General features: G+C 69.1%; 49 protein-coding genes (2 of these 49 cut by a window edge). 14 read left to right on the top strand and 35 right to left on the bottom strand.

Annotated elements, in window-relative coordinates; genetic code table 11:
* Together SYV04_RS25335 and SYV04_RS25330 are read right to left on the bottom strand one after the other, a co-directional pair.
* On the bottom strand, positions 1-405 hold the 5' end (the start) of the coding sequence (locus SYV04_RS25335; RefSeq protein ID WP_321548463.1) for a M61 metallopeptidase family protein. The gene continues 1,014 nt to the left of window position 1, outside the view; only the first 405 of its 1,419 coding nucleotides appear in the window; it begins with the start codon at positions 403-405; its stop codon lies beyond the left edge, outside the window.
* A 10-nt stretch (positions 406-415) separates the two neighbouring features.
* The gene (locus SYV04_RS25330) at positions 416-1,633 is read right to left on the bottom strand and encodes a DUF1015 domain-containing protein (protein ID WP_321548462.1); all 1,218 of its coding nucleotides are present in this window, start codon (positions 1,631-1,633) and stop codon (positions 416-418) included.
* Positions 1,634-1,990: 357 nt separating this feature from the next.
* Between SYV04_RS25330 and SYV04_RS25325 the strand changes: the two genes are divergently transcribed.
* Together SYV04_RS25325 and SYV04_RS25320 are read left to right on the top strand one after the other, a co-directional pair.
* A complete protein-coding gene (locus SYV04_RS25325; RefSeq protein WP_321548461.1) occupies positions 1,991-3,577 on the top strand; it encodes a helix-turn-helix domain-containing protein in 1,587 nt (528 codons plus the stop codon).
* A 35-nt stretch (positions 3,578-3,612) separates the two neighbouring features.
* Entirely contained in the window at positions 3,613-4,488 is an 876-nt protein-coding gene (locus SYV04_RS25320) for a tetratricopeptide repeat protein (protein WP_321548460.1), read from the top strand.
* A 1-nt stretch (position 4,489) separates the two neighbouring features.
* Here SYV04_RS25320 and SYV04_RS25315 read toward each other — a convergent pair whose 3' ends face one another.
* The 3 genes from SYV04_RS25315 to SYV04_RS25305 all read right to left on the bottom strand — a co-directional run bounded on the left by SYV04_RS25315 (position 4,490) and on the right by SYV04_RS25305 (position 6,729).
* On the bottom strand, positions 4,490-4,846 hold the full coding sequence (locus SYV04_RS25315; RefSeq protein ID WP_321548713.1) for a hypothetical protein: 357 nt from the start codon (positions 4,844-4,846) through the stop codon (positions 4,490-4,492).
* Positions 4,847-4,905: 59 nt separating this feature from the next.
* Complete coding sequence (locus SYV04_RS25310; RefSeq protein WP_321548459.1) at positions 4,906-5,685, bottom strand: sulfite exporter TauE/SafE family protein; 780 nt, start codon at positions 5,683-5,685, stop codon at positions 4,906-4,908.
* Between the two features lie 150 nt (positions 5,686-5,835).
* Positions 5,836-6,729, bottom strand: a complete 894-nt coding sequence (locus SYV04_RS25305) for a hypothetical protein (RefSeq protein WP_321548458.1) — start codon at positions 6,727-6,729, stop codon at positions 5,836-5,838.
* Between the two features lie 124 nt (positions 6,730-6,853).
* On the opposite strand from SYV04_RS25305, the gene SYV04_RS25300 reads away from it, so the two are divergent.
* Complete coding sequence (locus SYV04_RS25300) at positions 6,854-8,458, top strand: leucyl aminopeptidase (RefSeq protein WP_321548457.1); 1,605 nt, start codon at positions 6,854-6,856, stop codon at positions 8,456-8,458.
* Positions 8,459-8,536: 78 nt separating this feature from the next.
* Here the strand turns inward: SYV04_RS25300 and SYV04_RS25295 are convergent, their stop codons facing one another.
* The 7 genes from SYV04_RS25295 to ruvB all read right to left on the bottom strand — a co-directional run bounded on the left by SYV04_RS25295 (position 8,537) and on the right by ruvB (position 16,244).
* Positions 8,537-9,127, bottom strand: a complete 591-nt coding sequence (locus tag SYV04_RS25295; protein WP_321548456.1) for a hypothetical protein — start codon at positions 9,125-9,127, stop codon at positions 8,537-8,539.
* Positions 9,128-9,219: 92 nt separating this feature from the next.
* Positions 9,220-9,945: an orotidine-5'-phosphate decarboxylase gene (gene pyrF, locus SYV04_RS25290; RefSeq protein WP_321548455.1), complete on the bottom strand. Its 726-nt coding sequence runs from the start codon at positions 9,943-9,945 to the stop codon at positions 9,220-9,222.
* Positions 9,942-11,183, bottom strand: coding sequence for a DUF4388 domain-containing protein (locus SYV04_RS25285; protein ID WP_321548454.1), 1,242 nt, complete (start codon positions 11,181-11,183; stop codon positions 9,942-9,944). The genes pyrF and SYV04_RS25285 overlap by 4 nt, the downstream gene beginning before the upstream one ends.
* 9 nt (positions 11,184-11,192) lie before the next feature.
* Positions 11,193-12,281, bottom strand: coding sequence for a DsbA family protein (locus SYV04_RS25280; RefSeq protein ID WP_321548453.1), 1,089 nt, complete (start codon positions 12,279-12,281; stop codon positions 11,193-11,195).
* A gap of 52 nt (positions 12,282-12,333) precedes the next feature.
* The gene (gene lpxC / locus SYV04_RS25275) at positions 12,334-13,278 is read right to left on the bottom strand and encodes a UDP-3-O-acyl-N-acetylglucosamine deacetylase (protein ID WP_321548452.1); all 945 of its coding nucleotides are present in this window, start codon (positions 13,276-13,278) and stop codon (positions 12,334-12,336) included.
* Between the two features lie 424 nt (positions 13,279-13,702).
* A complete protein-coding gene (locus tag SYV04_RS25270) occupies positions 13,703-15,193 on the bottom strand; it encodes a hypothetical protein (RefSeq protein ID WP_321548451.1) in 1,491 nt (496 codons plus the stop codon).
* Positions 15,194-15,209: 16 nt separating this feature from the next.
* A complete protein-coding gene (gene ruvB, locus SYV04_RS25265) occupies positions 15,210-16,244 on the bottom strand; it encodes a Holliday junction branch migration DNA helicase RuvB (protein ID WP_321548450.1) in 1,035 nt (344 codons plus the stop codon).
* A 102-nt stretch (positions 16,245-16,346) separates the two neighbouring features.
* On the opposite strand from ruvB, the gene SYV04_RS25260 reads away from it, so the two are divergent.
* Together SYV04_RS25260 and SYV04_RS25255 are read left to right on the top strand one after the other, a co-directional pair.
* Entirely contained in the window at positions 16,347-17,585 is a 1,239-nt protein-coding gene (locus SYV04_RS25260) for a zinc-dependent alcohol dehydrogenase (RefSeq protein WP_321548449.1), read from the top strand.
* Complete coding sequence (locus tag SYV04_RS25255) at positions 17,582-18,655, top strand: MBL fold metallo-hydrolase (RefSeq protein ID WP_321548448.1); 1,074 nt, start codon at positions 17,582-17,584, stop codon at positions 18,653-18,655. The genes SYV04_RS25260 and SYV04_RS25255 overlap by 4 nt, the downstream gene beginning before the upstream one ends.
* 4 nt (positions 18,656-18,659) lie before the next feature.
* Here SYV04_RS25255 and SYV04_RS25250 read toward each other — a convergent pair whose 3' ends face one another.
* Positions 18,660-20,048: a peptidoglycan-binding domain-containing protein gene (locus SYV04_RS25250; RefSeq protein ID WP_321548447.1), complete on the bottom strand. Its 1,389-nt coding sequence runs from the start codon at positions 20,046-20,048 to the stop codon at positions 18,660-18,662.
* Between the two features lie 142 nt (positions 20,049-20,190).
* Between SYV04_RS25250 and ileS the strand changes: the two genes are divergently transcribed.
* Positions 20,191-23,931: an isoleucine--tRNA ligase gene (gene ileS, locus SYV04_RS25245; protein ID WP_321548446.1), complete on the top strand. Its 3,741-nt coding sequence runs from the start codon at positions 20,191-20,193 to the stop codon at positions 23,929-23,931.
* A gap of 12 nt (positions 23,932-23,943) precedes the next feature.
* Here the strand turns inward: ileS and SYV04_RS25240 are convergent, their stop codons facing one another.
* From SYV04_RS25240 to SYV04_RS25225, 4 genes are read right to left on the bottom strand one after another with little or no spacing between them, the layout of a single operon-like run.
* Positions 23,944-25,926 carry a beta propeller repeat protein gene (locus SYV04_RS25240; protein WP_321548445.1) on the bottom strand — a complete coding sequence of 661 codons (1,983 nt, stop codon included), beginning with the start codon at positions 25,924-25,926 and terminating at the stop codon, positions 23,944-23,946.
* Positions 25,923-27,446 (bottom strand): caspase family protein, encoded by a 1,524-nt coding sequence (locus tag SYV04_RS25235; RefSeq protein WP_321548444.1) that lies wholly within the window; start codon positions 27,444-27,446, stop codon positions 25,923-25,925. Before SYV04_RS25235 ends, SYV04_RS25240 begins: the two co-directional genes overlap by 4 nt.
* Entirely contained in the window at positions 27,443-28,216 is a 774-nt protein-coding gene (locus tag SYV04_RS25230) for a hypothetical protein (protein ID WP_321548443.1), read from the bottom strand. Before SYV04_RS25230 ends, SYV04_RS25235 begins: the two co-directional genes overlap by 4 nt.
* On the bottom strand, positions 28,213-28,833 hold the full coding sequence (locus tag SYV04_RS25225) for an RNA polymerase sigma factor (RefSeq protein ID WP_321548442.1): 621 nt from the start codon (positions 28,831-28,833) through the stop codon (positions 28,213-28,215). The genes SYV04_RS25230 and SYV04_RS25225 overlap by 4 nt, the downstream gene beginning before the upstream one ends.
* 191 nt (positions 28,834-29,024) lie before the next feature.
* Between SYV04_RS25225 and SYV04_RS25220 the strand changes: the two genes are divergently transcribed.
* Entirely contained in the window at positions 29,025-30,755 is a 1,731-nt protein-coding gene (locus SYV04_RS25220; protein ID WP_321548441.1) for a CotH kinase family protein, read from the top strand.
* A 10-nt stretch (positions 30,756-30,765) separates the two neighbouring features.
* Here SYV04_RS25220 and ruvA read toward each other — a convergent pair whose 3' ends face one another.
* From ruvA to SYV04_RS25200, 4 genes are all read right to left on the bottom strand, one after another.
* On the bottom strand, positions 30,766-31,377 hold the full coding sequence (gene ruvA, locus SYV04_RS25215; RefSeq protein WP_321548440.1) for a Holliday junction branch migration protein RuvA: 612 nt from the start codon (positions 31,375-31,377) through the stop codon (positions 30,766-30,768).
* A complete protein-coding gene (gene ruvC, locus SYV04_RS25210; RefSeq protein ID WP_321548439.1) occupies positions 31,374-31,946 on the bottom strand; it encodes a crossover junction endodeoxyribonuclease RuvC in 573 nt (190 codons plus the stop codon). Before ruvC ends, ruvA begins: the two co-directional genes overlap by 4 nt.
* An 89-nt stretch (positions 31,947-32,035) precedes the next feature.
* The gene (locus SYV04_RS25205) at positions 32,036-32,782 is read right to left on the bottom strand and encodes a YebC/PmpR family DNA-binding transcriptional regulator (RefSeq protein WP_321548438.1); all 747 of its coding nucleotides are present in this window, start codon (positions 32,780-32,782) and stop codon (positions 32,036-32,038) included.
* 78 nt (positions 32,783-32,860) lie between these two features.
* The gene (locus SYV04_RS25200) at positions 32,861-34,165 is read right to left on the bottom strand and encodes a response regulator (RefSeq protein ID WP_321548437.1); all 1,305 of its coding nucleotides are present in this window, start codon (positions 34,163-34,165) and stop codon (positions 32,861-32,863) included.
* Positions 34,166-34,375: 210 nt separating this feature from the next.
* On the opposite strand from SYV04_RS25200, the gene SYV04_RS25195 reads away from it, so the two are divergent.
* Entirely contained in the window at positions 34,376-35,038 is a 663-nt protein-coding gene (locus SYV04_RS25195; RefSeq protein WP_321548436.1) for a hypothetical protein, read from the top strand.
* A gap of 3 nt (positions 35,039-35,041) precedes the next feature.
* Here SYV04_RS25195 and SYV04_RS25190 read toward each other — a convergent pair whose 3' ends face one another.
* Positions 35,042-36,418 (bottom strand): sigma-54-dependent transcriptional regulator, encoded by a 1,377-nt coding sequence (locus SYV04_RS25190; protein WP_321548435.1) that lies wholly within the window; start codon positions 36,416-36,418, stop codon positions 35,042-35,044.
* A 52-nt stretch (positions 36,419-36,470) separates the two neighbouring features.
* Entirely contained in the window at positions 36,471-37,130 is a 660-nt protein-coding gene (locus tag SYV04_RS25185; protein ID WP_321548434.1) for an START domain-containing protein, read from the bottom strand.
* Between the two features lie 208 nt (positions 37,131-37,338).
* On the opposite strand from SYV04_RS25185, the gene SYV04_RS25180 reads away from it, so the two are divergent.
* Complete coding sequence (locus SYV04_RS25180; RefSeq protein ID WP_321548433.1) at positions 37,339-37,641, top strand: hypothetical protein; 303 nt, start codon at positions 37,339-37,341, stop codon at positions 37,639-37,641.
* Between the two features lie 47 nt (positions 37,642-37,688).
* On the opposite strand, the gene SYV04_RS25175 is transcribed toward SYV04_RS25180, so the two are convergent.
* From SYV04_RS25175 to SYV04_RS25165, 3 genes are read right to left on the bottom strand one after another with little or no spacing between them, the layout of a single operon-like run.
* A complete protein-coding gene (locus tag SYV04_RS25175; protein WP_321548432.1) occupies positions 37,689-39,137 on the bottom strand; it encodes a ribonuclease H-like domain-containing protein in 1,449 nt (482 codons plus the stop codon).
* A 12-nt stretch (positions 39,138-39,149) separates the two neighbouring features.
* Complete coding sequence (locus SYV04_RS25170; RefSeq protein WP_321548431.1) at positions 39,150-41,567, bottom strand: DEAD/DEAH box helicase; 2,418 nt, start codon at positions 41,565-41,567, stop codon at positions 39,150-39,152.
* 58 nt (positions 41,568-41,625) lie between these two features.
* Complete coding sequence (locus SYV04_RS25165) at positions 41,626-41,841, bottom strand: hypothetical protein (RefSeq protein WP_422723976.1); 216 nt, start codon at positions 41,839-41,841, stop codon at positions 41,626-41,628.
* 327 nt (positions 41,842-42,168) lie between these two features.
* Between SYV04_RS25165 and SYV04_RS25160 the strand changes: the two genes are divergently transcribed.
* Genes SYV04_RS25160 through fghA form a run of 3 tightly spaced genes read left to right on the top strand, consistent with a single transcriptional unit; the run spans position 42,169 to position 45,283 of the window.
* Entirely contained in the window at positions 42,169-43,260 is a 1,092-nt protein-coding gene (locus SYV04_RS25160) for a TauD/TfdA family dioxygenase (RefSeq protein ID WP_321548429.1), read from the top strand.
* A 59-nt stretch (positions 43,261-43,319) separates the two neighbouring features.
* Complete coding sequence (locus SYV04_RS25155) at positions 43,320-44,435, top strand: S-(hydroxymethyl)glutathione dehydrogenase/class III alcohol dehydrogenase (RefSeq protein WP_321548428.1); 1,116 nt, start codon at positions 43,320-43,322, stop codon at positions 44,433-44,435.
* A complete protein-coding gene (fghA, locus tag SYV04_RS25150; RefSeq protein WP_321548427.1) occupies positions 44,432-45,283 on the top strand; it encodes an S-formylglutathione hydrolase in 852 nt (283 codons plus the stop codon). The genes SYV04_RS25155 and fghA overlap by 4 nt, the downstream gene beginning before the upstream one ends.
* Here fghA and rtcA read toward each other — a convergent pair.
* Entirely contained in the window at positions 45,280-46,296 is a 1,017-nt protein-coding gene (rtcA, locus tag SYV04_RS25145; protein ID WP_321548426.1) for an RNA 3'-terminal phosphate cyclase, read from the bottom strand. The genes fghA and rtcA overlap by 4 nt on opposite strands.
* 127 nt (positions 46,297-46,423) lie before the next feature.
* Positions 46,424-47,650 (bottom strand): RtcB family protein, encoded by a 1,227-nt coding sequence (locus tag SYV04_RS25140; RefSeq protein WP_321548425.1) that lies wholly within the window; start codon positions 47,648-47,650, stop codon positions 46,424-46,426.
* 141 nt (positions 47,651-47,791) lie between these two features.
* Between SYV04_RS25140 and rtcR the strand changes: the two genes are divergently transcribed.
* Positions 47,792-49,426 (top strand): RNA repair transcriptional activator RtcR, encoded by a 1,635-nt coding sequence (gene rtcR / locus SYV04_RS25135; RefSeq protein WP_321548424.1) that lies wholly within the window; start codon positions 47,792-47,794, stop codon positions 49,424-49,426.
* A gap of 4 nt (positions 49,427-49,430) precedes the next feature.
* Here rtcR and SYV04_RS25130 read toward each other — a convergent pair whose 3' ends face one another.
* The 7 genes from SYV04_RS25130 to SYV04_RS25100 all read right to left on the bottom strand — a co-directional run bounded on the left by SYV04_RS25130 (position 49,431) and on the right by SYV04_RS25100 (position 56,585).
* Positions 49,431-49,865, bottom strand: a complete 435-nt coding sequence (locus SYV04_RS25130; RefSeq protein WP_321548423.1) for a VOC family protein — start codon at positions 49,863-49,865, stop codon at positions 49,431-49,433.
* A gap of 34 nt (positions 49,866-49,899) precedes the next feature.
* Positions 49,900-51,693: a sensor histidine kinase gene (locus tag SYV04_RS25125; RefSeq protein WP_321548422.1), complete on the bottom strand. Its 1,794-nt coding sequence runs from the start codon at positions 51,691-51,693 to the stop codon at positions 49,900-49,902.
* Entirely contained in the window at positions 51,690-52,394 is a 705-nt protein-coding gene (locus tag SYV04_RS25120) for a response regulator transcription factor (protein ID WP_321548421.1), read from the bottom strand. The genes SYV04_RS25125 and SYV04_RS25120 overlap by 4 nt, the downstream gene beginning before the upstream one ends.
* A gap of 312 nt (positions 52,395-52,706) precedes the next feature.
* On the bottom strand, positions 52,707-54,455 hold the full coding sequence (locus tag SYV04_RS25115) for a hypothetical protein (RefSeq protein WP_321548420.1): 1,749 nt from the start codon (positions 54,453-54,455) through the stop codon (positions 52,707-52,709).
* A gap of 82 nt (positions 54,456-54,537) precedes the next feature.
* Positions 54,538-55,806 carry an alpha/beta hydrolase family protein gene (locus SYV04_RS25110; RefSeq protein ID WP_321548419.1) on the bottom strand — a complete coding sequence of 423 codons (1,269 nt, stop codon included), beginning with the start codon at positions 55,804-55,806 and terminating at the stop codon, positions 54,538-54,540.
* Between the two features lie 23 nt (positions 55,807-55,829).
* Complete coding sequence (locus SYV04_RS25105) at positions 55,830-55,988, bottom strand: hypothetical protein (protein ID WP_321548418.1); 159 nt, start codon at positions 55,986-55,988, stop codon at positions 55,830-55,832.
* 81 nt (positions 55,989-56,069) lie between these two features.
* Positions 56,070-56,585: a GNAT family N-acetyltransferase gene (locus tag SYV04_RS25100; RefSeq protein WP_321548417.1), complete on the bottom strand. Its 516-nt coding sequence runs from the start codon at positions 56,583-56,585 to the stop codon at positions 56,070-56,072.
* A gap of 51 nt (positions 56,586-56,636) precedes the next feature.
* Here SYV04_RS25100 and SYV04_RS25095 point away from each other — a divergent pair, with 51 nt between their 5' ends.
* Positions 56,637-56,838 carry the 5' portion of a hypothetical protein gene (locus SYV04_RS25095; RefSeq protein WP_321548416.1) on the top strand. The gene runs 362 nt beyond the window's last position, so the window shows 202 of its 564 coding nt (coding positions 1-202); its start codon is at positions 56,637-56,639; the stop codon falls past the right edge of the window.

The raw sequence follows: 56,838 nt of genomic DNA, 5'->3' as shown, positions 1-56,838 counted from the left end.
GCGCCCCGCGATGAGGCGCGCGTCCTCCTGGGGCATTCCCGCGAAGAAGTCCGGCCCGCGCCGACGGATGAGCGCGTCCATCGGGAAGCGGTAGCGCAGGAAGCGCGTGTCCTTCGGCAACCGCACCCCGTCCCGGTCCACCGTCAGCTCATGCTCCTCGCCCGTCTCGCTGTAGGCCCAGACGGTCTCCACTCCGCCGGAGCGGGTGAAGAAGAAGTCGCGGGGCGTGCCCCTGACGAGCACCACCTCCACGTCGAGGGCGTGCTCGGGCTCGCGGACGTAGGTGACGTTGTAGCGCAGCGCCGCCGGATCCACCGAGGGCCGGGGCGCGCGCAGCACCTCCGGGCGGCAGGAACACATCCCCACCGCCAGGGCCACGAGGCACAGACGCAGGACTCCGGACATGCGCGGCGCTCTAGAACAGGTGCAGCACCAGGCCGCTGCGCAGCTTCGGCTCGAACCAGGTGGACTTGGGCGGCATGATCTCCCCCGCGTCCGAGATGGCCATGAGCTGATCCAGGCTCGTCGGGAACATGGAGAAGGCCACCTTGTAGGCCCCGCCGTCCACCAGTCGTTCCAGCTCCTCCATGCCGCGGATGCCGCCCACGAAGTGGATGCGCGCGTCCTTACGCGGATCGCCGATGCCGAGCAGCGGCTCGAGCACGTTGCGTTGGAGGATCGTCACGTCCAGCACACCCGTGGGCGTCGGCTCGAACGTGCCGGGCTTCGCCGTGAGCTGGTACCACGCTCCGCCCAGGTACATGCCGAAGTGGTGCGCCTGCGAGGGCTTCTTCTGCGCGCCCTTCTTCACCTCGAAGCGCTCACCCAGCCGGCGCAGCAGCTCCTCCGAGCTCAGCCCGTTCAGATCCTTCACCACCCGGTTGTAGTCGAGGATCTGCATCTGATCGTGCGGGAAGACCACCGCGAGGAAGCGCGCGTGACCGCCGCTCTCCCCTCGCTGGCGGCGCAGCGCGTGGACGCGAGAGGCCGCCGCCGAGCGGTGGTGCCCGTCGGCGATGTACAGCGCCGGCACCGCGCGAAACGCCTCCTCCAGCCGGGCGTTGAGCTCGCCACGCACCACCCAGAAGGTGTGGCCGATGCCGTCCTCGGTGGTGAAGTCGTACTCGGGCGCGCCGCGCGTCCCCTCCTCCACCAGCGCGCTGATGGCTGGCGAGGCGCGGTAGGTCAGGAACACCGGCTCGTCATTGCCGCCGAGCACGTCCACGTGCCGCGTCCGGTCGTCCTCCTTGTCGGCGCGCGTCAGCTCGTGCTTCTTGATGCGCCCCGCGTCGTACTCCTCCACGCTCGCGGCGGCCACCACGCCCGTCTGCACGTGCGCGCCCATCCGCTGCCGGTAGAGGTAGAAGCTCGGCTCCCCGTCCTGCCGCAACCAACCCTCGCGCTGGAAGAGCGCCAGGTTCTCCCGGCCCTTGTCGTACACCTCGTCCGCATGCTCGTCCGTGCCGGCGGGCAGGTCGATCTCGGGCCGAGACACGCGGAAGAAGCTGCGCGTGTTGCCCTTCGCGTAGGCGCGCGCCTCCTCGGCGTTCACCACGTCATAGGGAGGCGCCGCGATCTGCAGCACCGAGTCCTTCGGAGGGCGTACGCCACGAAACGGGCGAAGTTCAGCCAAGGCTTCACTCCAGGGCAGAGAGTTCGAGGCCCGGAGGCTGGCCCAAAGCCCCCGGCGATGCGAGCGCCATCCGAGCCCGCTCCCTTTTTCATGGCGCACCGTGTCAGTAAAACGTTGACAGCGGTGGGGGAGATCGGCGGGACACACATCCGTTCACCCGCTGTAACCGACTGTAAATATTAGCGCTTCCCGGGCCACTCAACGTTCGGGGAGTAGGCCGGGGGGGCCTCTTCGTTGCCACTCCAACAGGGTGACAGCGCTCCCAAAACGTTGATTGCAAATCGGTAAATCGATTTGCAAAGTGAACCCGACAAGGTCGGGCGCGGGCCTGCGCGCACCACCGTGTGGGACAAAGTAATGAACGAAAACGCACTCAACGCGAACGTGGGCCTGAAGCTTCGGGGCCTGCGGCTCGCGCGCAACATCAAGCAGACGGATGCGGCGAAGGACCTGGGGGTGTCCCCGGCGTACCTGAACCTCATCGAGAAGGGCAAGCGGGTGATGCCCTTCCCGCTGCTGTGGAAGGCGCTGCGCTACTTCGATCAGGACCCGGAGCAGTTCATGTCCACCCTGGGCGAGGGCCGGGTGGACGAGGCGCTGGCGAAGCTGCTGGACGAGCCGCTGCTCAAGAGCCTGGACATCGACTCGGAGTCCATCCAGAGCCTGTCGGCGGAGCCGAAGCTGGCCGGCACGGTGGCCGCGCTCTTCAACCTCTACAAGAACACGCGCACGCAGCTGGAGAACGTGCTGGCGCAGCTGTCCGCCGAGGAGCGCGCGCGCGCCCAGGGCAGCAGCGGCGGCAATGGCCACGGCAACGACCAGGGCGTGCGCCTGGACTACTCGCCCTTCGACGAGGTGAGCGACTTCCTGGAGTCGCACCGCAACTACTTCCCGGAGCTGGAGGAGCACGCGGAGGCGCTGCGCCGGGACTTCAAGCTCGAGCGCCTGCTCACCAGCTCGCAGCTCATCCGGCTCATGGAAGAGCGCTTCGGCTACCGGGTGCAGTTCGAACGGGCCGCCAGCGGCTCGTCGGTGGTGCGGCGGCTGGACCGGGAGGAGCAGATCCTCACGCTGTCTCCGGACCTGACCGAGCAGCCGCTGAAGTTCCAGGTGGCCACCTCGCTGGGGCTGCTGCTGATGGACCGGGAGCGGCTGGTGGAGCGCATCGTCGGCGGCGGCCGCACGCGCCACGCGGAGACGCTGCGCCTCATCAAGGTGAACCTGTCCAACTACTTCGCTGGCGCGCTGATGCTGCCCTACGGGGACTTCTTCAAGGAGGTGGAGCGCACGCGCTACGACGTGGAGCTGCTCTCCAGCATCTTCGGCAGCACGTACGAGACGGTGGCCCACCGGCTGTGCAACCTCTCGGATCCCAAGCGCCAGGGGCTGCCCTTCCACTTCCTGCGCGCGGACATCGCCGGCAACATCTCCAAGCGCTACAGCGGCACGGGCCTGAAGTTCGCCTCGGGCGGCGGCTCGTGCGGCAAGTGGGCCGTACACCTGGCCTTCCTCAACCCGGGCCAGCTCACCCGGCAGTATTCGATGATGCCGGACGGCACCACCTACTTCTGCTTCGCCAAGGTGCAGCTGCAACCCATCGAGGGCTCCATCGTCAAGGGCACCGCCTACTCCATCGGCCTGGGCACGCACGCGGAGAACGCGAAGTACCTGGCCTATGGGCTGCCCACCAACGACTTGCGCAAGGACGCGGTGTCCACCGGAATCACGTGCCGCTTCTGCGAGCGCACCGACTGCAACCAGCGCGCGGCGGCCAGCTACCGCTTCGCCTTCGCCTTCGATGAGTACACCAAGAAGGACTGCTTCTTCTCGCCGCTGCTGGTCCACGAGGCCGGCAAGGGCGAGCGGTCCGCCGCCGACCGGGACGCCCGACAGGAACTGCTGGACAAGCAGGCCCGGCGCCGCAACAAGGGGGGCGAGAGCTGACGCCTCGTCGCCCTCTTTCGTGAGAAATACCCCCGATGAGCCTGACGGACACTGAACGCGCCCACCTCCAATCCGCCCTCCAGAAGCAGCGCGACGCGCTGGCCGCCATGCGTTTCACCGCCAGCCCGGTGGAGATCGGCCAGGGGCTGATCCAGCTCGCCGAGCTGCACGGGCTGCTCGAGGACCACGCCGCCAGCCGGCAGAGCTACGAAGAGGCGCTGGGCCACTTCCAGTCGGCGAACAACAAGGCCGGCCAGGCGCAGGCGCTCTACGGGCTGGGCGTGGCGCGCGCCCAGTTCGAGGACCACAAGGGCTCCATCGAGCGCATGGCGCAGGCGGCCGCCCTCTACAACGAGGTGAAGGACCGCGAGGGCGAGGCGCTCTGCCGCGCCTGCATCGGCGAGTCCCTGCGCGCGTTGGGCCACACGGACGGCGCCGAGGAGAAGTACCAGGAGGCGCTGATCCTCTTCCGGCAGACGCGCAACACGGAGCGGGTGGCCGCGCTGCTGATGGACATCGGCGACATCCGCATGGAGGCCGCTGACTACAAGCGCGCCCGCGAGCGCTTCCTGGAGGCGCTGACGCTGCTGGAGAAGGCCGAGCACCCGGAGCCGGAGCCGCTGGCGCTCTGCCAGTTGCTGTTGGGCGAGGCGGAGGGGCTCATGGGCAACCACGAGGCGGCGCGGCCCCACCTGCTGCAGGCGGTGGAGCTGTACACGCAACTGCACGAGCACGTCTTCGAGGCCCGCGCCCGGTGGGACCTGGGCCTGGCCTGCTACTACCAGCAGGACTGGCCGGCGGCGCGCTCCCAGTTCGAAGCGCTGCTGCCGCTCTACGAGGAGCAGGGCCGCGCGGACGAAGTGGCCAAGGTGCGCAACGTGCTGGCGCACTTCACCGCGCGCGGCGTGTGAGTCAGGCCTGGAGGCCGGCGCCCACCGCGAGCGCCAGCAGCGCCAGCACGCCCGCGGCGTAGAGGGTGTAGCGCCACTCGCCGCGCAGCCCCAGCATGGTGCCCGCCACGGCCAGGCGCGCCACGGGCGTCACCAGCAGCAGCGAGGCGGCGCCCTTGCGCAGGGTGTCGATGGCCACGTGCGAGTCCAGGGACTGGGGCAGCGCCTCCAGCCCCAGCGACGCGAGGAACATCCCGCCGCTGATCAGCGCTCCACCCCGGAGGAGCCGGGCGATCCACCGCTCTCCGGCCGCCGCGCGCCCCACCCGCATCGTCGTGGAGCGGGGAGACACGGTGTTGCGCGCCGACTCCGGAACCACCACCGCGTTCACTCCGGTCACCGACTTCGCCGACAGCGTCACCGGCGCCACGGAGCCGCTTACTTCCACATGCTCGGCCACAATCCCACGCCTCCCTTCCACAACATCTGTCCGGCCACCAGCAGCAGCACGATCGCGAACACCTTCTTGAGCACCGCCGTGGGCACGCGCGGCATGACCCGCGTGCCCAGGTACGCGCCACCGAGCACCCCCACCACCAGCGGCGAGACGAGCTCCAGCTTCACGTGCCCGCGCCAGGCATAGGAGGCCACGCTGGCGGCCCCCGTCACGCCCACCATCAGGTTGCTCGTGGCGGTGGCCACCTTGAAGGGCACCCGCATCCCCGAGTTCATCAGCGGCACCTTCAGCGGGCCGCCGCCCACGCCCAGCAGCGCCGACAACCCGCCCGCCACGAACGAGCCGGACACGCCCAGCGGGTAGTTCATCGGCGTGTACGCGGCGTCCACTGGCTCCTGGCGCCGCGAGCGGGCCAGCAGGCTGTGCAGCCCCACATAGAAGGTGAACAGGCCGAACACCACCGCCACCATGGCCGGGGCGATGTAGGCGGCCACCAGCCCTCCGCCGATGGCGCCCAGCACCGTGGCCAGCTCCAGCGTCAGCCCCAGGCGGATGTCACTCAGGCGCTTGTCGACATAGCTTGCAGCGGACGCACACGAGCCGGCCACCACGCACATCAGGCTCGCAGGCACCGCATCTTCGAGGGGAATGCCCAGGCCGATCACCAGCGCGGGCACCAGCACCACACCGCCGCCGATGCCGAGCAGCGCGCCGGCAAGGCCCGCCAGTCCACCCGCGGCGATGAGGAGAAGCACCGTCATTGCCCAGGGAGGATAGGAGTGCTCCCCAGGATCGGATAGCGGCATTCCCACCCACCCCCGATGCTCGCCTGGATGGCTGCTGTCCTGTGACTCAGCCCTGGGACCTCAGGACGATCCAAGCGTTCGGAAGCGGGCGACGCCAATGCCGCCTCAGGCCGCGCAGGCGCCGATGGTGCCCTCGGGGAACTCTTCCAGGAAACGTGAGCGCGTACGCGGTGTGAAGGTGCCACGCGCCATGTATGCCAGCAGTCGCCGCAGCACGCCCCGCGCCTGCTCCAGCGCGCCGTCCACCTCGGCGGCGAAGTCGAAGCCATCCTGGCGGTACAGCTCGTGGAAGCTCAGCTGCGAATAGGCCGGCAGGGCCCGCGTGCGCCCCAGCGGACTCGAGAGCAGCAGCCCCGTCATATAGAGGCCGCGCACCCACCCATCCAGCTGCGCCTTGGTGGGGGCCTGCCCCACTCGCTCCTGGGAGGCCAGCCGCACCAGCTCGTAGATGCCGCGGCCGATGCCCCGGTACGGAAAGCCCGTGCTCTTGATGACCTGGAAGCGCTCGCGCAGCTCCGGCGTGCCCAGCACCTCCATGCCGTGCAGCTCGCGCAGGTAGAAGAGCGTCTGCGCCCATTCGATCTGCCGGTGCGCCACCAGCGCGCTCTCGGCCCGGCGCCGGTGGCGCGCTACCAGCCGATCCACCTCCGGGTGCAGCCGTCGGTCCAGGCACAGGTGCGTGAAGTAGCCGGCCAGCAGCGCCAATCCCGCCTCGGTGCCCACCAGGGCGCCGGTGGCCACCAGCTCCGCCATCTTCAGCCCCAACCCCACCGGGGCACGCTCATGGTACAGGCGCGCGAAGAGCGGCAGCTCCCGCTCGGGCAGCAGCGCCGAGAGGCCGCCGCGAACGCCTTCGCACAGCGGCAGATCCGGCAGCGCCGCGCCAAAGCGCGCGTACGGCAGATCCTCGGACAAGGCACGAGCGACGTCCGCCGGCAGGTTGCCCGGTTGGGTGGCGAGCCGCTCGATGGCTGTCAGGTGAAGCAGCAGCGTGGGCATGCAGGACAACAGCTATCCAGCGCGACGCGTCAATGCAATGACCACGTGCAACCGAAGCCTTGCGCGTAACAGGGGGGGCGCTAGATTCCGCGCCTTTCTCCCTACCCAGGAGCCTCTCTCCACCATGAATTTCAGCTTCGTCTCGGGTGACGTGGTGCGCGCCGGCGGCACCTTGCTCGTCATTCCCCTGTTCGATGGAGACCTCGGCGACAGCGCTCCCGCTCCGCTGATCGCCGCCGACAAGGCCCTGGAGGGTCAGCTGCGCGCCGCCGCCTCGCAGGAGGGCTTCAAGGGCAAGGCGGATCAGACGCTGGTGCTGCACACGCTGGGGAAGCTCGAGACCGCGCGCGTGGTGCTGCTCGGCCTGGGGGCCCGGGCCCGGTTCACCCCCGAGGTGCTCCGGCAGGCCGCCGGTCGCGTGGCCAAGACAGCGCAGAAGCTCAAGGTGACCGAGCTCACCTTCACCCTGCCCTCCACGGAGGCCTCCGAGGCGACCGTGCGCGCCATCGTCGAGGGGCTGCTGCTGGGCGCCTACCGGTTCGACCGGTACAAGACGTCCGGCAAGGAAGAGAAGAACGCGCCGCGGCTGAACACGGTGCGGCTGGCGCTGCCCGAGGGCACGAGCAAGAGCCGCGAGCTCGAGGCGGCGGTGAAGCTGGGCCAGCGAGTGGCCGAGGCCACCAACTGGGCGAGGGATCTCGTCAATGAGCCGCCCAACGTGGTGAACCCGGAGCGGCTGGCCGAGGCCGCGCAGGAGGTGGCGAAGGAGACGGGCATCAAGGCCACCATCGGCGGGCGCCGCGAGATCGAGCGGCTGAACATGGGCATGTTCCTGGGAGTGGCCCAGGGCAGCGCCAACGAGCCGCGGCTGATCCACTTGGCCTACGTGCCCAAGAACGCGAAGGACGCGAAGCGCGCGCCGGTGGCGCTGGTGGGCAAGGCGATCACCTTCGACTCGGGCGGCCTGTCGCTCAAGCCGGCCGACTCGATGATCGAGATGAAGACGGACATGGCGGGCTCAGCGGCGGTGATGGCGGCCATGCGGGTGATTGGTGAAATCAAACCGCCCTTCCCGGTGCATGCCTTCATCGGCGCGTGCGAGAACATGCCCTCGGGCACGGCCTACCGGCCGGGAGACATCCTCACCTCGCGCGCGGGCAAGACGGTGGAGATCACCAACACGGACGCCGAGGGGCGACTGGTGCTGGGCGACATCCTCACCTGGGCGTGCGAGCACAAGCCGGCGGCGGTCATCGATCTGGCCACGCTGACGGGGGCGTGCGTGGTGGCCCTGGGCAACTACATCGTGGGGGCGTTCGGCGAGCACGACACCACGGTGCAGGGCGTGCTGGAGGCGGCGCGCACGGCGGGCGAGGAGATGTGGCGGATGCCGGTGACGGATCTGCAGAAGGACGCGCTGCGCTCGGAGGTGGCGGACATGAAGAACGCCGGCGAGCGCTGGGGCGGCGCCATCAACGCGGCGCTCTTCCTCAAGGAGTTCGTGGGCGACACGCCGTGGGTACACCTGGACATCGCTGGCCCGTCGACGAGCCCCAAGGAGCGGGGCTACTTCAACAAGGGCGCCACGGGCGTGGGCGTGCGCACGCTGGTCGAGTACGTGCGCGCTCGCGCGGCCACGCAGGAGAGCCAGCCCGAGCCCGAGACCGCCGCGCCGGTGAAGCCCGCCAAGGGCGCCAAGGCCGGCAAGGGCAAGTCGGCTCGGGGCTGAAACAGTGATGGATGGCCCGACCCTCCGCTTCGTGGAGGTCAAGGACCGCCTGGTGGGCCGCGGCTCAGGAGGCCGCGGCTACAACCCGCGCTCGGGCAGCGGGCGCACGGCCCCGAAGAGGGTCTCCACACTCTGGGAGACACCCGCGGGCGCATCCGACGGCCAGGTGGCGAGCATCATGAAGACGCGGCCAGGGCTTCCCTCCGTCACCGCGACCCGCCCCCGCACGTCGGCGCCCACCTCGAAGTTGAAGCCCACGGCGCTGTCGGACAGGGCCAGGGGCTCGAGCTCCGAGGCAATGAAGCCCGGCTGCTCGCGCAGGCCCTGATTCAGCCGCTCGGCGAACTGGATGGGCGTGGCGACGGCCGGAGCCACCTGCAACACCACCTCGGCGCGGGTGGCCCGGTGGCGGAGGACGACGGGGATGGTGAGCCCCTCCGGAGTGTTCTGCTCCTCCTTCTCCGCGAGCTGCCACTCCGCGCCAGGACGGATGATCTCGAAGCCGAGGTCTTCATCCACATAGCGGCGCGCCGTGGAGCGAGGCTCCTCGAAGGTGGGACTCGACTCCTCGACGGACGCCTGCGCCGCTGGAGCCCTCACCACCGCGGGCCGCGAAGCCCCGCAAGCCGCGCACAGCACCAACAGCCCCCACCCCAGCATTCGCCGCATGTCCGCCCCCCGCGCCCCAAACCCAGAGAGCCGAAGGTGGACACACGTCCCACGCGTGACCAGTGGTGTCCGCGCTCAGGGCAAGGCGGCTGTCAGGCGGAGGAAACTTCCTCGGCGATGGCGCGGGCAGCGGCCACCGGATCCGCGGCGGCATGCACCGGACGGCCCACCACCAGCAGATCGGCTCCCGCCCGCACCGCGAAGGCAGGCGTCTCGGCGCGAGCCTGATCCCCCTTCTCCGCGCCCGCGGGACGGATGCCGGGCGTGCAGAGGAAGGGCGAGGAACCAAGCAAGCGGCGCAGTCCCTCGGCCTCCCGAGGCGAGCACACCAGCCCATCCACTCCCGCGTCGATCGCCAGCCGCGCCAGCCGCTGGGCCGCACCCTCGGGCGTTCCGCTGAAGCCCACCGCCGCCACGTCCTCGGCGGACAGCGAGGTGAGCACCGTCACCGCGAGCACCCGGGGAGGAGCGTGGCCCTGCGTCCGAGCCCCCTCTCGCGCCCCGCGCACCGCGGCCTTCAGCATGGCCTCGCCCCCGGCGGCATGCACGGTGAGCAGCGCCACGCCGAGCGCTCCGGCGCGAGCGGCGGCCAGCTCCACGGTGTTGGGGATGTCGTGCAGCTTCAAGTCGAGGAACACCCGCGCGCCCAGCTTCTGGAAGGCGCTCACCGCCGCCGGGCCATGCTCGACGAAGAGCGAGAGGCCCACCTTGGCGAAGGCCACGTGCTCGGCCACGCGCGAGTACAGCGAGAGCCCCTGGTCCAGCGGCAGATCCGCGGCGAGGGCGAGCCGCTCCCGGGCGGGGATGGGGTTGCTCACGTCAATCCTTCCTGGAGGGCGCGATAGGTGATGGAGAGCTGATCGGCGATGTGCTTGGGCAGCACGTTCTGCGCGGAGAAGAGCGCGTAGGAGACGAACGCATCGAGCGCCTCCATCGTCAGCGCGCGCGCCAGCGCCTCGTCGCCTCCGGACACGTTGTGGCGGATGCGGCTCACATCCACGCGCCCGTCCACATCGAGCTCCACGCCGGCATACGCCTCCTCGAGCCCGGGCGGCGGTGCCTTGAGGAAGCCGCGCAGCATGCCCACGTCGCGGCCCTCCTCCTCGACGGCGCGGTACACCAGCGAGAGCAGCAGGTTGTAGCGCTCCTCGGGGCTGAGCATCTCCGAGCCCAGCACCTCTCCCATGGAGCGGGGCGGCGGCGCGGCGGGCACCGCGGGCTCCAGCACGAGCGAGCCATCACGCACCCGCTCCTCCGCCCAGGTGAGATAGGCGTGCATGCTGCCCTCGTACGAGGTGCGCAGCTCCTTGACCGTCACCCCCTGCCGCAGCCGGGCCAGCAGCGCCTCTTCTCCCGGCGGCAGGCCATCCGGCCCGGGCCCCACGCGCACATCATCCGGGAACTGCCGACGCAGGCGGGTCGTCGCCTCGCCGCGTTTGATGCCCTGGATGACCAGGTCCCTTGTGCGCTCGGGCAGCTTGACGACATCGCCCAGCGGCGGCTGCGCCTCCTGGAAGAGGAAGCTGCCCTCCACCATGTCGAAGAGGTTCAGCACCACCTCGCGCACCAGGTACGTCATCGCGTTGTAGAGGTTGGCCTCGGAGACCATGCCCTCGGTGGTGAGCACCTGACCGATGCGCCGCGTGGGCGTCACCAGGCTCACGGCGCGGGTGAGCTGGTCCGAGGTGATGATGCCCAACTTGACGAGCACCGCGCCCAGCCGCTCGTAGCGCTCACTGGAGGTGGCGAAGATGACCTGTCCATCTCGGAACGTCACCGCCCGTCTCAGCGTCTGGTGCTGGACGATCAGGTGTCCGCTGCGGATGCCAGAGAGGATGTAGGCAAACACATCCTCCATGAAGAGCGAGCCGAGACTGCCGGCGAAGAAGCCGATCAGGTCCGGCGGCTCCCGCAGGAGGACCATCCCCTCGGGCGCATGGAAGTGCGCCGCGAAGGGGCGGGTGGGCGATAAGCCCGCGGCGAGCGGTCGCTCCAATTCGAGAGCGACCGTTTCACCGGTGATGCGAGGAGTGGCTTTGGGGCGTGGAGGTGCCACGCCACCAGTCTACTTCTTCTTCTTCAGTTCGGCGTCGATGATGGACTTGAACTCTTCAGCCGGCACCGCACCCGAGAGGGCGACACCGTTGATGAAGAACGCTGGGGTACCCGTGACCCCCACCTTTTCACCGTCCGCCATGTCCTTCTTGACGAGCTCGGCCTTCTTGCCGGAGTCCAGGCACTCGTTGAAGCGGGCGGCGTCCAGGCCCAGGTCAACCGCGTGCTTCTTGAGGTCGTCCACCTTGAGCGCCTGCTGATTGGCGAACAGCTTGTCGTGGTACTCCCAGAACTTGTTCTGGTCCTGGGCGCACAGGGAGGCCTCGGCGGCCTTGGGCGCCTCGGCGTGGAAGCTCAGCGGGAAGTGGCGGAAGACCAGCCGCACCTTGCCCTCGTAGCTCTTGAGCACCTCGTTCACGCTCGCGTTGGCCTTGCTGCAGAACGGGCACTGGAAGTCGCTGAACTCCACGATGGTGATGGGGGCGCCCTCCGGGCCCTTCGCGGGGCCAATGGCCGCAACCTCGATGCGCTTCTCGGGCAGCATCGTCTGCAGGTCCGCCTTGGACTTCAGGTCGGTGAACAGCGCCTGGGCCTTCTCGCGCTTGTTCTGCTCGGTGAGCATCTTGATGATCTCCGGCTTCACCTGCTCCAGGGTGACGTCCGGAGGCAGCTGGCCGCCGCCCTTGGCCTGCTCGAAGACCTTGTTGATCTCCTCGTCGCTGGGCTGGGGGACCTTGTCCTCGATCTCGGCCTTGATGAGGGCGTCCTCGTTGGGCAGCCCGCGCTTCTTGGCCTCGGCCTGCACGAGCTTCTCGAGCACGTAGCCCTCGAGGCCGCGCTTGATCATCTCCTGCTTGCGCTTCTCCAGGTCCGCCAGCGGGGCACCCAGGCGGCCGGTGAGCTCACCGTAGGTGACCTTCTGCTCGGCGCCATCCACCTTGTAGGTGGCGACCACGGTGTCGGCCGGCGGCTCGCACTGGCCACCCGCGGCGGAGGTGTTCGTGGCAGAGGCCGCCGGCGACGACTGCTTGTTGCAGCCGGCGGTAAAGGAGACCGCGACGAGCGCGGTCAGGACGAGACGAAGGGGAAGCTTGGACATAAGCCGGGGGTCTTAATCGAGGTGTCCAGGACCTCGCAAAAGATTCTTCGGCTCAGGCGACCAGCGGCTCCAGTTCCAGACCGCCCGCGAGCTCGGACAGGCGGACGTCGGCCAGCTCCAGCTCCGCCGGGCGACCCTCGACGAGCGCGTAGCAGCTCGGATCCGACAGCACCTTCTGCACCAGCTTGTGGTTGAGCGCGTGGCCCGTCTTGAAGACCTTCAGGTGGCCCACCACCGGGCGCCCGAACAGGGACACATCGCCGATGGCGTCGAGGATCTTGTGCCGGACGAACTCGTCCGCGAAGCGCAGCCCCTCCGGGTTGAGGATGGAGGACTCGTCCACGACGATGGCGTTCTCCAGCGAGCCGCCGCGCGCCAGGCCCAGCTTCTTGAGCATCTCCACGTCGCGCAGGAAGCCGAAGGTGCGCGCCCGGGAGATCTCCCCGGAGAAGCCCCGGTCGCTCAGCTCCATCTCATAGGACTGGCTGGAGATGAGCGGGTGCTTGAAGTCGATGGTGCAGCTCACGCGCAGGCGGCGGGCCGGCGTCAGCGAGGCCTCCTTGTCGCCATCCGCCACGGTGACGGGCTTCGTGATGACGAGGTAGGTGCGCTTCTCGTCCAGCTCGCGCACGCCGGCGCTCGTCACCATCTGCACGAAGTGCGCGGCGCTGCCGTCCATCACCGGCACCTCGGGGCCATCCAGCTCCACGCGCACGTTGTCGATGCCCAGGCCGGCCAGCGCCGACAGCAGGTGCTCCACCGTGCCCACCTTCACCCCGTCCTTGCCCAGCGTGGTGGCCAGCGCCGTATCCACCACGTACTCGGACAGCGCGGGAATGGTCACCGGGCGCGGCGTGTCGGTGCGGACGAAGACGATGCCGTGATGGGCCGGAGCCGGCCGCAGGGTGAGATTCACCCTCGCCCCCGAGTGAAGACCTACCCCCTGGCAGGAGATGGGATGGCTCAGGGTGCGCTGGTTGTCAGAAGCCAAAGGCATTGCGGTGTCGCCTCTCTCACAGCTCGGTACGGCTTTGCTCGCCGTTCGGACCGTCCGGAACCGGACCGAAACGTTCACTGCCGCTGCTGGTACGCCGCGTTGAAGTGAGCAAACCGTATGCCATCCCATCGCTGGGCCTGCCCTCGAGCAGGCAGCCAGGAGTGCTCACAGCCCTTTGAATTCCTTGGGCTTTTTTTCGACGCATGCGCTGAGCCCCATTCCGGTTGGGGCCTCCCCCCTCAGGTCGCCAAGACTCCACCCATCCACCGTGACATTGGTGTCCGAGATCCATCATTCGCCGTTCACGGAGCTGTGACCTACTGGACACAACCCCGTGGTGCGATGCGTCGGTCCATAGCGCAAGCGACCGCCCAGAAGCAAACACTGCCCCGGCGAAAGCGCGGACTCCGGAGTGTTCAGGGCTTTAGCGGCGGGTGGGAGCCAGGAAACGGTCCCGCAGGGCCTCGGCGTCCTTGCGGTCGAAGGAGCGGCCCTGCAGCAGCACCCGGCGGCTGATGGAGGTGAAGGCGTTCTCCAGCGTCTGTGTGAACTGACGCAGGTCCTCGGCCAGGCGCAGCCGGATGCTGGGGCCCTCGGGAGGCCAGGGCAGCTCCGTGAGCAGCGCCGCGAAGCGGTCGAAGGGCTCGTAGTCGGAGTAGCGCAGCAGCTGGTAGCTCACGTCCTGGAAGTAGCCGAGGTAGGCCTTGAGGGGCGCCAGGGCGCTCTCCGAGACCGGCACGTCCTCGCGACGCAGGGCCACCTCGGTGGTGCGGCACAGCTGGCCGAAGACCCACAGGTCCTTGCGCAGCCGCTGGGCCATGGCCTCCGGGGCCGCCAGCGCGGTGAAGGCGCCCTCACCGGAGGCGGCGCCGGGCTCGAGCGCCTCCACCAGGGCCAGCACCTGCCCGCGGAAGAGCGCCGTGAAGGCGACGGCGGCCTTCATGGAGGTGTCCTGGGAGCCGTTGAGCTCCGCCAGCACCTCGCGGGCGATGCGGTTGCTCTCCTTGGCGATGTCGCGCGCGGCGCGCAGGCCCGCGGCCTTGAGGCGCTTGGGGCCCACCTGGGTGGCCAACTCCTGGCGCAGGTAGCCCACCAGGCTCACCGCCTCGCTGCGCACCAGGGCGAGCACCACGCGCGAGCGCCGAGGCGGGGCGTCCTCGCCCTCCTGGCCGACATAGGAGAGGTAGTGCAGCAGGCGGAAGAGCGCGAGGAACGCGGTGGTGAAGGGAGCGCGGATGTCCTTCGGCTGCGTGGCGAGCAGATCGAGCACCCGCACCGAGCGGACGCGGTCGTACTCGATGCGGAACTCCAGCGGACGGAACGGGCGGAAGTAGCGGTTGAGGACGATCTCCCGCAGGGCCAGGTTGCCCACGTCCGTGAAGAGGGCGAGGCTGCACACCGGCAGCTTGAGCAGGTGGTCGATGAGGTTGCGCAGCGCCTCGAAGGCCTCGCGCAGCACGAAGAGGCTCTCCTGGGGCGTGTCCTGGTCCAGCTCTTCCTCGAGGAAGGCGCGGCGGATGCGGTCATCGGCCAGCTGGGTCTCCACGTACTTGCGGAAGACCATCTTCGAGTCCGAGTCCGGGTCCTGCAGCCGGCGGGCGATGCGGATGGCGCGCTGGATGGCGTCGCGCACATCCTCCAGCTCCTCGTGGAAGTCGCGGGTGACGAGAGGCCGCTCGTGCGCGTCCACCACCACGTTGTGGAGGTTGAAGTAGCGCTCCACGCCGCGCAGCAGCATCTCGAACTCGAAGAGCTGCTCCTCGCGTCCCTCCACGGAGATACCGCGCAGCCAGCGCTCGCGCTCGGCGAGCACTCCGGAGCGCGAGGCCTGGGTGGTGCGCATCAGGTCCGCATAGAAGTCCCGCGCGACCCGAGGGGTCGTCTTCACCGGCTCCTTGGTGCGTGCCTGGCTCATCGGAAGCGATCCCCTATCAGAAGAGGCTGCCCTGGGGCGAGGCGGGCGGCGGTGCCTTCTTGAAATAACCGTAGGCGCGGTGCGTGGCCATGCGACCTCGCGGGGTGCGCTGCAGGAAGCCTTCTTGGAGGAGGTAGGGCTCGTACACGTCCTCGATGGTGTCGCGCTGCTCGCCCACGCTGGCGGCGATGGTCTCCACGCCCACCGGGCCTCCGCCGAACTTGTCGATGATGGTCAGCAGAATCTTGCGGTCCATGGAGTCCAGGCCGCTGGCGTCCACGCCGAGCCGGTCCAGCGAGGAGCGGGCCAGCTCCAGGGTGACGTGGCCCTCGCCCTCCACCTGGGCGAAGTCGCGAAGCCTTCGCAGCAGCCGGTTGGCGATTCGGGGCGTGCCGCGCGAGCGGGTGGAGATCTCCTTGCTGGCGTCGCGGTCCAGGGGCACCCCGAGGATCTTCCCGGAGCGGTTGATGATCATCTCCAGGTACTTGGGCTCGTAGTACTCGAGCCGCTCCTGGATCTGGAACCGGTCCCGGAGGGGCGAGGTGAGCAGGCCCGTGCGGGTGGTGGCACCGATGAGGGTGAAGGGCGGCAGGTCGATCTTCATCGCGCGCGCGGCGGGGCCGGTGTCGATGGTGATGTCCAGCCGGAAGTCCTCCATGGCAGGATAGAGGTACTCCTCGACGGCGGCGTTGAGGCGGTGGATCTCGTCGATGAAGAGGACGTCGCGCTCGTTGAGGTTGGTGAGCAGACCGGCCAGGTCGCCCTTGCGCTCCAGGGCGGGCCCACTGGTGACGTGGATGCCCACGCCCAGCTCGGAGGCGATGATGTGGGCCAGCGACGTCTTGCCCAGGCCGGGAGGGCCGGAGAAGAGGCAGTGGTCGAGCGCGTCCCCGCGGCGGGCCGAGGCCTGGACGTAGACCTTGAGCTTCTCGACGACGGCCCCCTGGCCCACGTACTCGTCGAAGGTGCGCGGCCGCAAAGAGGCTTCCAGACGGACGTCATCCGTCAGCACCTCTTCCGACAGCGTGTCGGACTTCCGCTTCGTAGCCATGTCAGGGTTCACCCTAGCAAGAACGGCGCGCGTGTCGCCGTCCATCTCCCAGCGGTAGACTCGCGGGTTACGCCGGTTGGCTGGCCAGGGAGCGCGCTCCACGTGAAGGGTCTCGTGTTCGACTTGTCCATCCCCAAGTACGTCCTCGCCAAGGGCATCGGAGGGATGTACCCGAAGGTCCACTATGGCCCGGGGAGCTGCCTGTCCCTGCGCAAGCTGCCCTCCCCTACCCCGCCCGGCCCGGAGTGGGTACGCCTGAGGCCGCTGCTCACGGGCCTGTGCGGCTCGGACATGGCCACCGTCTTCTTCAAGGCCAGTCCCCAGCTCGAGCCCTTCAATAGCTTCCCCGCGGTGCTGGGGCACGAAATCCTGGCCGAGGTGACGGCGCTGGGCCCGGAGACACGCGGAGTCGAGGTGGGACAGCGCGTGGCGGTGAACCCGCTGCTGCCGTGCCGGCTTCGCGGCATCCACCCCCCGTGCAAGCCCTGCGCGGCGGGGCTGGAGAACGGCTGCGAGCGGACGGCGGATGGCTGCCTCGCGGCCGGGCAGATGCTCGGCTACCAGAAGGACCTGCCAGGAGGCATGGGTACGGAGATGGTGGCCCACCCCTCCCAGCTCCACCTGGTGCCGGCGTCGGTGTCGAACAAGGCGGGGGTGCTGGTGGAACCGCTGGCGGTGAGCCTGCATGCGGTGCTCAAAGCGGGGTTGAAGGACGAGGACCGGGTGCTCGTCATCGGCGGCGGGCCGGTGGCATTCGCGGCGCTGTGGGCCATCCGAGCGCTGGGGCACCGCAGCCACGTGACGCTGCTGGCGACGGAGGAGTACCAGCTCAAGCTCGCCCGCCTGCTTGGGGCGGACGAGGCCTTCCGGGTCCAGGGCGACGTGGCCGAGGCCCAGGAGGTGGCCCGGAGGACCGGCGCTCGGGTCTACCAGCCCGTCATCGGCCCGCCGGCGCTCACGGGGGGCTTCGAGGTGACGATCGACTGCATCGGCAGCGCGGCGTCCGTGCAGGACTCGCTGCGCTACACGCGGGCGCTCGGCCGGGTGGTGCTGGTGGGTGCGGCGGGCATCCTGGAGCGGGTGGACTGGACCACAGTGTGGCGGAATGAACTAACGCTGCTCGGCTCTTACGTCTATGGGCCCGAGAGCTTCCGTGGAGGGCGCAAGCACACCTTCGATCTGGTACTGGAGTTGCTCGCCCGCCGGGAGGGGCCGGACCCCTCCGTGCTCGTTACCCATACCTTTCCGCTCTCGAGATACCGAGAGGCCATCGAGGCGAATCTGGCGCGTGGACGCTACCAATCCGTGAAGACGGCTTTCGATCTGACGGTGAACGCATGACCTCGAACTTCCGCCCCCTGCCCTCCCTGACCGAGGCCCGCGCCGAGAGCGTGCCGGGCGTCAAGCTGCAGCAGTTGCGCCGCGCCACGCTGGAGGCGCGCGAGGCCTTCGTAGCAGGCGGCCCGGTGGCCTCGGTGACCACGTGCGACCTCATTACGTTCCCCTACCCCACCCAGTTCGCCTTCAGCGGGGCGGCGATGTCGCCGGCGCCGTACGTGATGATGACGAACCGGATGCAGGTGGTGCAGTTCCTGGAGGACGGCGAGCTGCGCACGCTGCTCTTCAACCCCAGTGACTACGAGCGGGGGTACGCGGCGCCCTTCTTCCGGAGCCTGCGCGAACGCTACGGGGCGTTCGTCTCGGACAAGGTGATGTCCACGCGGCACGGCTCGGTGGAGAGCCACCTGGAGGCGCTGGGGCTGAAGCCAGCGGACGTGGACTACCTGGCCTTCGACCATCTGCACGTGCAGGACGTCCGCCGTTGGGTGGGCGGGGCGGGCGAGTCGGCGTACTTCCCGCGGGCGAAGCTGCTGGTGCAGCGCGCCGAGTGGGAGGGCGTGAAGAACCTGCACCCGATGCAGAAGGCCTGGTACGTGCCCAACGGCACGGCGGGCGTGCCCGAGGACCGGGTGGTGCTGCTGGAGGGGGACGTGTGGCTGGGGCCGGGAGCGGCCATCCTGTCCACGCCGGGGCACACGCTGGGGAACATGTCGCTGGCGGTGGCCACGGACCGCGAGGTGTTCGTGGTGAGCGAGAACGGCGTGGCGACGGAGAGCTACACGCCGCTGCAGTCGGCCATCCCGGGCATCCGAGGCTTCGCCGAGCACATGGGGTTGGAGGTGGTGCTCAACGGCAATACCCGCGAGCACTCGTTGGACCAGTACTCCTCCATGGTGGTGGAGAAGCTGTTCGCGGGGCCCTCTCCGGTGGAGGGGGCGTTCGTGAACTTCCACCCCTCGTCGCTGCTGACGACGTCGATGCTGGCGCCGGGCCTGTCTCCCACGGTGGTGCTGCCGCCGCCGAACTTCGGGGATGTGCGCTCCTCGGCCGCCTCTCGCCGCGCCGCGTGACTCCTTACGGCTGGGCCTGAGTCGCGGACGGGTTGTAGGTGATCTGCAGCACCTCGCCCGAAACGACAAGCTGGTTCTCCATGTACGTGGCCATGTCGTTCCGGGGCACCTCAATGGGCCCCGTGGCCATGGGGTCGAGCACCAGGAAGGTGTCGGTGTCCGCGTTGTAGCCCACCACCGAGACGAAGTGGCCTCCGTCAAACACCCCCTTGGGGGAGGCGTAGTGCGCGTCCATGCCCTCCGTCTCACCCCACCCTGAGTTGGGGTTGCCCGCCACCACGAAGGCGATGTTGTCGTTCTCTCCGTTCATGAAGGCCAGCGCCATGCGATCCGCATCGGACTGGCGCGCGCCGTTGTAATCATTTTCCCAGACCGTGACCTCGACTCCCGCCGCCTGCATCTCGGGCTTGAGGAGGGCATCCTCGATACCGTCGGGAGTCGAGTCGTCGAGCTCATCGCTGCCGGGCTGCCCCATCTCCCGCAGCCGCAGGGTGGACTCGTAGCTCTGCGCCGGCGTCATGCCCTCCACGCTCCAGCCCGGCACTCCCAGGTAGCTCAAGGCCATGTTGGCGGAGGCGTAGCCGCAGTTCTGGTTGCCATCCACGGCGCGGTCCGGGTCTCCCTCGAGCTGGTTGATGAAGTGGCTGCCCGCCCGTGCCTGTGTCGCCGCATAATCCTGCGGCGAGAGCAGGCTGTTTCCCTCCCGGTCCAGCATGCGGAAGCCGCCTTGGGGTCCCATGACCAGGGTGCCGTTCTCGAACGACTGCCTCACGGAACCGTCCGGCTGGGTGACGGCGGCCGAGGTAGCCAACCCCAGTTGCGCGCCATAGACGTTGGCCGCCTCCTGGAAGAGCGTCTGAGACAGGGCGATGGCCCCGTTCGGATCGAACCGGCCGTTGGTGGTCGGCATGCCGTAGCCCGGGCGCGGCCTCGGGTTCTGCATGGCCGCCACCGTGGCGTCATCCACGATGCCCGTGGGCTCCAGGCCGTTGTCCCGCTGGAACTGTCGGACGGCCTCCTCCGTGTCTCCGTTGAAGGTGCCCATCAGCTGGTGGTCCGCGTCCAGGTAGCCCAGTCGGTCCAGGAACCGCTGAACGATCTCGACCCCGTGGGCGACGCTGTCCTCCGGCCCCACCGGATCCAACCGCTGGTTCGGTCCTCCGACGTTCACCCCCGTCAGCTGCCGGGCAAACGGCTCACCCATCGGCCCCCAGGCGAACTGGGAGAACAGCCGCCCCTCCTGCGCCCGCTGCGACACCGTGGTGGCGAAGGTGTCCACCGCCTGGCGCACCTGGGTCACCGCGTTCTGCACCGTCTGGACCGGGTCCCCGCCGCTCTTCGCCAGGGCGGTGACCCCCACCTGGAACAGCTTCGGGAGGATGGTGTTCGACACGCGGACCTCGGAGCAGGGGGTTCAAAACCATTATCACCCGAATGCTTCCCGAAGTTCACGTACCGTGTGGGTCGTCCTACAGCGGTCGAACCTCACAGGAAAGAGGCCGACCGGGCGCGTCAGGTGCTATCTCTGCGACGCTATGTCCCAGTCTCCTACCCCTCTGTTCTCCACGGTCCCCAACGAGATCGACTTCCCGGCTGACGAGCGCCGCATCCTCGCCTTCTGGAAGGAGCGCCGCATCTTCGAGCAGACGCTCCAGGGGCGGGATGAGGCTCCCGCCTTCGTGTTCTACGAGGGCCCGCCCACCGCCAACGGCCTGCCCCACAACGGGCACGTGCTCACCCGCGTCATCAAGGACCTGTTCCCCCGCTACAAGACGATGCGCGGCTTCCGCGTGCCTCGCAAAGCGGGCTGGGACACCCACGGCCTGCCCGTCGAGGTGGAGGTGGAGAAGGAGCTGCGCATCCACGGCAAGGCCGAGATCGAGCGCTACGGCGTGGAGCCCTTCACCGAGCGCTGCATCGAGTCCGTCTTCCGCTACACCAACGAGTGGGAGCGGCTGACCGAGCGCATCGGCTTCTGGGTGGACCTGCCCGAGGCCTACGTCACCTACCACCGCAGCTACGTGGAGAGCGTGTGGTGGGCGCTGGCCGAGCTGTACCGCAAGGGCCTGCTCTACCAGGGCCACAAGATCGTCTGGTGGTGGCCGCAGGGTGGCACCGCGCTCAGCTCGGGCGAGGTGGGCATGGGCTACCGCACGGTGGACGACCCCAGCGCCTACGTCGCCTTCCCGCTGGTCAACGCGCCGGACACCTCGCTGGTCATCTGGACCACCACGCCCTGGACGCTGCCGTCCAACATGTACGCGGCGGTGAACCCCACGGTGGACTACGTCACGGTGGACGCGGGTGACCGCAAGTTCATCCTCGCCGCCGCGCTGCGCGAGGAGCTGGCCAAGAAGCTCAAGAAGGACCTGCCCGTCCTCGAGACGCAGAAGGGCAGCGCGCTGGTGGGCCTGCGCTACACGCCGCCCTATGACATGTACTTCAAGCGCGTGGCCGACACGGAGCTGCCCCTGAAGGAGGGCGGCAGCGACTCGCCCGCGTGGCGCGTCATCGGCGCGGACTTCGTCACCCTCAGCAGCGGCACGGGCATCGTCCACATCGCCCCGGCCTTCGGCGAGGACGACTACGACGCCTTCCGCAAGGAGCGCACCCGCTTCAGCAATCCCGAGGCGCTGGAGCTGTTCTGCGCCATCCGCTCGGACGGCACCTTCTCCGAGGACGTGCCCTCGCTCACGGGCAAGTTCGTCAAGGACGCGGACAAGGACATCCAGCGCGAGCTCAAGGAGCGCGGGCGCATGCTGCTCATCGAGCAGTACCGCCACGAGTACCCGTTCTGCTGGCGCGCCGATGACGACCCGCTCATCCAGTTCGCCCGCCCGGCCTGGTACATCCGCACCACGTCCGTGAAGGACAAGGCGATCGCCAACAACCGCGCGGTCAACTGGGTGCCCGAGCACATCAAGGAGGGCCGCTTCGGCGACTTCCTGGCCAACAACGTGGACTGGGCCCTGTCGCGCGAGCGCTACTGGGGCACGCCCCTGCCCCTCTGGGTCCACCAGGAGACGGGCGAGGTGGAGTCCATCTCCTCGCTCCAGGAGCTGCGCGGCAAGCCCGGCAACAACCTGGCCGAGGTGGAGGCCGAGCTGAAGGCGTTCCTCGCCAAGAAGCCGGGCGCCACCGCCGTCGAGCACCTCATCGTCCACAAGCCGTGGATCGACAAGGTCACCTTCGAGAAGCCCGGCACCCCGGGCCGCTTCGTGCGCGTGCCCGAGGTGGTGGATGTGTGGTTCGACTCGGGCTGCATGCCCTTCGCGCAGTGGGGCTACCCGCACGCGCCGGGCTCGCGCGAGAAGTTCGCTCAGGCCTTCCCCGCGGACTTCATCTCCGAGGCCATCGACCAGACGCGTGGCTGGTTCTACTCGCTGCTGATGATCAGCACGCTCGTCTTCGATGAGGAGACGCAGAAGCGCGAGGGCATCACCCCCCGCCGCGAGTGGCCGATCCCGTACAAGAGCTGCATCGTGCTGGGGCACGTCTCCGACAAGGAGGGCAAGAAGGAGTCCAAGTCCAAGGGCAACTACACCCCGCCGGAGATCATCCTCGACGAGGTCCGCATGGACTTCGCCGTGCTGGATGACAAGGCGGCGGGCGTGCTGGGCGTGGCCGGCGAAGCGCTCATCGCCCGCGAGGACCTAGAGGGCCTGGACATCCAGGAGGGCGCGAAGGTGCAGGTCTTCCGCCCGGACAACCCGGGTACGGCGCTCACCCTCACGGTGAAGGCGCACAAGAAGCTCAAGCGGCGCGTGCTGCTGCTGGCCAAGAAGGACCTGGAGGCGCTGGGCGTGGCGCCCTCGGCCCGTGGCGCGGACGTGATGCCGGTGGAGGTGCCCCGGCTGGCGACCTCCGAGCGCGTGGTGCTCAAGGATCCGGCCAGCCGCGCGCCGGGCGCGGACGCGTTCCGCTGGTTCTTCTACGCGGCGAGCCCCACCTGGTCCAACACGCGCCACTCGCTGAGCAACGTGCGGCTCCTGCAGAAGGACTTCCAGGTCAAGCTGCGCAACGTCTACTCGTTCTTCACCATCTACGCGAACATCGACGGCTTCTCGCCGGCGCGGGGCAACCCGGACTCCTCCGAGGCGCCCTGGCGTGCCATCCGCAAGAGCGAGGGCTGGCGCGAGCCGAAGTCCCGCACGGTGCTGGACCGGTGGATCCTCTCCGAGGTGCAGCTCGCCCTGCGCGATGTGTCCCGCTCGCTGGACAGCTACCACGTCTACGAGGCGGCCCAGCGGATGGTGGCGCTCGTGGACGCGCTGTCCAACTGGTACCTGCGCCGCAGCCGTGACCGCTTCTGGGCGCCCGGCATGGAGCAGGACAAGCTCGACGCCTACTACACGCTGTACGAGGCGCTCACGACGATCGCCGCGATGTCGGCACCCTTCATCCCGTTCTTCGCTGATGAGATGTGGGGCAACCTGGTGCGCAAGCCTTGGCCCACGTCCCAGCCGGAGAGCGTCCACCTGGGCCGCTTCCCGGACGCGGAGACGGGGCTCATCGACGAGGGGCTCTCGGCGGAGATGGGCGCGGTGCGCGAGCTGGTGTCCCTGGGCCTCAAGGTCCGCACGGACAACCGGCTCAAGGTGCGCCAGCCGCTCTCCAGCGCGGACGTCATCCTCGCGCGCCGCGAGCTGCAGGAGCGCGTGGCCGTCTACAAGGACCTCATCAACGACGAGCTGAACGTCCACGAGGTGCGCTTCCTGGAGACGGGACAAGAGGCGGACGTGGTGCGCTACAAGGTCCGGCCCAACCTGCGCGCGATGGGCAGTCGGCTGGGGCCCAAGCTGGCCCCAGTGCGCAAGGCGTTCGACGCGGCGGATGGGCGCATCCTCCAGCGGGAGCTGGCGCTGAAGGGCATGGTGGCGCTGACCGTGGACGGGGAGCGGATGGTGTTCCCCGCCGAGGAGCTGGAGGTGCTCGTGGAGGCCAACCCCGGCTACGCGGCGGCGGGCGCGAGCGTGGGCGTGGTGGTGCTGCACACGGAGCTGACCGAGGCGCTGGTGGACGAGGGACTCGTGCGCGAGCTGCTCGCCCGCGTGCAGGCGGCGCGCAAGGACATGGCGCTGGGCTACACGGACCGCATCCGCCTGTGGGTGGACGGTGACGCGCGGGTGAAGAAGGTGACGCAAGAGGCCAAGGACCTCATCACCCGCGAGACGCTCACCTCGGAGCTGCACGTGGGCCCCGAGGGGCTCACGGGCAAGGAGGAGGAGTTCAGCCTCAACGGCCTGCCCGCGCGTCTGCGCGTGGAGCGGGCCTGAGCGGAGTCCCGCTCAGGGTCTGTAACGGAGGATGGAGCCGCCGAAGCCGCCGATTCGCGGCACCATCCCCATGCCCCAGAGGGCGCTGAAGCGCCCTCCGTACGGCACGGGCTCCGGCACCCAGGTCAGCCCGTTGAAGTGGAACAGGGTCGTTCCCTCCGCGTGCCGCTCCAACACGTAGACGTCCGAAGGCCCTGTGCCCCAGATGTCGATGAGTTCGCCTTCCGCGAACGGGACCACGGGCGACCAGCGCTGCCCGTCGTAGTGCCGGACGACACCTTGCGCGCCGACGGCCCAGATGTCGCTCGGGCCCGAACCCCACAATCCATAGAAGGCATGGGTGGTCGGCGGGTCCAGCGGAACGGTCCTCCAGCCGCTCCCGTCCTGGCGGAGAAGCGTGCCGGACTCCCCCACCGCCCATACCGCCCCGGAGCTCGTCCCCCACACGCGGTGCAGCGTGGCGCCAGTCGGGCTGGGACTCACGGTCCAGCGCTGGCCGTCGTAGTGGAGGATGCGGCCCGCATCTCCCACCGCCCACACGTCCTCTCGGCCCGTGCCCCAGACGCTTCGCAACGTCTCCGGGACGAGGGACTCCGGCCAGGGCGCGGCGGTCGTGCCGTCGGAGCGCACGATCCTTCCGCCCTCCCCGACCGCCCAGATCTCCTCTGAGCCCGAGCCCCAGACATCATTCAGCGCGGCGGTCGTGCCGGTGGGAATGACGTCCCACCGCCCGTCGCGCCAGCGCAGCAACGCGCCGAGGTCTCCAGAGGTCCACGCCTCCCTGTCACTCAGGGCGTAGCCCCCCAGCACCGGGGCATACGAACCCTCGCGGAGAGAGGTCCACCCGTCGCCGTTCATCCGAAGGATCTGGCCCCGGCTACCCACCGCCCAGAGTCCCCAATCGCGTGTGCCCCAGATATTCGCGAGGTCCTCGGAGATGCCCAGCGAAGTCCACACCGGCCCGTTCTCATCGATGCGGAGAACGTTTCCGGCGTCGCCCACTCCCCAGACTTCGTTCGGCCCGAGCGCCATGAGGCTGTTCAGTGGCTCGGTCCCCTCGTGGACCACGCTCCACACGCTCTCGCTGTAGCGCAGCACGCGCCACGTCCCGGTGGTGGCTCGCTTATCGAGTGCCCACAGCACCCCGTCCGCGCCGCTGAGGCTCAGGACGAGCTCCCCCTGGAATCTCGGCTGCTGCACCCAGGCCTGGCCGTCCCAGCGCAGCAGCGCACCCTCCGCGGTGACGACCCACACATCATTGGGAGCCGAGCCCCAGAGCCCCGTGAAGTAGTGCGGAGGCACGCTCTCCGGCTTCGTCCACTCCGCTCCGTCCCAGTGAAGCAGGGCCCCATCGAACCCCGCCACCCAGACGTCGCTCGGGCTGCTGCCCCAGACGGCCACCAGGTGTTGCTTCAGGCCCGTGGCCACGGGCTGCCAGGCAACCCCGTTCCACCGCACCACCGCGCCCCGGTTGCCCACCGCCCAGACGTCATCAGGACGCGTCCCCCAGATGGCCAGGAGCTGCTGCGTCGTGGCGGAGCGGTAGACCTTCCAGCCGTCGCCATCCCACCGCGTGGCGATCCCCGCCGCCCCTACCACCCAGACGTCGTTGGGCCCCGACGCCCAGACCGCCTCGTAGTAGCGCGCGTGGGGAGACGGGTTCTCCCAGCACCAGTGCTCATCGAAGCAGCGGCCTGCGAGGTCCAGATAGCCCGCATCCGGTTCGTCGGGCTCAGGGTCGCCTCCTCCGTCTGGCCCGCCGTCGTACCCTCCATCCGTTCCGCCGTCGAAGCCTCCGTCGGTTCCTCCGTCCTCTTCCGTGGGAGTCGCGGGGTTCTCGATGGACTGGGGGCACTGATCCGCCGCCCGCATGCACATCTGCGTCGCCTCGCAGCAGGTCCACCCGTCGGCACACGGGCAGGCGCGCTCGTCCAGCGACACCGGCGCCACGCACGCCCCTAGCAGCACCCCGAGCACCGCGAGCAGGCGCTTCAAAACTGACCTCCCAGTTGCAGTCCCGCGGTGCCCGGTCCGACGACAGGAGCGGCCTCGGCGTTCGCCCCGGGCCACAGCAACAAGCCGAGCCCCACCGCACCCGCCACGGCTCCCGCCGCGTACAGCGTGGTGGACCGTCGGTTCAGCGACTGGATGCGCTGGTTGCGGCGCATGACCTCGGCCTGGGGCAGCCCGTTCATGCCTCCCGATCGCACGCCGCGCGCGGACATCGTCGTCCACACGCCTCCGCCCAGGCTCGCTCCCGCCAGCCCGACCGCGCTCCAGCCCGCCACGCGCCGCCATGCGGGGACCGTGGACTCTGCGGGCTCGATGAGCACCGGCATCCGGAAGTCGTACGTGTCGACCGTCTGCCGGTCATACGGCAACGAGAAGATGAGGCTGAACGCCTCGTGCTCCGCGCCACGGGCCCCCACGCGCGGCGCCTGCGGCGTGAGCGCGGCGAGCTGGACCACCTGAGGCATCGCGTCGATGCGGTACTCCTGCCCGTCCACCACGCGCCGCACGTACAGCGGGCCCGTGCCGATGGGCCTCGCCACCCAGAGCCGCTGCCCGGAGGCGTTGTGGAAGTCGGCCAGGCGCACACCCTTGCTGTCCTCGAGCCGCAGGTGCATGGCCTCGCGCCCGTCCACCTCGATGCGGTGCTCGAGCGCATTGCCCAGCTCCACCAGCCACTGCCCGTCCTTCGGTGGGCGCGCGTGGACCTCGGGCCGGAAGCGCTCGTTGGGGATGGCCGCGTTCGCCCGCTCCACGAAGGCGGCGATCTCCTTGTAGCTCACCCGCCCGTCCCCATCCGCGTCCGCCGCCCCGTAGAGCCCCGAGCGCACCTCGTGGCTGAAGACCCCCGCCTGGAAGGCCTCCCACTCGTGGCTCTCGCGCACACTAGAGGTGGACAGCAGCAGCCCCACACGGCCGTCGTCCGACAGGCGCGCCACCTCGCTGAAGCCCTGCAGCGGGCGACGCTGTCCCCCCGGCCCACGCCCATACGCCAGGAAGTACGAGGAGCACGCATCCACGATGAGGTGCGCCTGGTCGGCCTTTACCCGCTCGATCAGTCCTTCGGCCAGATCCCTGCCCGTGAGCCGCCGGTCCTCGAGCGTCACGTAGCCCTGGCCGTTGCGCACGCTGCCGTGGCCCGCATAGACGAAGTAGATGACCGTCCCCAGGTCGCGCGCCCGCGCCTGCTCCACGTCATGCGCGAGCTGGTCCACCAGCCGCTGCCACTCGGCCCACCGTGGCGCGCTCGCCTCGGCCGCAGCCTGCGGGTGCAGCCGCTCCGTGTTCTCATCCAACCGCGCCAGCAGGTACGTGCGCGCCCCGAGCAGGCGGAACAGGTCCAAGTAGCGCGCCGCATCGTCATCCGCGTAGCGCAGCGCCGGCTCGTTCGGGTCCACGCTCTGGTTCACCCCGACGATGAACGCGAAGGCCGCGCGCGGGCGCTCCTCCGCCAGCGCGGGCAGTGCCACCAGCGCCAGTGTTAGCGCCAGGCTCCCCCTGCTCATTTCCTCACCTTCAGCGAGAAGGAGGTGTGCTCCGCGCCAGGCAGCGGCAGCGGCTGCGTCGGGTCTCGCCCCTTCAGTAGCGCCTCGGCCCGCTGCACCGTGAGCCGCTCGTCCGCCAGGACGCTATGCACCACCAGCCGCTCTCCATCAAAGGTGTGCGAGATGGCCTCGGGCAGCTCGTGCAGCGCCGTGCCGCCAAACGCCTGCACCGCACCGGGGTCCTCGTCCGGGTTGGACCAGCTCGGGTGGAACCAGTACACGTGCTGGTGCTCGTCCACTCCATAGATGAGGAGCCACTTCCGGCCCTTCGGGTTCTGGTACGCGAAGGCCAGCTCATCCCCCGCGCGCAGCTCTCCCTCCACGGGCTCGGCGGCCACTCCCGGCCGCACCCGGAAGACACGCAGCGCCTCGGACGAAGTCACCACCGGGCCACCGCGCGCCGTGAAGCCCTCCGGCTCCGGCTGCCCGAACGGCTGGGTCCGCGTCGCCACGACTCCCACCACGAGCAGCGCCACCACCGCCAGCGCCACCGCGCCCTGCGTTACCGGTACCGGCGGGCGGACCAGGCCCAGCGCCTGCCCCAGTCGCGCCTGTGCATCTCCCGACGCTTTCGGGTCCAGCCTCCGCAGCAGCAGGTGACGATCATAGAACGTCTTGCAGGAGACACAGTTCGGCAGGTGCTCCCGCAGCGCGTGCTCGGCGCCCAGCTTCAGCCGGCGCGCGAAGTGGTCGTCCACGCGACCACGCATGGGGCAGACGACGTTCTTCATGACGGTGTACTCCCTTCGCGCAGCAAGAAGCGGCGGAGCAGCGAACGGATCCGCATCTCCTGGTAGGCCAATGTCGTGCGGTGGATACCCAGCTCCCGCGCGGCGTCCCGCTGCGGCAACTGGCGCAGGAAGCGCGCCTCGAACACGCCCTGCCACTTCTCCGGCAGGCACTCGCGCCGGAAGCGCTCCACCAGGATGCGGGCCTCGCACTCCTCGGAGGCCTCCGCCACCGTGGTGGCTTCATCTCCCCCGAGCTCCCGCGCCTGCTCCAGCGCGCCCTTCTCGCGCTGCTGGCGACGCACGAACTCGAGCGCAAGGTGGTAGGCCACCGTGGCGATCCACGCCTTGAGGGCGCCACCCCGGAAGCTCCGCCGAAGCTCCTCGCGGGAGATCAATCGATAGAAGACCTCATGGATGACGGTCTCCTGGTCCGCCCCGGAGAGCACCCGCCCCACCGCCCGCTGCACCGTGGGATAGAGCTCCCGGTAGCACTGCTCCAGAACGGAGCGGCGGCCCGCGTGAAAGTCCACGAGCCAACGGTCCGAACCGGTCTCGCCGAGTTCGACGCAGAGCGCATTGTCGATATCCGCCTGCACGCCGACCCCTTCCCCGTTCACCAACGGCCCCTGGAAGGGATCTAGGTGCTCCAGACCTGGAGACAACCCCACCCCCCACCCCACTCGCGGTGCGTGTTCAACCCGCGACGCCCCCGCCGCGAAAAATCCGCCGGAAAAAGGAGTTCGTCCACGTGACGGGCCTCGCGCATTTCCAAAGGTGAGAGCGACGAAGAACGAAAACGCGCTGGAGGATGAAACCCATGAAGGCGGTGGTGGTGATGGCGGGCGGGGGGCAGAAGGACACGCAGGAGCGCGCGGTGTGGTGGATCGCGCTGGTGGGCACGGTGCTGCTGATGGCGCTCAGCGGCTGCGGGCAGGAGCAGCCCGGGCAGGAGGAGGAGTCCACGCAGCAGGACACCTTCACCTTCCCCGAGCTGCAGCAGGAGGTGCCCATCTACCAGCTCTACATTCCTCCGGAGACGCTGGCGAAGTTCGAGGCGGATCCGTACCTGGACGAGCAGCCGGCGCGGCTCGTCATCAACAAGCAGTCCTATGACGTGAAGGTCCGCCTGAGAGGCTCCAGCTCACGCTTCTTCCCGAAGAAGAGCTGGCGCATCGAGTTCCCCAAGGACACGGAGTTCGACGGCCGGCGAAAGCACAACCTCGTGGCGGAGTTCCAGGACCGTACGCTCATGACGGAGAAGCTCGCGTACGACTCCATGCTGGCCATGGGTCTGCCCGCGCCGCGCACGAAGTACGTGCGCCTGGCCATCAATGATCTGTACCAGGGCGTCTACCTCGACATCGAGCGCGTGGATAACAGCTTCGCCGAGGCCCACGGCTTCGCGGATCCGGATCCGACCATCTACCGGTGCGGCGCCAAGGACTGCGAGATGAAGCTGTGGCGCACCGACTACCAGCAGGACTGGCAGAAGGAGACCAACGAGAAGAAGGAGGTGGGCAAGAAGGACATCGAGGCGCTGATGCGCGTCATCAACCACACGCCCGAGCCGGACCTGCCGCGCGTGCTGGCCGAGAACCTGGAGCTGGAGCGCTACCTGCGCACGCTGGCGGTGGAGGTGCTCATCTCCAACAACATCAGCGAGGACTCGCAGAGCTACCTCATCCACGACCGCGTCACGGGCAAGTGGACGTACGTGGCGTGGGACCTCAACAACAACGACGCGCGCTGGTGGCCCACCTACGGGCTGGGGATGAAGCCGGTGGTGGAGCACCCGCTGTTCCCCTTCAGCCTCGCGGACGGCTGGGTGGAGAAGATGTACGTGAAGCGCGCGAACCGCCCGGACTTCCTGCCGACCTTCTCCAACCTCAACACCCGCATCACCTACAACCCCGAGCTGCGCGCGCAGTTGGTGGCCCTCATCGACCGGGGCTTCAACGAGCTGTTCGCCCCCGAGGTGCTCCACCCGCGGCTGGACGCGATGCACGCGCTGATCGCCCCGTACATGGTGGCCGACCCGTACCTGAACCTGGGCCCCGAGGGCCAGTATGACCCGGACGGGCTGGCGAAGTTCCACGAGGGGCTGCCCTTCCTCAAGGCCTACGCGGAGCGCCGGGCCGACTTCGTCCGCGCCCAGCTGGCGCGCTTCGAAGCCCCGCCCCAGACGCTGCGGCTGAACGCGGTGAGCCCCTCCGAGGGCTGGGTGGAGCTGCACAACCCGACCGACCACGCGCTCTCCACCGACGGGCTCGTCCTCACGGCGGACCTGCGGCGCACCACCGCCTCGCTGCGCCAGAGCCACACGAGCACGGTGCTCGCCGCGCGCCTGGTCCCCGCCGGTGGCACGGTGCGGCTCACCCGCGAGGAGCTGGGCTTCACCCTCCCGCCGCAGGGCGAGCTGGGGCTGTTCGACGGCAAGTCGGTGGTGGGCGCCCTGGATGTGCTCTTCTACGGCGCCCTGCCCGCAGGCAGCTTCTACGTCCGGAGCCAGGGCAGCGACTCCCGCTGGGAGCGCCACTGAGCAGCGCGGCTCAGGCCCCCGAGCGCAGCGCCTTGAGGGCCTCGCGGAACAGGGCCTGGAAGGCCGCCTCGGGGCCCAGCCGCTCTCCGGCCAGCTCCGCCGCCTTCTCCGCCTGCGGCGCCTTGTAGCCCAGGTTGAGCAGCGCAGAGACGAGGTCCGCCTTCGGCCCACCGGCCGGAGGCGTCGCCGTTGCACCCTTGGCCACGGCCTCCAGGTGCAGTTCCTTCACCTTGTCCTTGAGCTCCAGCACCAGCCGCTCGGCCGTCTTCTTCCCGATGCCGTGGATCTTCGTGAGCCGCGACACCTCGCTCTTGCCCAGCGCCACGGCCAGCTCCGAGACCTCCATGCCGGAGAGCACCGTGAGCGCCAGCCTCGGCCCCACGTGGGACACGGAGGTGAGCATGAGGAACATCTCCTCCTCGGCGCGCGACAGGAAGCCGAACAGCTCGAAGGCGTCCTCGCGCACCACCGTGCGCACCCGCACCTGGACGGGCTGGCCCTCCTCGGGCAGCTTCCCCAGCGTCAGCGTGGAGAAGGCAACGCGGTAGCCCACGCCCCCCACGTCGATGACGGCTTCTTCCAGGCTCTTCTCTACAAGGGTTCCGCGCAGTGCGGCGATCATCGCGCCTCCGGGCGCCGGTAGGACGGGCTGAGCCGATCCGCGAGCAGCGCGGCGGCACCCTTGCGACGCTTGCCGCCCGTACCGCTCGCGACGAGGGCCCCCATCCGTCCGTGGTTGAGGTGGCAGAGCGCCACCGCGAGGGCGTCGCTGGCGTCCGCCCGTTCAATGGCTTCGAGCTTCAAGAGCGCACACACCATGCGCGCGACGGCATCCTTGCCATCCGCGCCGCCCGCTCCCACCGAGCGCTTCACCTTCGCCGGCGGGTACTCGTGGACGGACAGCTGCGCCTGCGCCGCTGCCAGCAGCGCCACGCCTCGGGCGTGCCCCAGCACCAGGGCGCTGCGCGCATTGCGGAAGGTAAAGACGCCCTCCACCGCTACCGCGTCCGGCTTGTACTGCCTCAGCCGGGCCGACAGGTCGGCGTGCAGCACCATCAGGCGCTGGTGGAGCGGAGCCTCGGGGTCGACCTTGATGACCCCGTGCCCCACATGCACGAGGCGGCCGCGCCGCTCCTCCACCACGCCATAGCCCATGAAGCGGCTGCCGGGATCGACTCCAAGGACGCGCAAGTTCCTCTCCACCGGGACAACGAGACGGGTGTTCAGCCCTTGTAACGTGTGAGCCCGCCCCTGTCGATCCCCCTCGCCTGCTGGGCGAGCTACTGCAGGGACTCCATCAGCGCTTCGTCGATCTCGAAGTTCGCGTGGACGTTCTGGACATCGTCGTTGTCCTCCAGCGCGTCCAGCAGCTTGAGCATCTTCTGGGCGTTCTCGCCCTCGAGCTTCACGGTGGTCTGCGGGAAGAAGCTCCACTTCTGCTCGCCCAGCTGCAGCCCCGCGCCCTCCAGGCTCACCGCCACGGTGTGCAGGTCGACGGGTGTGGTGCGCACCTCGAAGCCGTCGGCGCCGTGGTTGATGACGTCCTCGGCGCCCGCCTCGATGGCCTTCTCCATCACCTGGTCCTCGGTGGGGCCGGGCTTCACGGTGATGACGCCCTTCTTCTGGAACATCCAGCTCACCGCGCCCTCGGCGCCCAGGTTGCCACCGCCCCGGCCGAAGGTGGCGCGCACCTCCCCAGAGGTGCGGTTGCGGTTGTCCGTGAGGCACTCGACGAGCACCGCCACGCCGCCCGGGCCATAGCCCTCGTACATCACCTCTTCGTAGCTCTCGCCCTCCAGCTCGCCCGTGCCCTTCTTGACGGCACGCTCGATGGAGTCCTTGGGCATGTTCGCCTCTTTCGCCGCGAGGATGGCGGCGCGCAGGCGGGCATTACCAGCGGGATCGCCTCCGCCCAGACGGGCGGCGACGGTGATCTCCTTGATGACCTTCGAGTACAGCTTGCCCTTGGTCGCGCCCATGGCGGCCTTCTGGCGCTTGATCTTCGACCATCGGTTGTGACCGGACATGGGAGTGTCGCCCCTCGCGGATGCTCAGCGGGTGGAGTCCAACGTGCGGCGACTTCTCCCTTAATCCGACCCGAGGAGTCAAACCTTGTCCGCTGTGCGCGGACTGGTCGACTCGGCCCCGGAGGCCAGATTGAACCGCTCGGCCGGAGCGTCCTCGGCCGGCTCCTCTTCCCGACGCCGGGACGGGGGCGTGGGGAAGGCCAGCACCTTCGCTTCCGGCTCGGTCCCGGCGGCCTGGCGCTCCGCGGCCTCATGGAGCCGGGCCTCATGCTCGTCGGCCTCCCGCTCGTCGGCGGCGCGCTCCTCGGCGGCGAACGCGGCCCGCCACGCCTCGGCCGCCTCGGAGCCCAGGCGCTGCGGGTCCTGCACGCGCTCGCGCTCCTCCACGTGGCTGGCGGGCACCAGCACCCCGAGGACGAACAGCCGGGTAATGGCCTCGAAGGCCACCACCTCCGTGAAGCGGCACTCCTCCAGCACCGTGCGCACCGTGCGCCGGCCGTCGAACAGGCGCACCAGGGAGATGACGTCCTCAGGCAGCGCGTCCAGGTGCTCGGCCAGCTTCGGGAAGTCCACCGCCAGGCGCGCCACCAGCGGCACGCCCACCTCGCGCAGCCGCTCGAAGCGCTCCAGCGCGGGCAGCACCTGCTGGCTCAGGTACGGCAGATCCATCAACAGCGAGCCCCGGTGCAGCTCGGGCCCGAAGAACGCCGCGTACACGCCGCTGCCGAAGGACAGCAGGCGCCGGAACGCCATCACCCCGCGCGCGCCCTGGAAGGAGGCATCCACCACCTTGCCTTCGCGGAAGGCGAAGAAGCCGTCACAGTCCTTGAGCACCACGCGCCCAGAGCGTGCTCCGGTCAAGAGCGCGCGGGCGATATGCGTCAACGGCAGCCGCGCCGAGTGCGCCTCGTAGGACAGCTCCCCGGTGCGTCGGCCCGCCTTCAGCCGCGCCAACGCGACCAGGTCCTGCGCCGCTACCGGCTTGGGCAGGAAGTCGTCCGCGCCCACGCTGTGGGCCAGCTCGGCGTGGAATGGCTCGCGCCGGCTGGCCATGAGGAAAACCGGAAGCTGCGCCGTGCGCGCCTCGGCACGCAGCTGGGTGCAGAAGCTGAAGCCGTCGAAGCCCTCCAGCTCCGTCTCCGCGATGACGAGGTGCGGCAACACCTGGGAAGCCGCCAGCTCCGCGCGGGCATCCTCCGCCGAGGGCACCACCACCACCTCGAAGCCCGCCTCGGCCAGCCCCGTCCCCAGCAACGACTGGTAGCGCGCATCCGGCTCCACCAGCAGCACGCGCAGACGGCGGGCGCGGCGGCCTCGGGGGCTCAGTCCGGACGCGGTGGCGGTGGGCTCGAGAATGGTCGCGCGATGGGTGCGGGCGGCCATGAGGGACTCCGGAGGGCGAAGAGTGAAGCGGGACCTGTCAGCCTGTGCGGTAATAATCTGAAATAGCCGAACTACTGTCCATTCTGGCTCAATCTCACTCTCCGAGAAAGACCCGGGTTCGCTTTTTTCGATGCCTCACCCCGTTTGTCTGGAATTGAGCGGACCTCAGCGGAAAGTCGACGGCCCGGCGTGGGGGCGTAAGGTGGGCGCATGACGCGCCCGGTCTGGTTGTTCGCCCTGGTCCTTGCCCTCCCTGTCGCCTCGGTGGCCCAGGAAGGCGCCTCCCCTGCACGCGAGGCGTGGTCCTTCGGCGCGGTGCTCGCCCCGACGGTCATGCCGGACGGTGTCACCGCCCTGTACGGGTATGTGGGTGTGCCTGAGATGGGGACGGGGTTTCGCCAGGGCATCGGCGGCTTCGAGGTCGAGGCGCGAGCGAAGCTGGACTACTTCCGGGTGGCGGGCATCCTCGAGGGCGGGATGCGCAAAGAGGTGTGGCGGCAGGGGGATGCGTCCCTGGCGCCCACGCTGAGCCTGGGGTTGGTGTTCAACTCGGGCAGCGCGTACCTGGACGCGGACAACTTCGGCGGCGTGCTGCTGCGCCTCACCCCGGGAGTCATCGCCGGTTATCGCGCGGCGGAGACGGTGACGGTGGTGGGGTTGGTGGATGTGCCGCTCGATCTGGGCCTGAGCCCCACGGGAGCGCGGCGCATCCAGGCGCTCGCGGGCGGCGGCACGGAGATCTACCTCGGGCAGGACGTGTCGCTGCTGATCGCGGGGCAGCTCGGCGTGGAGAGCTTCAAGGCGCCACGGGAGCCGGCGGAGACGCGGCTGGGCTACCAGTTGAAGCTGGGCATCGGCACGCGGCTGTTCTGAGCCTCACGTCAGCCCGTAGCGCTCGAGCTTCTTGAGCAGCCCCTGGCGCGAGAGCCCGAGCGCCTCGGCGGTGTGGGTGCGGTTGTTGTTGCAGCGGCGGAGGGCCTCTTCGATCTCCCGCCGTTCCAGTGCCTCCACCTTCTGTTGGAGCGTGGTGGCGCCCGGTGCGGGGGCGCGCAGGCGCTCGCTTCCAGTGAAGGAGAGATCCTCGGGTTGGACTTCGCGCCGGTCCCCCGCGAGCACGGAGGCGCGCTGCATCTCGTGGCGCAGCTCACGCAGGTTGCCGGGCCAGGTGTGCGCCAGGAGCGCCTCGGTGGCTGCATCCGAGAGCAGCTTGGCGCGGCCGTCGGGGCACAGGTGGGCGCACTGGTTGAGGAAGTGCCGGGCGAGTAGCGGCAGGTCCGCGGCGCGCTGGCGTAGGGGCGGCAGGTGGACCTCGACACCCTTGATGCGCCAGTAGAGGTCCTCGCGGAAGGTGCCGGCCTGCTGCATGGCACCCAGGTCCTTGTTGGTGGCGGAGACGCAGCGCACGTCCACGTGAACGGGGCGGTCGGCGCCCACGGGGAGGATGTCTCCGGTCTCCAGGGCGCGCAGCACCTTCACCTGGAGCGAGGGCGTCATGTCGCCGATCTCGTCGAGGAAGAGCGTGCCGCCGTCGGCCTCGGAGAACAGCCCCTTGTGGTCGCGGGTGGCGCCGGTGAACGAGCCCTTCACATGACCGAACAGGGCGCTCTCCAAGAGGTTCTCCGGAAGGGCCCCGCAGTTGACGGGGATGAAGGGCCCCGTACGGCGGCGGCTCTTGAGGTGCAGTGAGCGGGCGAGCAACTCCTTGCCGGTGCCGTTCTCGCCGGTGACGAGGACGGGCAGATCGCTGGCGGCGATTCGCTCGGCGAGGGAGACGGCGGCGAGGAACGGGGCGCTCTGCCCCACCATGGCGGAGTCCCCGCCGACGTGGGCGAGCGAAGACTGGAGGGCCTCCACCTGCCGCTCCAGGGCGATGCGAGCCATGGCGCGCTGGACGACGACGAGGAGCACGTCGGGGTCCACGGGCTTGGTGAGAAAGTCATAGGCGCCCAGGCGGATGGCCTCGAGCGAGTGGCGCGTGTCTCCTGCCCCGGAGATGACAATGACCTTGGTGCCGGGGCGGGCGGCGATCAGGGCTCCGAGCTGCTCCAGCCCTGTGGACACGCTGCCGTCAGGCGGGAGCATGAGGTCGAGCAGGATGAGCGGAAAGGCGCGGGCCTCCACGGCGGCGCGAGCGGAGGAGCGATCGGCGGCCTCGTGGACCTCATGGCCCGCGTCACGCAGGAGCGCGCCGTAGACCTTGCGAAAGGCGGCGTCGTCATCGACGAGGAGGAGCGGGTGCGATGAGGGGCTCATGAGAAGGCCCCCTACTTCATCATGCGCTGGGAAGCGCGTCTCCTCCTCCGGGTCAATTGCCGGCGGAGCTTCCCTTCTTGCGTTCCTGTCCCAGCTTCTTTGCTCGCTCCTCGACTGCTTCAAGCGTCTTCAGCACGCCGTCCTTCTGGCCGAAGTTCGCCGCCCATTTCGGAATGGAGCCTCCGGGATCGACGCTGAACTTGTAGACGATGTGCGCCTTGCCCTCGCCCTTCGAGGTCACTTGCCAGATACCCTCGTTGTGCTTGAGCCGCACCACGCCCTGACGCTCGGGCACTTCCCCTTCGGCGGCCTTCCAGCGCTGGAGGTACTCACCCTGGCCGTCCTCTGACAGCGTCCGCTCTTCCACGATATGCACCGCGTAGTCGCGCGCGGTGATGACCGGCAGGTTCAGCTTCGCGTAGGCCACCCATGAGCCATCTTCGCGCGTGGATACCCGCCGGGATTCCTTCACGTACGGCATCCACAGCCGAAACGACTCCGCGTCCCTGAGCGCCGTCTGGACATCGTAGGCGTCAGCCTCCACGTCCCCTTCTGCCCAGACCTCCTTGCCGTCGCCGTCGGGCCGGGGGCGCACCTTGATGACAACGGGATCGTCCTCCACGGTCTTCCACTCGTCCGCGGCTCCCGCCACTCCTGCCCCCAGCACCAGCGCCACCGCCCCACACCAGCCCAGCCACTTCACGTCGAGCATGCGCTTCTCCTTGGGATGAATGGCGTGAGCCGTCGCCATAGCGCGAGACTTTGACGGGTCCGGCGTCCTCCGATTCATGAAGCATCCGAACCGACTCTCGACGCACCGGGCCAACTCATGCTCGAGCGCCTGGTATGCGGCCATGAGGGCGGGGCCTCGGATGACACCGGCGCTCAGGGTTCGCACCTTGAATTCGGAGGTGGCGAGCATGGCGGACAACCCCATCGAGAAACAGCACCAGCGTGAGCGGGAACAGGAGAGGGAGCGGCTGCGCGATCAAGAACAACAGGATCTGAAAGTAGAGGCCCAGAGAGGTACACGTCCCTTGGAGGGCTTCGCAGGCGGGCACACCACCTGGACCGGCCAGCAGGATGACGAGGCCGCCGCCCAAGTGCATGCCCGAGACGCGCAAGAATCACTCGAGGCGAGTGAGCGTCAGGCCCGCCTGGAACCAGAACCTGAGTCCAGGTCCGACATCCGCGACGGGAGCGAGGACGAGGCTGCGCGCTAACCTGTCAGACAACCAGACAGCTTTGGCGGGGGCGCCTCTGGGGGCTGTCACCCCGAGTTCGGAGCTCGGGCGCTGAAGTCCAACGTGGACGCCTTCCCGCGCCGGGCGAGTTTCCCCTCCAGGCGCACCACCCGGAGACGATGCTCCTCGGAGGACTCGGCAGGCGCCGCGAGCCGTGCGTGGTGGAGCGCCCGTCCGAGATCCTTGATGGAGTGTTCGTACAGCTTGGCGAGCGTCAGGTGGATGGGTGCCGTCTGGGCCCCCCGCGCGGCCCCGAGCGCCCGCTGTAGGTGCTCCACGGCGGTCACGGAATCCCCGGCCCGACGAGCCAGCTGGGAGGCCAGCGTGAGCGCCTCGACGCTCACCGCGCCGCCTCCCTCCGCCGCAGCGCGAGCAAAGGCCTGCGCCCTCGCATAGTCCCGCGCCCGTGCCGCCACTCCAGCAAAGCCCAGCAGGTCCCGCGGGTCCTCAGGCTCCGCGCCCACGGCCCGGAAGCGCCTCCCCAGCTCGCCCAGCAGTGCCGCCAGCAGCAGCAGGTCGTTCGCGTTGTGCTCCAGCACCGGCGTCAGGGTCGAACCGTCCCCACCTCGCAGGAAACGGAAGTAGAGCTCTGGAATCAACGCGCCGTCCACGTCCCCGACCCGCCGGTAGCCCAGGACCTGCTCCTCGATGTGGACCAGCCGTGTCCCCGACCCACGGTGCTTGAAGACCCGGCGCGCGCAGTGCAGCAGGTCCAGGTGAGGCAGCACCTCCGGCGTGGGAACACGGTTGAGCACGAAGCGCGTGCGCAACAGCGGCCAGTCGAAGCTCTTGCCGTTGAACGTCACCAGGCAGGAGGAGGCCGCCATCCGCTCGGCCAGCACCTGCAGCATCGGCGCCTCCTCTCCCAGCCGGCGCAGGAAGAGCTGCTGCACGCGCAGCGAGCGACCCTCGAACCAAGCCAGGCCCACCAGGAAGGGCACTGTGCCCGTTCCCCCCGCCAACCCCGTCGTCTCCGTGTCGAGGAACAGCATCCGCTGGAAGTCCACGCCCGCCAGCTCCGGGTGTAGCGCAAGGCTGGCGATCAGCGGCGCCTCCACATCCAGCGCTCCCGCGAGCGTCGCCGAGCCATGACGGTGCTCCGGCGGCAGGACACGCTCGGAGACGTGTACAGGTCCATGAGGCGTCAACCGCGCATCGACAGGCAGTGGCCCCGGACGCGGCGCGGAGACCGTGGCCTGGCGCGCAGTGCCCACGCCCCGGCGCTCCGCCCAATCCGTGAGCATCTGGCGCAGCGCATCGATCCGCGGGTCACGCGGCCGGGGAGCCTCGGGAACAACAGCACCTTGTGTTAGCGAGCCCTGAGCCGCCTCCGTCACCGGAGCGTCCGCAGTGGGAGAAGCTTCGGCCTTGTCGGCCGCGGGGCTTTCCACCTCGACAGCCGTGGCCGGTCTCGTCGGAGGTTTGCCTCCAGGACCAACCTGGGTGAGCCGTGACAGCTTGCGCTTCAGATCCACGGCCCACCTCGCCTATTGAACGCCAGCGACTCCGAGCGCCGAGAGGATCTCGATGCCCAGACGCTTGCGGGGATGCGGGTCCACCTGCGTGCTCCCGGGCACCACGCCTGCGGCCGGGCCCACACAGGCGGGACAGCCCTCCTCACACGCGCACGACTCCAGCAGCTTCCGCGCCCGGCGCAGCAGTTCCTCGCGCTGGTCGAAGAGGCGCGCGGCCAGCCCGACTCCGCCCGGCACGTTGTCATAGAGGAAGATCGTCGGATCGAACCCCACCCCGCCATCCTTGCGCGGCGGTCCTTCGGCGTCGTCCTTGCTCCCGAGCGTCTTGCCGATGTCGCGCGGATCGATCATCAACCCCGCGCAGGCCACCGTCCGCAGTGCCGTGGCGATACCACGCAGGGCATCGATGACCGCCGGCCGCGGCGCCGCCATCGAGCGCACCACGGTTTCCGGCACCGTGAGCCAGAGCGACGTGGTGTGCATCTGCATCTCCGGCAGGTTCACCTCGCCGTAGCCGACGTTCTCGTGCGTGTGGAACTTGATCTTCTTGTAGCCCACCACCTTCTCGATGACGCTCACCTCGCCCATGCCCGACTGCAGGTCCGGGCCCACCTGCGCGCCCTGGTCCTCCTGAATCACGTTGACCCGCACGTAGGTCATCGCGTCCGTGAAGTAGTCCGGCGCCACCTTGCGCACGTAGGCCTTGTGGTTGTCGTAGTCGAAGCGCTCCACCTGGTACTGCTCGGCCTCGTGCTGGTAGATGGCCTGCTCGTGCAGCATCGTGTGCGCCGAGCGGAAGTCCATCTCCGCCAGCGTCCGGTCCGTGCCCAGCTCGATGATGACCACGTTGTCCCAGCCCACGCTGCGCAGCGAGACGTGGTTGGCCGGGTACGCGTCCGAGGACCAGTGGAACACCCGGCGTCCCGAGACTCCCGTGGACGGATGCACCACCTCGTGCTGCGCGAGGAACCCCAGCGCGTCCGTGGTGGACTCGGCCGGCACGTCTCCGAAGGTGTCCCCCTCCTCGAAGGGCAGCTCGAAGGCTGCGCACTTGAGGTGCTGCACGAGGATCTCCACATTGTCCGGATCGATGCGCGCGTGCTCCACCGGCGCCCCCAGCAGATGGCGCGAGTCCCCGGCGAAGTACTGGTCCAGCGGCCCACTGGAGGTGACCAGGAGCGACAGGCTGCTCGCGCCCCGGCGCCCCGCCCGTCCGAAGCGCTGCCAGAGCGCGGCCACCGAACCCGGGTACCCGGCGCACACCACCGCGTCCAGCGAGCCGATGTCGATGCCCAACTCCAGCGCGTTGGTGGCCACCACGCAGCGCACCTCTCCGGCGCGCAGAGCCGCCTCGGTGGCCCGGCGCGTACCCGGCAGATAGCCGCCCCGGTAGCCCTGGATGAGGGCCGGGTCGAGCTTCTCCTCGACGAACCGGTCCCGGAGGTACTTCAGCATCACCTCCACGGAGTTGCGCGACTGGCCGAACAGCAGCGTGGATACGCCCGAGCGCACCAGGTCCGCCACCAGCCGCACGGAGCTCTTCAAGTAGCTGGCGCGGATGCCCAGCTCCGCGTTCACCACGGGCGGGTTGTAGACCATGACGCGACGCTCACCGGAGGGCGCGCCGCTCTCCGAGACGAGCGCTACCTCCCGGCCCAGCATCCGCGCGGCGTGCTCCTTCGGATTACCGATGGTGGCCGAGGCGAAGATGAACACGGGCGAGGCGCCGTGGAAGCGCGCCACTCGCTGCAGCCGGCGCAGCACGTTGGCCAGGTGCGAGCCGAAGACGCCCCGGTACGTGTGCAGCTCGTCGATGACGACGTAGCGCAGGTTGGAGAACAGGCGCGCCCAGTTCGCGTGGTGCGGGAGGATGCCGGTGTGCAGCATGTCCGGGTTGGTGAGCAGCACCCCGCTGCGCTCCCGAGCGGCCCGGCGCGCGTCGGCCGGCGTGTCCCCGTCGAAGGTGATGGCGCCGTGCTCCAGCCCTGCCTCGCGCATGAACACGCGCAGGGACTCCTCCTGGTCGCGAGAGAGCGCCTTGGTGGGGAAGAGGTACAGGGCACGCGCCTGGGGCTCGCGGGCGAAGCGGTCCAGCAGCGGCAGGTTGTAGCAGAGGCTCTTGCCCGAGGCCGTGGGCGTGGCGATGACCAGGTTCTTCCCGGCGCGCGCCAGCTGGTAGGCCTCCGCCTGGTGGGAGAAGAGCTGCTCAATCCCGCGGTTGCGGAGCGCCTCGCGCACCTGGGGTGCCACTTCCTCCGGCACGGGCGCGTAGGAGCCCTGCCGGGCCGGCACCGCCTCGTCCAGGACGAAGGAGGGCCACAGCTGCTGATCCGCCCGCCACCGCTGGAGGACGGCGTCGAGCCCTTGGGGCCCTGACCACGGGGTGCGCCGGGGCCCGGTGAAAGCGCCCAGTTCCTTCTCAGGCTTCATGGGGCCGGGCACTGTACAGACGTACACCCGGTGAAGCAACGCGCGCGAGCCCCGCTCCTCAGTCCGGGAGCGGCGCCTGTCGCGGAGTCCCCATCAGCTCCAAGGTGCGCACGGCGACGCGGACCAGGGTCTGCGCACACGGCTCACAACCGCCTCCACAGCACCGGGGCCAGTGGCCCTCGGGGTTGCGCACCAGGGGCCGGACGGAGGACTGGTAGTAGCTGGGAAGCTGGAGCTCCTCGCTGGCGCGGGCGAGAGCGGCCTCCATGTCCATCGCGGGTTCAGGAACGTCGGGCACGCCTCAGCCTATAACCCGAGCGCCCGGTACGCGCTCCCCGTGACTCCACGTCGGCTTGACTCGCACGGAGCGCCTCTTTAACTTTCGCTTACTGATGCGTTCCTTCTGTACCCGCTCCCTGACGATCGCCCGCGGCTGTTGTTGCCGCTGTGGTCGCTGTTAGCGCCGGCGCGGAAGAGAACCGTCCCTCCCTTCACGTACTGAGCGCACCGTCGTAGCGGCCTTGTCGCCGCGACCGACCCAGCGCCAGTGCGTGGGCCCCGTCGTCCCTCCCCTCACCTGCCCCGTCTCACCCGAGGCCCCATGCCCATCACCCGCCTTGAGCCGTATGACGATTTTCTGCGCATCCACTTCGCCTCCGGAGAGAGCCCCCACCACGCCGACTTCCACTGGTTCTGGCTGCGACACAACTCCGAGCTCGACCGGCACCCGCTCACGCACGAGCGCATCGTCGACTCGTCCGAGCTCCCGCTCGATCTCCAGCCCCGTCACGTACGCATCTCCGAGAGCGCCGATGCGCTCGATATCGACTGGGGCGACCGTTCCGACGGGCAGGCGAGCCGCTACACCGCGGCCTGGCTCCTCCACCACGCCTACGCGACCGACCGCGCGCCCTGGCCCGCGCCTCCTTCCGACACCGCAAGCGTCACCGTCGACTTCGCGAACCTCGAGGAGCCCCTCGGCCCCAAGGCCCTGCGGACCCTCGCGCGCACCGGCATCCTCGTGGTGCGCGGCTTTGGCCTCGACACCGAGGCCCTCATCGACACCTTGAGCCGCCAGGGGCTCTCCGTCATCGAGACCCACTTCGGGCGCATCGAGGATCTGCGCACCGACAACACGACGAACCAGAACACCGACCAGCTCGGCTACACCGACAGCGCCATTCAGCTGCACACGGATCAGCCCTTCCTCGACCGGCCGCCGCGCTACCAGCTGCTCCACTGCCAGCGGCCCGCGGACACGGGCGGTGGCAATGCCGTGGTGGATGCGCTCGCCGCTGCCCACTACCTCGCCGATCTCGACCGGCCGGCCTTCGAGCTCCTGCGCTCGGTGCCGGTGACGTTCCACCGGCAGCAGAAGTCCTTCGAGCGGGTGCTCGTCTCCCCCATCCTCGACTTCGACGCGCCGGGAGGCTTCCGCATCCGCTACAGCTACTTCACGCTCGCGCCCCATCGGCGGCCGTTCGCCGAGATGGAGGCGTGGTACCGGGCCTACAACCGCTTCGCGCGGCTGGTGCGGGATGAGCGCCACCAGTACCGCTTCCTCCTCCAGGCCGGTGACTTCCTCATCTATGACAACTGGCGGATGCTCCACGCGCGCACGCAGTTCACCGGCGCGCGCTGGGTGCGGGGCGTGTACTTCGATACCCCCGCCCCTGCCCCCGCGCCTCTATAGTCCGCTCCCCGGCCGCTCCCATTCCCTGGGAGGGCCACGTCACCGGGAGACTGAGACATATGGACGTTCGTGCAGCGGTCGCGTTCGAGGCGGGCAAGCCCTTGCGCATCGAGACGGTGCATCTCGAGGGCCCCCGGGCCGGAGAGGTGCTCGTGGAGCTGAAGGCCACCGGCGTCTGCCACACGGACGACTACACGCTCTCCGGCAAGGACCCCGAGGGGCTCTTCCCCGCCATCCTCGGCCATGAGGGCGCGGGCGTGGTGGTGGACGTGGGCCCGGGCGTCACCTCGGTGAAGAAGGGGGACCACGTCATCCCCCTGTACACGCCCGAGTGCCGGCAGTGTGAGTACTGCCTGTCTCGCAAGACGAACCTCTGTCAGGCCATCCGCGAGACGCAGGGCAAGGGGCTCATGCCGGACGGCACCAGCCGGTTCCGGATCGGCAAGCAGCCCATCCACCACTACATGGGCACCTCCACCTTCGCCCAGTTCACGGTGCTGCCGGAGATCGCCGTGGCGAAGATCCGCGAGGACGCACCCTTCGAGAAGGTCTGTTACATCGGCTGCGGAGTCACCACGGGCATCGGCGCCGTCATCCACACCGCGAAGGTGGAGCCCGGCAGCAAGGTGGTGGTGTTCGGCCTGGGTGGCATCGGGCTCAACGTCGTGCAGGGCGCTCGGCTGGTGGGCGCGGACATGATCGTCGGGGTGGACATCAACCCTGGGCGGAAAGAGCTGGCCGAGAAGTTGGGCATGACCCACTTCGTGAACCCCCGCGAGGTGGAGGGCGATCTGGTGAAGTACCTGGTCAGCCTCACCAAGGGCGGCGCGGACTACAGCTTCGAGTGCGTCGGCAATGTGCAGCTGATGCGCCAGGCGCTGGAGTGCTGCCACAAGGGTTGGGGCGAGAGCATCATCATCGGCGTGGCGGCCGCGGGGCAGGAGATCAACACCCGTCCGTTCCAGCTCGTCACCGGGCGCGTGTGGAAGGGCTCGGCCTTCGGCGGAGCGCGGGGCCGCACGGACGTGCCGCGCATCGTGGACTGGTACATGGAGGGGAAGATCCAGATCGACCCGCTCATCACCCACACGGTGCCGCTGGAGGGCATCCACGACGCCTTCGAGATGATGCACCGGGGCGAGTCCATCCGCACGGTGGTGAGGTACGGGACGTGACAGTGCCGCTGACGCTCATATCGGAGCACCGCAGCTTCGGGGGCACGGTGGCCTTCTACCGCCACGCCTCCGAGGCGTGTGGTGGGGAGATGCGCTTCGGCGTCTACGTGCCTCCCCAGGCGGCCAAGGGCCCGGTGCCGGTGCTCTACTACCTGGCGGGCCTCACCTGCACGGAGGAGACGTTCCTGGCCAAGGGAGGCGCTCAGCGGATGGCCTCGGAGCTGGGGCTGATGCTGGTGGCTCCGGACACCAGCCCCCGTGGAGCCGGATTCCCGGGCGAGGATGCCTCGTGGGACTTCGGCGTGGGCGCGGGCTTCTACCTGGATGCCACGCAGGCGCCGTGGTCCTCGCGCTACCGCATGTTCACGTACGTGACCCGGGAGTTGCCGGCGCTGGTGGCCGCGCACCTGCCCGCGCGCGCGGACCGGGAGGGCATCTTCGGCCACTCCATGGGGGGCCACGGAGCGCTCATCTGCGCGCTGCGCCAGCCCGGGCGCTATCGCTCGGTATCGGCCTTCGCTCCCATTGGCGCGCCCATGCAGTGCCCTTGGGGACAGAAGGCGTTCGGCGGCTACCTGGGACCGGACACGCAAACCTGGAGGGAGTGGGATGCCAGCGAGCTGGTGCGCACGCTGCGCCAGCCCCTGCCCACGCTGTTCGTGGACCAGGGCACCCGGGACAAGTTCCTCACGGAGCAGCTTCGTCCGGAGCTGTTCCAACAAGCGTGCGCGGCGGCGGGGCAGCCGCTCACGCTGCGGATGCAGGAGGGGTACGACCACAGCTACCACTTCGTCTCCACCTTCATGGAGGACCACCTGCGCCACCACGCGGCGGCGCTAAACGGCTAAGGCCGAACCTCCACCTCCCGAACCTCGGGCGACACTTCCCGGACGTCCACCTTGACGTCCAGGAAGTGCGCGAAGGTGTGGAGCTGCGTCTCCGAGTGCCCGTCCAGCGGCAGCGTTCGGAACGAGCCTCCCTTGGCCAGCGCCAGCAGCAGCAGGAGCTGATCGCACAGGTGCTCGCCCACGGGCACCTCCGCGTCCAGGTAACGCTTCGCCTCCGCCGCCGCGTGCCCCGCGACATCCTCCGCGCGCACGCCGCGCTCTCCGAAGCTGGTGAACACCTCCGTCACGTGCTCGCTCTCCACCTCGAGCGTCAGCACGTTGCCCGGCCCCACCGAGCGCTTCAGCTCCTCGGTCCGCAGCTCGTCCGGCCGCCACTTCAGCAGCTCCTCTACCGTGGCCAGCTCCCGCTTCGCCACGTCGAAGGGAATCTGCGCAATCAGCGCCGTCCCCTGCCGCCGCGTCACCCTTCCCCGCTCCATCAGCGTGAGCGGCTTGAGCGGCGCGGGATCCACGTTCACCCGGAGCTTGCCTCCTCCCGCCGGGAAGAAGCCGTGGCGCTCCAGCACCGCCTCCACCTTCGGCCCCATGCGCCGCACCAGCGGCAGGTAGGCCTTCTCCAGGAAGTCGAACGGCGGCGCCGCCTTGTTGTGCGTCCCGCCCTCCAGCCTCAGCGTGGACGGGCCGCTCGCCATCATCAGCGCCGGCAGCACCGTCTGCAGCACCAGCGTCGCGCTGCCCGCCGTGCCCACCGCGAAGTAGTAGTTGCCCGGCGACAGCGCGCGCGGCTTGAACGTCAGCTCCCGCGAGCCCAGCTCCGCGCCCGTCACTTCCGCCGCGCCTACCTCCGCCGCCGCCTTCACCGCCGTCAGGTGCTGGCGCAGCAACCCCGGCTTCGCGCGCCCCGCCCGGATGTTCACCATCTCGAACGGCGTACCCGTCACCAGCGACAGCGCCAGCGACGTGCGCAGCACCTGGCCTCCGCCCTCTCCCTTCGAACCGTCGATACGGACCATTTGCGAATCCCTCTACTCGAAAAATAGCGGCGCCCGCTCCCCCAACCTAGCGACCGAAGTCTCGGGGGGAGCGGGCGCCTCGAATGTCGTCATCCCGGCATGGTCACCTCGCGCCTGCCCACCGGGCCTAACCCTTCACACACACGACCTGCCGCAGCGTGTGGACCACTTCCACCAGGTCCGCCTGCGCCGCCATCACCGCGTCGATGGGCTTGTAGGCGCCAGGCGTCTCGTCGATGACGTCCACGTCCTTGCGGCACTCGATACCCGCCGTCGCCTTGGCGTGGTCCTCGAGCGTGAAGCGCTTCTTCGCCGCCTCACGCGACATCACCCGGCCCGCACCGTGGCTGCACGAGTGGAAGGCCTCTGCGTTCCCCTTCCCGCGGACGATGTAGGAACGCGCCCCCATGCTGCCGGGGATGATGCCGAGGTCACCCTCGCGCGCCCGCACCGCGCCCTTGCGCGTCACGAAGCAGTTCTTCCCATAGTGGTGCTCACGGGCCACGTAGTTGTGGTGGCAGTTCACCGCCGCGTCCGTCAGGGCGAAGGCCGGCAACAGCTGCGAGGCCTTCAGGGCATGCACCACCGAGTCCAGCATCAGCTGCCGGTTGGTGGCCGCGTAGTCCTGCGCCCACTCCACCGCGTGGACGTAGTCCTGGAAGTGCTCCGTCCCCTCCGGCAGGTACGCGAGGTCCGCGTCCGGCAGCCGGATGAAGAAGCGGCGCATGTCCTCCTTGGCCAGCTCGATGAAGTGGCTCCCGATGCGGTTACCCACCCCGCGCGAGCCGCTGTGCAGCATCACCCACACGGCGTCCGCCTCATCCAGGCACAGCTCGATGAAGTGGTTCCCCGTCCCGAGCGTCCCGAGGTGACCCAGGTCCGGCCCACGGTTCAGGCGCGGGTGCTTCGCCACGATGGCGTCATAGCCGGGCTTCAGGCGCGCCCACGCCTCCTGGTGAGCCTTGGGGGCCTCCTGCCACGCGCCGCGGTCATTCTTCCCGCCGTTGTCGGTACGGCCGTGCGGCACCGCGCGCTCGATGGCCGCGCGCACCGGAGCCAGGGAGTCCGGCAGCTGCTCGGCGCGCAGCGTGGTGCGCACCGCGATCATCCCGCAGCCGATATCCACACCCACCGCCGCGGGGATGACGGCGCCCACCGTCGGCACCACCGAGCCCACCGTCGCGCCGAAGCCGCGGTGTACGTCCGGCATCGCGGCGATCCACTTGTGAATGAAAGGCAGGCCCGCGAGGTTCTTCAGCTGCTGCTTCGCCTCATCCTCGAAGGGGACGCCAACCGTCCACGCCTTGATGGGGCGACCCGCCTCGTCCGACAGCACCTCGTAGTTGCGATTCATGGCCTTGCCTTCCGTTCGTTCGCCCGATCCATGCGCCGGGCACGGAGGGGGATAGAGCATCCGGCGTGCCAGCCCTCGTTCCGAGGGAGAGGCCTCGGAGGGTGCCCGCTTTCATATCCATTGGGATAAAGTCGTATCCGTATGGCGAAGAACGCGCGGCGCAAGACGGTGGTCATCGGGATGCTCGGGACGACGATCGACCAGGGGCAGGGACCGAAGCGGTGGGAGAAGTGGCGCCCCACCGTGGCGCTGTGCCAGCAGGAGGACCTGCTGGTGGACCGCCTGGAGCTGCTCTATCCGCCCAGCGCGGGGGTGCTGGCGGCGACGGTGACGGAGGACATCCGCCAGGTGTCACCGGAGACGGAGGTGCAGGGAGCGGAGGTAGGCATCCAGAACCCGTGGGACCTGGAGCAGGTCTACGGAGCCCTGCTCGACTACGCGCGGAGCTACCCGTTCCAGCCCGAGCAGGAGGACTACCTCGTCCACATCACCACCGGGACGCACATCGCGCAGATCTGCATGTTCCTGCTGGTGGAGAGCCGGCACATTCCCGCCCGGCTGGTGCAGACCTCCCCGCCGACGGGACGGGACAAGGGGCTGGGCGGCATGGGCGGGCACACCCTCATCGACCTGGACCTGTCGCGGTACGACACGCTGGCGGCGCGCTTCCAGCAGGAGCAGCGCGAAGGCCTGGCCTTCCTCAAGGCGGGCATCGACACGCGCAACGCCGCGTTCAACCGGATCATCGAGCGAATCGAGCAGGTGGCCATCAGCTCCCGCGCACCGCTGCTCATCACCGGGCCCACGGGGGCGGGCAAGTCACAACTGGCGCGGCGCATCTACGCGCTGAAGAAGACGCGACGGCAGGTGAGCGGGCCATTCGTGGACCTCAACTGCGCCACGCTGCGCGGAGATGGCGCCATGTCCGCGCTGTTCGGCCACGTGAAGGGGGCGTTCACGGGCGCGGTGGGAGACCGGCCGGGGCTGCTGCGGCAGGCGAACGGCGGCGTGCTGTTCCTGGACGAGATTGGCGAGCTGGGCGCGGACGAGCAGGCCATGCTGCTGCGGGCGCTGGAGGACAAGCGCTTCCTGCCCGTCGGCTCGGACAAGGAGGTAGAGAGCGACTTCCAGCTCATCGCCGGCACCAACCGGGACCTGCAAGTGGATGTGGAGCGCGGGCGCTTCCGAGAGGACCTGCTGGCACGCATCAACCTGTGGACCTTCCGGCTGCCGGCCCTACGTGAGCGCCCCGAGGACATTCCTCCCAACCTGCTCTACGAGCTGGATCAGGCCTCCCAGGCGCTGGAGATGCGGGTGACGATGAACAAGGAAGCGCAGGAGTACTTCCTGCGCTTCGCCATATCGCCCGAGGCCCGGTGGAGCGGCAACTTCCGCGACCTGAACGCGGCTGTACTGCGCATGGGCACGCTGGCGTCGGGCGGGCGTATCACCCGGGAGGACGTGGACGAGGAGCTGGAGCGGCTTCGAGGACAGTGGACGAAGACCGCGCCGAGTGGCGCGGTGGATCTCGTGGCGGAGGTGCTCGGAGCCGAGCTGGCCTCCGAGCTGGATCGGTTCGACAGGGTTCAACTCGCGGACGTCATCTCCGTGTGCCGGCAAGCGCGCTCCCTCTCGGAGGCGGGCCGCCTGCTGTTCGCGCAGTCCCGCGCGCGAAAGCAGAGCACCAATGACGCGGACCGGCTGCGCAAGTACCTCACCCGCTTCGGGCTGGGCTGGGACGATGTGTCCAGGCGCGGCGCCGCCGAACTGAGCTGAGGCGTTACTTCGGGAGCTGCAGGCTGCCGTCGGGCCCCAAGGGGAAACCCGGGTTCCAGGCCACCTCCCAGGGGTGGCCATCCGGGTCGGCGAAGTAGCCGTTGTACCCGCCCCAGAAGGCGTCCGCCGCGGGCTTCAGGATGCGGGCCCCCGCCTCCTTCGCCCGTGCGAGGAGCGCATCCACCTCCTCGCGGGTGCGTACGTTGTGCGCGAGGGTGAAGCCTCCGAAGGAGCCTCCGCCGGTATCTTCCAGATGAGCGTCCTCGGCGAGTGCCGCGCGGCTGAAGAGGGAGAGACCGATCCCTCCCAACTGGTAGAAGGAAACGTTCTCGTTGCTCCCCGTTTCCGAGCGCTTCCACCCAAGTCCCTGCTCGTAGAAACGCCGACTCCGGGCGAGGTCCGCCACTCCGAGAGTGATGAGGCTCAGTCGCTGTTCCATGTGCTCTCCGCCTTGTTGGGAATGGGCGCTGCCATCAGCCCGCGCGAAGCAGGAGCGCGAACGTGGCCCCCTGCCCTGGCGCCCCTTCGTAGCGAAGTTCCGCACCCATGGCACGGGCAAGTCGACGGCTCAGCGCGAGTCCCAACCCGACTCCCGGCGCGGACTCCGCGGCGCGCTCCGAGGACTTCGAGAAAGGCTCGAAAAGGTTCTTCGCATCGACGCGTGAGACGCCTGGGCCGTGGTCGGACACGAGTACCGCGATGCGTGAGCCGCGCCGCTCCGCGTACACGTGAACCCGGGTGTCCTCCGCGCCTCGCGCGTACTTGCACGCGTTGTCCACGAGGTTGAAGAGCACCTGTTCCGCTGCGGAGGGCTCCACGTATACCCGCGCGGCCTCGAGCGCCTCATCGAGCTCCAGGACGAGCGACATCCCCGCTTCCCCTGTCCGCTCCTCGGAGCGACGCAGGTTGTCCTGGAGGAATGCGCCGAGCTCCACCGACTCCGCTGCCTTCGGCGCCCGCTTGCGCTCCAACCTCGCATACGCGAGCACGTTCTCCACGAGGTGCGCCAGCCGGTTCGACTCTCGCTGCAGCGTCTCGTAGTAGCCCCGGCGCTGCGCCTCATCCGTCACCATGCCCTCCGCCAGCATCTCGGCGTACATCCGGAAGGTGGTGAGCGGGGTGCGCAGCTCGTGCGTCACGGCGGAGACGAAGGCGGCCCGGCGCTCACTTAGCGAGACGGCGCCGAACAGCAGCAATCCCACCGCCACGAGCGCGAGCACCACCGCGCCCCAGGCCGCGGCGAGGCTCCACGCCACGGGCGTGCTTCCTCCCACCTCGACCTGAACAGTTCCAGGCACGAGCCGCACCGGAAGCGAGGCCAGTCGGCGTTCCAGGAGGTCTCCCGTTCCAGGCACCACCCGTTCGAGCGAGGCGCCGGGCAGCAGGTCCTTCACCTCTTCCAGGAGCAGGGAACGCACCCGCGGCCAGTCCAACCACGCGCCCTGAATCTCCACCTCCCCGGACTCCCGAACGACCCGGCGAACCAGCAGGAGCTCGTCCCCCATCCACACCGGCGCCATGGGCGAGACCTGCACCTCGTGCGCGTCCGCGGTCAGCACCGTGACCTTCTCTTGGGTGGGAGCCGCTTCCTGAGGCACGTTGAGGTAGGCCGCGTTTCCAAAGGCCTGCATCTGGCGACGGCTGTACTCGACGACGTTCTGCTGCTGCGTCAACTCCGGCGCGGGGTCTGCCCGCTGAGCCACGGGCTGCGGGACCTGACGTACCGCGACGACCACCTCAGGAGAGGGAGTCCCCGGATCGAGCTCTAGCAGCGCCTTGCGATCCATTCTCGCCTCCAGCTCGGAGAGGAGCGCGCCATACCGCGTGAGCTGCTCGCGCGTGGTTCCCGCGGAGGAGGCCAGCGGGCGCTGCTCGGGTGCGGGAACCTGGGGCGAGCGCAGCGGACCACTCCCATTGAACGCGAAGTGCAGCCGCACGTCCTCGGTCGTCCCGTACAGCAGCGCGGAGGCGATCCGGGTCGTCGAGGGCTCTCGTGCCTTTCCCGCCTGATCGAACGCGTGGGCGGGGACGTAGAACGACTCCCATGCACTCACGGAACGAGTGCTCTCCTGGGCCAGGAGTCTCGCGAGCCGGCCATCCATGCGCCACAGCGCCAGGCGGACACGCTCCTCCACAAGGGCCTCCGCGCGGGCCCGTACCTCCGCGCGTTCGAGCCGCATCGTCGTGACGCTCAACCACGCCAACGCGCCACAGGCGAGCGTGACGCACGCGGCCAGCGCGATCCAGGTGGGCAGCGTCCGCTTCACCCCGGTCCTCCGCCCGCGAACCGGTAGCCCTTGCCTCGCACCGTGAGGAGGATCCGCGGCTCCTCCGCGTCATCGCGCAGCTTGTCGCGCAACCGCGCCACGTGCATGTCCACCGTCCTTGTCCGCCCAAGGCTCGACGGCAGGCGCCACACCCGCTGGAGCAGCTCATCCCGAGACACCACCCGCTCCCGGTTGAGCGAGAGGTAGCGCAGCAGCTCGATCTCCCGCTCCGACAGCAGCTCCGTTGCTCCATCCGCGAAGCGCAGCTCGCACTTGCGCAGGTCCACCACGCCTCCCTCGAACCGGATCTCCTCTACGTCCAGCGGCCGCTCGGCGCTCCGCCGGAGCACCGCTTCCACCCGGGCGAGTAGCTCCTTCACGCTGAACGGCTTCACTACGTAGTCGTCCGCGCCCAGCTGGAGCCCTCGCACCCGGTCCTCCTCCTGGCCCCGCGCCGTGAGGATGATGACTGGCAACGTGGGCCGGGATTTGCGCGCCTCGGCGAGAAGGTCCAGGCCATCTCCGCCCGGGAGCACCAGATCGAGCAGGAGCAGCTCGAAGCTATCCCGCGTGGCGCTGGCGAGCGCGTCCTTGAACGTCCCCGCCTCCAGCGGCACGTAGCCCTGGAAGCGCAGCGCGTCCACCACGCCCCGGCGGATGGCCGGGTCGTCCTCCACCACGAGTACGCGACGGGCGGGCATGGTGCCTCCATTATCTCCCGGCTAATCCCCTTCAGGTAAGTGCGTGAAGACCCAGTTCCCGAGAGAGGACCGCCTCCTCTCGTGTGCATCGCCGCTCAGACGCTTCCGCCAGGTGCTGAAAGCTGCGCAGCGGAAAGTTGGCTCCGGGTCTTGCATTAGAGGCCGCCCCGGCGGCGCTTCCTCCCAAACCTGTCTGATGTCTGACAGGTTTGTTCAGCCCCCGCCCTGGACAGGCGCTCAAGTCCTGATCGCGCTGCCTCCACGGAAACGGTGGCCATCGCTCAGCAGCTTCGGCAACTTTGTTGAACGGGGTTAACGCCAGAAGCCGACCTCGTAGGTGAGGGTGCGGCGCTCGCCCGGCTCCAGCGTGAGCGTCCACTCCACCTCGCTGTGGTTGTTGACCGCCGCCAGGTCGCTGTCTCCCCAGTCCTCGAAGCGGAAGTCGTCCACCTTCGTCCGGCCCCCACCCGACACCTGCTCCACCTTGCCTCCCGTGGACAGACGGATCCGCAGCGGCGTGCGCTCGGCCCTCGGGTTCGACAGGGTGAGCGTCCCCTTCTTGCGGATGAGCGCGTAGCGGCCCCCCTTGCTCTGAAGCGCGTCCTGTTTGCGCTCCACTTCGACTTCCTCGTGCAGTGCCCGCACGTCCGTGGCGACCGTGAGCGGGACCAGCGTGTTGCCGCCTCGCATCGTGTAGGTGAGCAGTTCCTGGGCCTGAGGAATGTGTCCACGCATCACGAGCACCGGGCCCGTGGTCCACGGGTACTTCGTCTCATTCTTCAGCTCGAGCTGATGCCACACCTCCGCCCGCGCGAGCCGCAGCGGAGAGGCGCTCCCCATCGAGGACATCGAGCTTCCGTACTGGACCGTGTCCGAGTTGCGCGAGTCGCGGCGGACCTGCACGTCGAGCGTGTAGAGGTCACGCGTCGGGATTTCAGCACTCCACAGCGGGACGACGGCGCGCGAACCCTTCGGCAGATCCATCGCCGCCAGGGGGTGAATGAAGAAGTCGGGCGACTCGGAGGCTCCGCCAAAGTCAGGGATGTTCGGAGGGGTGCTCACCTCTTCCTGCTCGCCGCCTCCGCGCCACTCTCCCGCGCGCTGCGTGAACATGGCGTTGCTGAGGTTGTTCATCCTCCCCATGAGCGAGGGCGCTGCCTGGGCCAGCGCATTGCGCACCATGCCCTCCAGGCTCAAGGGCGAGGCGACCTCGCGGAAGCGGAAGTTCGGCACGCCCACGACGAGATCGAAGGGTGCCCCACGGATGTCTTCGAGCTCGTTCACCAGCTCCGCTTGGAGCGCGAGCGCACCCTTCTCCCCTTTCTTCCCTTCGAGCCGGTAGGTGGGAATCCAGCGAATGCCGGGCGTGAAGTAGACGATCCGCACCGAGATGCTCTTTCCAGCGGCTTCTGGACCGAAGTCGAGGATGAGGCGCTTGCTCTTCTCCACGGCGCGCACCTTCCGCTTGCAGTCGAGCGAGAGGTCCGCGCCGGAGACACGGCGGATATCCTTTCCCGCGAGCACCACCGTTCCCCGCTCCGGCACCGCGAGGGCGATGACCTGGCCGAGCGCGGCGACCCCAGGCAGGGCGGTGTAATCGAAGGAAGCAGAGCGTGCGGAGGGAGGCGGCGAAGCAGAGGACGCCTTCGCGGGAATCGGGAGGACTGTGCCCGTGAGGGACGCGTTCTCGAGCTCGACGGTGACTCGCTTGCCCGGGTTGATCTCCAGGATGGAGGCCGGATCCGTACACAGGCCGCGCTCTTCTCGCTCCACTTCCTGCTCCAGCCACTGAGCGCGCATGGCGCGCAGCGCGGGCCCGCGCTCCGTCCACGCCCAGAACGTGCCCAGCACGGCGCTCTCGGGCACTTCGTCCGTGTATGTGGCCCCTCGCGCGTCCGCGACGGCCTCCGCCTGCTTCACCAGCAGCGCGTGCCCGTCCTTGAAGACCACGACCCGCTCGGTCGCTAGCGCGAGCGCGCCGGAGCGCCCCTCTCGCTTCGGCTCCGCGCCCTCCGCCGCACAGGCGCTCAGCAGCAAGGCCCACAGGATGTTCTGACGCATGGTGCTCCCTCCGTCTCGATGAGACGAACAGTACGAACGGGAGCAGTATGGGTGGGTAACCCGATGGTAACGAGCCTGGGTCTCAGGCCTTGGGAACCTGGAAGAGCACCTCGGGTGGCTCGAACAGCGCCTCGGGGTGGGAGGGATCTGGCCCATCGAGGAGCGGCGCGGGCCTGTCACGCAGGTGCCGGTCGAAGAAGGCCAGCAGGTAGTCACTCAGCACTCGCCACATCCGGTGCCCTTCGATGGAGCCCAGGCTCTGCCGAGCAAACGAGCCAGACCTGAGCGGCAAGAGCCCACAGTCCGTGAAGCTGGCATGCCCCGCCCCACGCACCTGGATGCTGTAGCCCGGCTGCGCGCTGGCATACAGCCGCTGCCATCCCGTCACGGCGAAGGCCCGGTGCTCCTGGCAGTACTCCTCGGAGGAGAAGGCCTTCTGGCGCACCGAGTCGGCACAGGGCCGCAGGTACTCCGGGTGCTCGGCGAACAGCATCAGGAAGGGCCGGGGGATTCCCTCCTGAGAAACCTCGCTCCACAGGCCGCCATCCAGGTCCACCACGGCCCGGCATCGGCGATCCCTCCGGCAGAACTCCGCCGCCGCGTTGCCTCCCAATGAGTGGCCCAGGGCCCCCAGCCGATCGAGATCCAGCCTGCCTGCCAGCAATCCGGTGCCCGCATTGAGCCGCTCGAGCTGGTCGACCACGAAGCTCAGGTCCTCGGCCTTTACGCCCACCACCCTCGCCCGCTTGCGGACATCCTCCTCGTGCGGGATCCGCGAGACCTGGAGCGCGTTTCCCACGCTGGCGGGACGGAAGAGCCGGACCCGGCCGTCCGCGAACACGGAGACAGGGAGCATCTCGTACGTATGGCTCAAGGCGACGACGACATAGCCATGGCTCGCCAGCTCCTCGAAGAGGGCTGTGTAGTAGTGCGGCGCGAAGGCAGCAGGCGAGAAGACGAGCACGGGGAACCGCTCCTGCCCCCGCGCCACGGGAGCCCTGGAGACAGCGTGGGCTCGAACCCGTGAGGCCTGGAAGCCCCAGAGCAGACTGGTGAGTCGCCAGCGTCCCGGCAGGTACTCCCCTGCCTGGGCGCCCGGGTTGACCTCGGCCGGGTACCAGATCCAGACGGACAGCTCGCGGCGGCGCCTCTTCCCGGGGGCATAGGGCTCCTTCCGGGCAGGGTCCAGCCAGTCGAAGGCGAGCCGGCCCACCTGGAACGGGCCAGTGGGTGCTGGCAGTTCCACTCGGTGGCGTTTCGTGCGGAGCCTCCGGAACACCCACGAGGCGGCAACGGCGACGAGCGCCAGCTGGGTCCAGTTTCGCTCGATGAACCGGATTGGCCTTCTCATGTGTACCTCCCCTGCAATGGTGGCTACGCCTGTGGCGACTCCGACAACGTCATGGCCACCAGCAGGAGCAGGAAGGCGAGCCCCGACGACGCGGCTCGCACCCCGCTGAACAGCCCGGTGCTGAGGACGCCTACGGCCAGGGCGATCGTGAAGCCACTCATGACATGAGTGAAGGTGCTCACGCGCGACCCTGCTCCCAGCGTTCGTACACTGAGGCGGGCGCGGTCTGGCCCGGCGAGCATCCGAGGGATGAGGGCCCTGCCTCAGCGAGTGCGCGGGCGGGAGCTTCCGTAGATGCGAAGCGAGAGTCCGTGGAGCGTCCAGTCGCGCTCAAATGACTCGCCTACTTGCTCGGCGACACGGATGGAGGCAGCGTTGTCGGGGTGGATGACGCTGATGACATGGTCCACCTCGAGCATCCGGAATGCCGCGTCGATCGAGGCACGGCCTGCTTCCGTCGCGAGGCCGCGTCCCCAGTAGGCGCGGTGGATCATCCAGCCCACTTCGAGGTCCGGCCAGCCCTCGGGTTTCCAGAGTCCCACTCGGCCAATCATTCGCCCGGTGGCCTTCTCTTCGACGGCCCACATGCCGTACCCCCGGAGCTGCCAGTGCCCAAGGTGGGTGGCCATCGATCTCCAGGCATTCGCCCGATCCATCGGCTTGAACTCGCCGACGTAACGCATGACCTCTGGGTCCCCGCAGATCTCCGCATATGCGTCGAGGTCCGACTCCTGGAACTGCCGGAGGATGAGGCGCTCCGTCTCGAGGCGTGCATCCATCTCGCGTCCCCCTTGGCTTTGCAGGTATCTCTCGGGCAAGGAACCTGAGAGATGACCTCCCTCTATATGATCCAGCAAGGTCGGGCACCTGGCGTGTTCCCACACGATGCTCCATTGGGGACTGAGCAACTCCACTGGATTGGAGGCCGTCCGGGAGTCGACCTTGGGGATCGGTGGATCTTCACCCTCTCGCGTGGCGGTGAGCCACTCTGGCAGGCCGCAGTGCTCTTCGACGCGGGCGGTCCCTTTGTAG

The organism is Hyalangium ruber (genome assembly GCF_034259325.1).
Lineage (GTDB): Bacteria > Myxococcota > Myxococcia > Myxococcales > Myxococcaceae > Hyalangium_A > Hyalangium_A rubrum.
This window is presented reverse-complemented; position numbering and strand designations above follow the sequence as displayed.

What these genes read in the sequence shown, in the direction of transcription:
- SYV04_RS25325 (WP_321548461.1), top strand. Translation starts at nt 1,991, where the DNA reads ATGAACGAAAACGCACTCAACGCGAACGTGGGCCTGAAGCTTCGGGGC.
- SYV04_RS25320 (WP_321548460.1), top strand. Translation starts at nt 3,613, where the DNA reads ATGAGCCTGACGGACACTGAACGCGCCCACCTCCAATCCGCCCTCCAG.
- SYV04_RS25310 (WP_321548459.1), bottom strand. Translation starts at nt 5,685, where the DNA reads ATGACGGTGCTTCTCCTCATCGCCGCGGGTGGACTGGCGGGCCTTGCC.
- SYV04_RS25305 (WP_321548458.1), bottom strand. Translation starts at nt 6,729, where the DNA reads ATGCCCACGCTGCTGCTTCACCTGACAGCCATCGAGCGGCTCGCCACC.
- SYV04_RS25300 (WP_321548457.1), top strand. Translation starts at nt 6,854, where the DNA reads ATGAATTTCAGCTTCGTCTCGGGTGACGTGGTGCGCGCCGGCGGCACC.
- SYV04_RS25295 (WP_321548456.1), bottom strand. Translation starts at nt 9,127, where the DNA reads ATGCGGCGAATGCTGGGGTGGGGGCTGTTGGTGCTGTGCGCGGCTTGC.
- SYV04_RS25280 (WP_321548453.1), bottom strand. Translation starts at nt 12,281, where the DNA reads ATGTCCAAGCTTCCCCTTCGTCTCGTCCTGACCGCGCTCGTCGCGGTC.
- lpxC (WP_321548452.1), bottom strand. Translation starts at nt 13,278, where the DNA reads ATGCCTTTGGCTTCTGACAACCAGCGCACCCTGAGCCATCCCATCTCC.
- SYV04_RS25270 (WP_321548451.1), bottom strand. Translation starts at nt 15,193, where the DNA reads ATGAGCCAGGCACGCACCAAGGAGCCGGTGAAGACGACCCCTCGGGTC.
- ruvB (WP_321548450.1), bottom strand. Translation starts at nt 16,244, where the DNA reads ATGGCTACGAAGCGGAAGTCCGACACGCTGTCGGAAGAGGTGCTGACG.
- SYV04_RS25255 (WP_321548448.1), top strand. Translation starts at nt 17,582, where the DNA reads ATGACCTCGAACTTCCGCCCCCTGCCCTCCCTGACCGAGGCCCGCGCC.
- ileS (WP_321548446.1), top strand. Translation starts at nt 20,191, where the DNA reads ATGTCCCAGTCTCCTACCCCTCTGTTCTCCACGGTCCCCAACGAGATC.
- SYV04_RS25235 (WP_321548444.1), bottom strand. Translation starts at nt 27,446, where the DNA reads ATGAGCAGGGGGAGCCTGGCGCTAACACTGGCGCTGGTGGCACTGCCC.
- SYV04_RS25230 (WP_321548443.1), bottom strand. Translation starts at nt 28,216, where the DNA reads ATGAAGAACGTCGTCTGCCCCATGCGTGGTCGCGTGGACGACCACTTC.
- SYV04_RS25220 (WP_321548441.1), top strand. Translation starts at nt 29,025, where the DNA reads ATGAAACCCATGAAGGCGGTGGTGGTGATGGCGGGCGGGGGGCAGAAG.
- ruvA (WP_321548440.1), bottom strand. Translation starts at nt 31,377, where the DNA reads ATGATCGCCGCACTGCGCGGAACCCTTGTAGAGAAGAGCCTGGAAGAA.
- SYV04_RS25205 (WP_321548438.1), bottom strand. Translation starts at nt 32,782, where the DNA reads ATGTCCGGTCACAACCGATGGTCGAAGATCAAGCGCCAGAAGGCCGCC.
- SYV04_RS25200 (WP_321548437.1), bottom strand. Translation starts at nt 34,165, where the DNA reads ATGGCCGCCCGCACCCATCGCGCGACCATTCTCGAGCCCACCGCCACC.
- SYV04_RS25195 (WP_321548436.1), top strand. Translation starts at nt 34,376, where the DNA reads ATGACGCGCCCGGTCTGGTTGTTCGCCCTGGTCCTTGCCCTCCCTGTC.
- SYV04_RS25190 (WP_321548435.1), bottom strand. Translation starts at nt 36,418, where the DNA reads ATGAGCCCCTCATCGCACCCGCTCCTCCTCGTCGATGACGACGCCGCC.
- SYV04_RS25185 (WP_321548434.1), bottom strand. Translation starts at nt 37,130, where the DNA reads ATGCTCGACGTGAAGTGGCTGGGCTGGTGTGGGGCGGTGGCGCTGGTG.
- SYV04_RS25180 (WP_321548433.1), top strand. Translation starts at nt 37,339, where the DNA reads ATGGCGGACAACCCCATCGAGAAACAGCACCAGCGTGAGCGGGAACAG.
- SYV04_RS25170 (WP_321548431.1), bottom strand. Translation starts at nt 41,567, where the DNA reads ATGAAGCCTGAGAAGGAACTGGGCGCTTTCACCGGGCCCCGGCGCACC.
- SYV04_RS25165 (WP_422723976.1), bottom strand. Translation starts at nt 41,841, where the DNA reads ATGGACATGGAGGCCGCTCTCGCCCGCGCCAGCGAGGAGCTCCAGCTT.
- SYV04_RS25160 (WP_321548429.1), top strand. Translation starts at nt 42,169, where the DNA reads ATGCCCATCACCCGCCTTGAGCCGTATGACGATTTTCTGCGCATCCAC.
- SYV04_RS25155 (WP_321548428.1), top strand. Translation starts at nt 43,320, where the DNA reads ATGGACGTTCGTGCAGCGGTCGCGTTCGAGGCGGGCAAGCCCTTGCGC.
- rtcA (WP_321548426.1), bottom strand. Translation starts at nt 46,296, where the DNA reads ATGGTCCGTATCGACGGTTCGAAGGGAGAGGGCGGAGGCCAGGTGCTG.
- SYV04_RS25140 (WP_321548425.1), bottom strand. Translation starts at nt 47,650, where the DNA reads ATGAATCGCAACTACGAGGTGCTGTCGGACGAGGCGGGTCGCCCCATC.
- rtcR (WP_321548424.1), top strand. Translation starts at nt 47,792, where the DNA reads ATGGCGAAGAACGCGCGGCGCAAGACGGTGGTCATCGGGATGCTCGGG.
- SYV04_RS25130 (WP_321548423.1), bottom strand. Translation starts at nt 49,865, where the DNA reads ATGGAACAGCGACTGAGCCTCATCACTCTCGGAGTGGCGGACCTCGCC.
- SYV04_RS25120 (WP_321548421.1), bottom strand. Translation starts at nt 52,394, where the DNA reads ATGCCCGCCCGTCGCGTACTCGTGGTGGAGGACGACCCGGCCATCCGC.
- SYV04_RS25115 (WP_321548420.1), bottom strand. Translation starts at nt 54,455, where the DNA reads ATGCGTCAGAACATCCTGTGGGCCTTGCTGCTGAGCGCCTGTGCGGCG.
- SYV04_RS25110 (WP_321548419.1), bottom strand. Translation starts at nt 55,806, where the DNA reads ATGAGAAGGCCAATCCGGTTCATCGAGCGAAACTGGACCCAGCTGGCG.
- SYV04_RS25100 (WP_321548417.1), bottom strand. Translation starts at nt 56,585, where the DNA reads ATGGATGCACGCCTCGAGACGGAGCGCCTCATCCTCCGGCAGTTCCAG.